Annotated in this window: 52 protein-coding genes and 1 other annotated feature (2 of these 53 only partly in view); of the genes, 48 read left to right on the top strand and 4 right to left on the bottom strand. The window is 45.5% G+C overall.

Annotation, left to right across the window (positions count from 1 at the left end; genetic code table 11):
- The 4 genes from typA to Q9R46_RS15335 form a co-directional block, all read left to right on the top strand.
- Window positions 1-1,661, top strand: partial view of a translational GTPase TypA gene (typA, locus tag Q9R46_RS15350; RefSeq protein WP_145332091.1) — the 3' portion only. Its footprint begins 187 nt before the window's first position; 1,661 of the gene's 1,848 nt are visible here — the last part of the coding sequence; its start codon lies off the left edge, out of view; the stop codon is at window positions 1,659-1,661.
- Between the two features lie 310 nt (window positions 1,662-1,971).
- Complete coding sequence (locus Q9R46_RS15345; protein WP_311280626.1) at window positions 1,972-2,268, top strand: YlaH-like family protein; 297 nt, start codon at window positions 1,972-1,974, stop codon at window positions 2,266-2,268.
- A gap of 90 nt (window positions 2,269-2,358) precedes the next feature.
- On the top strand, window positions 2,359-3,417 hold the full coding sequence (locus Q9R46_RS15340; RefSeq protein WP_145332089.1) for an LCP family protein: 1,059 nt from the start codon (window positions 2,359-2,361) through the stop codon (window positions 3,415-3,417).
- A gap of 95 nt (window positions 3,418-3,512) precedes the next feature.
- A complete protein-coding gene (locus Q9R46_RS15335) occupies window positions 3,513-3,965 on the top strand; it encodes a pyridoxamine 5'-phosphate oxidase family protein (protein ID WP_145413853.1) in 453 nt (150 codons plus the stop codon).
- Between the two features lie 7 nt (window positions 3,966-3,972).
- Here Q9R46_RS15335 and Q9R46_RS15330 read toward each other — a convergent pair whose 3' ends face one another.
- A complete protein-coding gene (locus Q9R46_RS15330) occupies window positions 3,973-4,629 on the bottom strand; it encodes a YhcN/YlaJ family sporulation lipoprotein (protein WP_311280625.1) in 657 nt (218 codons plus the stop codon).
- A 227-nt stretch (window positions 4,630-4,856) separates the two neighbouring features.
- Here Q9R46_RS15330 and Q9R46_RS15325 point away from each other — a divergent pair, with 227 nt between their 5' ends.
- A complete protein-coding gene (locus tag Q9R46_RS15325; protein WP_090923774.1) occupies window positions 4,857-6,191 on the top strand; it encodes a PhoH family protein in 1,335 nt (444 codons plus the stop codon).
- 248 nt (window positions 6,192-6,439) lie between these two features.
- The gene (locus Q9R46_RS15320; protein ID WP_311280624.1) at window positions 6,440-7,711 is read left to right on the top strand and encodes an extracellular solute-binding protein; all 1,272 of its coding nucleotides are present in this window, start codon (window positions 6,440-6,442) and stop codon (window positions 7,709-7,711) included.
- Here Q9R46_RS15320 and Q9R46_RS15315 read toward each other — a convergent pair.
- Both Q9R46_RS15315 and Q9R46_RS15310 read right to left on the bottom strand, forming a co-directional pair.
- Window positions 7,708-8,787, bottom strand: a complete 1,080-nt coding sequence (locus tag Q9R46_RS15315; RefSeq protein ID WP_397386355.1) for a hypothetical protein — start codon at window positions 8,785-8,787, stop codon at window positions 7,708-7,710. The genes Q9R46_RS15320 and Q9R46_RS15315 overlap by 4 nt on opposite strands.
- 178 nt (window positions 8,788-8,965) lie before the next feature.
- The gene (locus tag Q9R46_RS15310; protein ID WP_090923772.1) at window positions 8,966-9,202 is read right to left on the bottom strand and encodes a DUF2626 domain-containing protein; all 237 of its coding nucleotides are present in this window, start codon (window positions 9,200-9,202) and stop codon (window positions 8,966-8,968) included.
- 313 nt (window positions 9,203-9,515) lie between these two features.
- Here Q9R46_RS15310 and Q9R46_RS15305 point away from each other — a divergent pair, with 313 nt between their 5' ends.
- From Q9R46_RS15305 to Q9R46_RS15130, 36 genes are all read left to right on the top strand, one after another.
- Window positions 9,516-10,166: an RsfA family transcriptional regulator gene (locus tag Q9R46_RS15305; protein WP_145332081.1), complete on the top strand. Its 651-nt coding sequence runs from the start codon at window positions 9,516-9,518 to the stop codon at window positions 10,164-10,166.
- 165 nt (window positions 10,167-10,331) lie between these two features.
- Window positions 10,332-11,303 (top strand): ketopantoate reductase family protein, encoded by a 972-nt coding sequence (locus Q9R46_RS15300; RefSeq protein ID WP_311280622.1) that lies wholly within the window; start codon window positions 10,332-10,334, stop codon window positions 11,301-11,303.
- Complete coding sequence (locus tag Q9R46_RS15295; RefSeq protein ID WP_145332077.1) at window positions 11,303-11,677, top strand: DUF3397 domain-containing protein; 375 nt, start codon at window positions 11,303-11,305, stop codon at window positions 11,675-11,677. Before Q9R46_RS15300 ends, Q9R46_RS15295 begins: the two co-directional genes overlap by 1 nt.
- Before the next feature lie 150 nt (window positions 11,678-11,827).
- A complete protein-coding gene (locus Q9R46_RS15290; protein WP_145332075.1) occupies window positions 11,828-13,528 on the top strand; it encodes a peptide ABC transporter substrate-binding protein in 1,701 nt (566 codons plus the stop codon).
- Window positions 13,529-13,719: 191 nt separating this feature from the next.
- Window positions 13,720-14,652 (top strand): ABC transporter permease, encoded by a 933-nt coding sequence (locus tag Q9R46_RS15285; RefSeq protein ID WP_145332073.1) that lies wholly within the window; start codon window positions 13,720-13,722, stop codon window positions 14,650-14,652.
- 47 nt (window positions 14,653-14,699) lie between these two features.
- Entirely contained in the window at window positions 14,700-15,581 is an 882-nt protein-coding gene (locus tag Q9R46_RS15280; protein ID WP_397351768.1) for an ABC transporter permease, read from the top strand.
- Window positions 15,582-15,598: 17 nt separating this feature from the next.
- Window positions 15,599-17,368 carry an ABC transporter ATP-binding protein gene (locus tag Q9R46_RS15275; protein WP_145332069.1) on the top strand — a complete coding sequence of 590 codons (1,770 nt, stop codon included), beginning with the start codon at window positions 15,599-15,601 and terminating at the stop codon, window positions 17,366-17,368.
- 156 nt (window positions 17,369-17,524) lie between these two features.
- Window positions 17,525-19,156, top strand: coding sequence for a bacillithiol biosynthesis cysteine-adding enzyme BshC (bshC, locus tag Q9R46_RS15270; RefSeq protein WP_311280621.1), 1,632 nt, complete (start codon window positions 17,525-17,527; stop codon window positions 19,154-19,156).
- Window positions 19,157-19,217: 61 nt separating this feature from the next.
- Window positions 19,218-20,483 carry an adenosylhomocysteinase gene (locus tag Q9R46_RS15265; protein ID WP_145332065.1) on the top strand — a complete coding sequence of 422 codons (1,266 nt, stop codon included), beginning with the start codon at window positions 19,218-19,220 and terminating at the stop codon, window positions 20,481-20,483.
- Between the two features lie 275 nt (window positions 20,484-20,758).
- Entirely contained in the window at window positions 20,759-21,196 is a 438-nt protein-coding gene (mraZ, locus tag Q9R46_RS15260) for a division/cell wall cluster transcriptional repressor MraZ (protein WP_145332063.1), read from the top strand.
- Window positions 21,197-21,216: 20 nt separating this feature from the next.
- Window positions 21,217-22,167, top strand: a complete 951-nt coding sequence (rsmH, locus tag Q9R46_RS15255) for a 16S rRNA (cytosine(1402)-N(4))-methyltransferase RsmH (protein WP_145332061.1) — start codon at window positions 21,217-21,219, stop codon at window positions 22,165-22,167.
- A 26-nt stretch (window positions 22,168-22,193) separates the two neighbouring features.
- A complete protein-coding gene (locus tag Q9R46_RS15250; protein ID WP_145332060.1) occupies window positions 22,194-22,619 on the top strand; it encodes a hypothetical protein in 426 nt (141 codons plus the stop codon).
- Between the two features lie 12 nt (window positions 22,620-22,631).
- Window positions 22,632-24,980 (top strand): penicillin-binding transpeptidase domain-containing protein, encoded by a 2,349-nt coding sequence (locus Q9R46_RS15245; protein WP_311280620.1) that lies wholly within the window; start codon window positions 22,632-22,634, stop codon window positions 24,978-24,980.
- Between the two features lie 152 nt (window positions 24,981-25,132).
- Window positions 25,133-27,028, top strand: coding sequence for a stage V sporulation protein D (locus Q9R46_RS15240; protein ID WP_397386385.1), 1,896 nt, complete (start codon window positions 25,133-25,135; stop codon window positions 27,026-27,028).
- A 173-nt stretch (window positions 27,029-27,201) separates the two neighbouring features.
- Entirely contained in the window at window positions 27,202-28,689 is a 1,488-nt protein-coding gene (locus Q9R46_RS15235; protein WP_311280618.1) for a UDP-N-acetylmuramoyl-L-alanyl-D-glutamate--2,6-diaminopimelate ligase, read from the top strand.
- Window positions 28,689-30,101 (top strand): UDP-N-acetylmuramoyl-tripeptide--D-alanyl-D-alanine ligase, encoded by a 1,413-nt coding sequence (locus Q9R46_RS15230; RefSeq protein ID WP_311281040.1) that lies wholly within the window; start codon window positions 28,689-28,691, stop codon window positions 30,099-30,101. The genes Q9R46_RS15235 and Q9R46_RS15230 overlap by 1 nt, the downstream gene beginning before the upstream one ends.
- Window positions 30,102-30,113: 12 nt before the next feature.
- Window positions 30,114-31,082 (top strand): phospho-N-acetylmuramoyl-pentapeptide-transferase, encoded by a 969-nt coding sequence (gene mraY, locus Q9R46_RS15225; protein WP_145332052.1) that lies wholly within the window; start codon window positions 30,114-30,116, stop codon window positions 31,080-31,082.
- 3 nt (window positions 31,083-31,085) lie between these two features.
- Window positions 31,086-32,507 carry a UDP-N-acetylmuramoyl-L-alanine--D-glutamate ligase gene (gene murD / locus Q9R46_RS15220; RefSeq protein WP_311281038.1) on the top strand — a complete coding sequence of 474 codons (1,422 nt, stop codon included), beginning with the start codon at window positions 31,086-31,088 and terminating at the stop codon, window positions 32,505-32,507.
- A gap of 48 nt (window positions 32,508-32,555) precedes the next feature.
- Window positions 32,556-33,653 (top strand): stage V sporulation protein E, encoded by a 1,098-nt coding sequence (gene spoVE, locus Q9R46_RS15215; RefSeq protein ID WP_154888105.1) that lies wholly within the window; start codon window positions 32,556-32,558, stop codon window positions 33,651-33,653.
- Window positions 33,654-33,661: 8 nt separating this feature from the next.
- Window positions 33,662-34,771: an undecaprenyldiphospho-muramoylpentapeptide beta-N-acetylglucosaminyltransferase gene (murG, locus tag Q9R46_RS15210; protein WP_145332046.1), complete on the top strand. Its 1,110-nt coding sequence runs from the start codon at window positions 33,662-33,664 to the stop codon at window positions 34,769-34,771.
- 413 nt (window positions 34,772-35,184) lie between these two features.
- A complete protein-coding gene (murA, locus tag Q9R46_RS15205) occupies window positions 35,185-36,468 on the top strand; it encodes a UDP-N-acetylglucosamine 1-carboxyvinyltransferase (RefSeq protein ID WP_145332876.1) in 1,284 nt (427 codons plus the stop codon).
- Window positions 36,469-36,527: 59 nt separating this feature from the next.
- Entirely contained in the window at window positions 36,528-37,295 is a 768-nt protein-coding gene (locus tag Q9R46_RS15200; RefSeq protein ID WP_145332044.1) for a cell division protein FtsQ/DivIB, read from the top strand.
- A 294-nt stretch (window positions 37,296-37,589) separates the two neighbouring features.
- Window positions 37,590-38,867, top strand: a complete 1,278-nt coding sequence (gene ftsA, locus Q9R46_RS15195; protein WP_311280617.1) for a cell division protein FtsA — start codon at window positions 37,590-37,592, stop codon at window positions 38,865-38,867.
- 150 nt (window positions 38,868-39,017) lie between these two features.
- A complete protein-coding gene (gene ftsZ / locus Q9R46_RS15190) occupies window positions 39,018-40,127 on the top strand; it encodes a cell division protein FtsZ (RefSeq protein WP_311280616.1) in 1,110 nt (369 codons plus the stop codon).
- 430 nt (window positions 40,128-40,557) lie between these two features.
- Window positions 40,558-41,538 carry a sigma-E processing peptidase SpoIIGA gene (spoIIGA, locus tag Q9R46_RS15185; protein WP_311280615.1) on the top strand — a complete coding sequence of 327 codons (981 nt, stop codon included), beginning with the start codon at window positions 40,558-40,560 and terminating at the stop codon, window positions 41,536-41,538.
- Between the two features lie 11 nt (window positions 41,539-41,549).
- Window positions 41,550-42,272, top strand: a complete 723-nt coding sequence (gene sigE / locus Q9R46_RS15180; RefSeq protein WP_090923750.1) for an RNA polymerase sporulation sigma factor SigE — start codon at window positions 41,550-41,552, stop codon at window positions 42,270-42,272.
- 111 nt (window positions 42,273-42,383) lie between these two features.
- Window positions 42,384-43,166, top strand: coding sequence for an RNA polymerase sporulation sigma factor SigG (gene sigG, locus Q9R46_RS15175; protein WP_063566979.1), 783 nt, complete (start codon window positions 42,384-42,386; stop codon window positions 43,164-43,166).
- A gap of 218 nt (window positions 43,167-43,384) precedes the next feature.
- Window positions 43,385-43,777: a YlmC/YmxH family sporulation protein gene (locus Q9R46_RS15170; RefSeq protein ID WP_311280614.1), complete on the top strand. Its 393-nt coding sequence runs from the start codon at window positions 43,385-43,387 to the stop codon at window positions 43,775-43,777.
- A 54-nt stretch (window positions 43,778-43,831) separates the two neighbouring features.
- Entirely contained in the window at window positions 43,832-44,731 is a 900-nt protein-coding gene (pgeF, locus tag Q9R46_RS15165) for a peptidoglycan editing factor PgeF (protein WP_311280613.1), read from the top strand.
- Window positions 44,732-44,736: 5 nt separating this feature from the next.
- Entirely contained in the window at window positions 44,737-45,438 is a 702-nt protein-coding gene (locus Q9R46_RS15160; RefSeq protein WP_311280612.1) for a YggS family pyridoxal phosphate-dependent enzyme, read from the top strand.
- Window positions 45,429-45,896 carry a cell division protein SepF gene (locus Q9R46_RS15155; protein ID WP_090923746.1) on the top strand — a complete coding sequence of 156 codons (468 nt, stop codon included), beginning with the start codon at window positions 45,429-45,431 and terminating at the stop codon, window positions 45,894-45,896. Before Q9R46_RS15160 ends, Q9R46_RS15155 begins: the two co-directional genes overlap by 10 nt.
- Before the next feature lie 16 nt (window positions 45,897-45,912).
- Window positions 45,913-46,176, top strand: coding sequence for a YggT family protein (locus tag Q9R46_RS15150; RefSeq protein WP_090923796.1), 264 nt, complete (start codon window positions 45,913-45,915; stop codon window positions 46,174-46,176).
- A gap of 15 nt (window positions 46,177-46,191) precedes the next feature.
- On the top strand, window positions 46,192-46,974 hold the full coding sequence (locus tag Q9R46_RS15145; protein ID WP_311280611.1) for a YlmH family RNA-binding protein: 783 nt from the start codon (window positions 46,192-46,194) through the stop codon (window positions 46,972-46,974).
- Window positions 46,975-47,214: 240 nt separating this feature from the next.
- Window positions 47,215-47,724, top strand: a complete 510-nt coding sequence (locus Q9R46_RS15140; RefSeq protein WP_090923744.1) for a DivIVA domain-containing protein — start codon at window positions 47,215-47,217, stop codon at window positions 47,722-47,724.
- A 57-nt stretch (window positions 47,725-47,781) separates the two neighbouring features.
- Window positions 47,782-48,073 (top strand) — a binding site (T-box leader).
- 120 nt (window positions 48,074-48,193) lie between these two features.
- Window positions 48,194-51,292, top strand: coding sequence for an isoleucine--tRNA ligase (ileS, locus tag Q9R46_RS15135; RefSeq protein ID WP_311280610.1), 3,099 nt, complete (start codon window positions 48,194-48,196; stop codon window positions 51,290-51,292).
- Between the two features lie 179 nt (window positions 51,293-51,471).
- Window positions 51,472-51,837, top strand: a complete 366-nt coding sequence (locus Q9R46_RS15130; protein ID WP_145332031.1) for a DUF5665 domain-containing protein — start codon at window positions 51,472-51,474, stop codon at window positions 51,835-51,837.
- 34 nt (window positions 51,838-51,871) lie between these two features.
- On the opposite strand, the gene Q9R46_RS15125 is transcribed toward Q9R46_RS15130, so the two are convergent.
- Complete coding sequence (locus tag Q9R46_RS15125) at window positions 51,872-52,609, bottom strand: TraR/DksA C4-type zinc finger protein (protein ID WP_311280609.1); 738 nt, start codon at window positions 52,607-52,609, stop codon at window positions 51,872-51,874.
- Window positions 52,610-52,842: 233 nt separating this feature from the next.
- Between Q9R46_RS15125 and lspA the strand changes: the two genes are divergently transcribed.
- From lspA to Q9R46_RS15095, 6 genes are all read left to right on the top strand, one after another.
- Window positions 52,843-53,337 carry a signal peptidase II gene (lspA, locus tag Q9R46_RS15120; RefSeq protein WP_090923795.1) on the top strand — a complete coding sequence of 165 codons (495 nt, stop codon included), beginning with the start codon at window positions 52,843-52,845 and terminating at the stop codon, window positions 53,335-53,337.
- A gap of 37 nt (window positions 53,338-53,374) precedes the next feature.
- On the top strand, window positions 53,375-54,277 hold the full coding sequence (locus Q9R46_RS15115) for an RluA family pseudouridine synthase (protein WP_260984678.1): 903 nt from the start codon (window positions 53,375-53,377) through the stop codon (window positions 54,275-54,277).
- 110 nt (window positions 54,278-54,387) lie between these two features.
- Window positions 54,388-55,641: an LL-diaminopimelate aminotransferase gene (locus tag Q9R46_RS15110; RefSeq protein WP_311280607.1), complete on the top strand. Its 1,254-nt coding sequence runs from the start codon at window positions 54,388-54,390 to the stop codon at window positions 55,639-55,641.
- A gap of 178 nt (window positions 55,642-55,819) precedes the next feature.
- Entirely contained in the window at window positions 55,820-56,731 is a 912-nt protein-coding gene (locus Q9R46_RS15105; RefSeq protein WP_311280606.1) for a decaprenyl-phosphate phosphoribosyltransferase, read from the top strand.
- 33 nt (window positions 56,732-56,764) lie between these two features.
- Complete coding sequence (locus Q9R46_RS15100) at window positions 56,765-57,397, top strand: HAD family hydrolase (RefSeq protein WP_311280604.1); 633 nt, start codon at window positions 56,765-56,767, stop codon at window positions 57,395-57,397.
- A gap of 26 nt (window positions 57,398-57,423) precedes the next feature.
- A protein-coding gene (locus tag Q9R46_RS15095) for an EamA family transporter (protein ID WP_090923793.1) crosses the window boundary here: on the top strand, window positions 57,424-57,671 show its 5' portion. 43 nt of this gene lie beyond the right edge of the window; 248 of the gene's 291 nt are visible here — the first part of the coding sequence; its start codon is at window positions 57,424-57,426; the stop codon falls past the right edge of the window.

Here is a 57,671-nt window from a genome sequence, read left to right as displayed (position 1 = left end):
CAGCTATAACGTATAAAGATTACTTGATCAATATTGTGGATACACCAGGACACGCCGACTTCGGTGGTGAAGTGGAACGTATTATGAAGATGGTTGACGGCGTATTGCTCGTTGTTGATGCTTACGAGGGCTGTATGCCACAAACGAAGTTCGTACTTCGTAAAGCACTGGAGCACAACCTGACTCCAATCGTAATTGTAAACAAAATTGACCGTCCAGCGGCTCGTCCAGCTGAGGTTATTGATGAAGTACTTGACCTGTTCATCGAACTGGGTGCCAACGATCAACAACTCGAATTCCCTGTTGTATATGCTTCCGCATTGAACGGAACATCCAGCATGGAAGACGATCCTGCCAAACAAGATGACAATATGATGGCGATCTACGATACCATCGTAAGTCATATCCCTCATCCAACAGAGAACGTTGAAGAGCCACTGCAATTCCTCGTTACGCTGATGGACTACAATGAATACCTCGGACGTATCGCTATCGGTCGTGTAAACCGTGGTGTGATCCGCCAAGGCCAATCCGTTACTGTTATTATGCGTGATGGCAAAAGCAAAACAGCTCGTATCGAGAAACTGTTTGGTTTCCAAGGTCTGAAACGTGTGGAGACAGAGGAAGCTGGCGCAGGTGACATCGTTGCGATCGCGGGTATTAAGGATATCAACATCGGAGAAACGATTGCTGACCCGAACAAACCTGAAGCTTTGCCGGTTCTGAAAATTGACGAGCCAACACTGCAAATGACATTCCTCGTAAACAACAGTCCATTCGCAGGCCGCGAAGGTAAATGGGTAACTTCCCGTAAACTGCGCGAGCGTTTGTTGAAAGAATTGGAGACTGACGTATCTCTTCGTGTTGAAGAAACAGAGAGCCCGGATGCATTTATCGTTTCCGGACGTGGTGAGCTTCACCTCGGTATCCTGATTGAAAATATGCGTCGTGAAGGATATGAGCTTCAAGTATCCAAACCAGAAGTTATTATCAAAGAAATTGATGGTAAAAAAATGGAGCCAGTTGAGCGCTTGTTGATTGATATCCCTGAAGAAAGCATGGGTTCTGTAATGGAGAGCCTGGGCGCTCGCAAAGCAGAGATGGTTAACATGATCAACAATGGTACTGGTCAAGTCCGTCTGGAATTCCTGATTCCTGCACGTGGTCTGATTGGATACAGCACCAACTTCCTGACATTGACTCGTGGTTATGGCGTAATGAACCATGCGTTTGACAGCTACGCTCCAGTGGTATCCGGTCAAGTGGGTGGACGTCACCAAGGTGTTCTGATCTCAACAGAAACGGGCACATCTACGTTCTATGGAATGATCGGCGTTGAGGACCGTGGTACACTATTCCTTGAGCCAGGAACAGAAATTTACGAAGGTATGATTGTTGGTGAGCATACACGTGACAATGATATCGTTGTTAACATCTGTAAAGAAAAACAACTGACTAACGTTCGTTCTTCTGGTAAAGATGATACGGTTAAAATTAAAACTCCGATTATCTTCTCGTTGGAACAAGCGCTTGAATATTTGAACGATGATGAGTACTGTGAAATCACGCCGAAATCTATTCGTCTTCGTAAGAAGCTTTTGAACAAATCCGAGCGTGAGCGTGCAGAAAAACAACGCAAAATGGCTCAAAATAACGCGTAATACCCACTACCCTAAGAGGTACAAAAGCCAATGTTTGAAGGGACATAATTGCACGATGGAACGATTCCTGTCTCTCGCCACTGGTAGTGGAGGGAGAGGAATCGATTCTGCAGAAGCGAAGCGCTCGCCTTTGTCCCCGAATTTCAACACTTGATAGAGTGTTCATAGAAATTCGGGGACAACAGCGATCAAAAGAACGATCCGAACCCGGAACGGTCGAACGAGCGCCTAAGAATCTCATTGTGAAGCAGTAAAGTCCATCCAATGATTGAATTTTGTACAGCATGATCATGAAAGGAGATGCCTTAACATGCAAGCATGGTTTGCATCACACCCGATCATCGCCTATATCGTCATCTTTGTACTGATTACTTACGTGTATAACAAGGTCTTTCGGGTACGTCAGAAATTGCCAATCGGTAAGGAAATTGTGTTGTATATCTTGATGGCGATGGGTACGTTCATGCTTCTTATTTTTCAGATCGATAAGTTGCCCATCATTCAATGTTTGTTGGTAGCCGTAGGTCTGATGCTGTTAGTGCGCGTGCGTTATTTCGTTGAAGGTCGTCAAAAGAAAAAAGCGGAAACTTCCGCTCGAAACTCATAATGCTGTCTATGCATAAACACATCCGTTTTCCCTTGGGAAAGCGGTTGTGTTTTATGTAGACCAAACAGATGTGATAAAGGTGTTGAGAACATGACTTCAAACTCAAACGGATTGCCTCCACGAAGACAACCTTCGAATGCATCCGGTAATTCAGGCAACAAGAGCAGTAAGGGGAAGGCGCCGAAGAAGAAACGTATGCGCGGATTCGTCAGGGTGTTCCTCAGCCTGCTTGTGATCGGTATTCTGGTCGGTGGGGGATATGTGTACTGGCTATACAACCAAGTTGCGAATACAGGAATAGATAAACCCGTTCCTCCGGGCATGTCGGCTTCAACCAAACCACTTACGATGTTGCTGCTTGGTACAGATAATCGTCCCGAAACAGGTACGTTTTTATCAGATGTTGTGATGGTTGCTGCACTTAATCCGAATACAAAGACTGCCACCGTGGTATCATTACCGCGTGACACGCGTATCCAACTCGATGGGTACAAGTCGAACAAACTGAACGCTTATTATCCGCGATTCAAGACACAAGAGAAGACCTCTGGCAAAAAGGCAGAGGATCAGATGAAAGAAATGATGGGTAAGTACCTAGGCGTAGATATTAACTATACAACGGTTCTGAATTTTCAGGCTTTCCGCGACGCGATAAACGCTGTCGGTGGAGTAGACGTTACGGTGGATAAAAACATGTGTTACCGAGATACGGCTGACAATACAGATATTAATCTGAAAGCAGGAGCTCAGCACTTGGACGGAAAAGAAGCACTTGATTTTGTTCGCTATCGTAAGTCCAACTGTAAGCCAAAGACGGCGGAGTCCAATGATTTTGATCGCAATAAACGCCAGAGCCAAGTAATGAATGCCATGCTGGATCAGATGAAATCGCTTGGGGGAATTACCAAGATAGGCAAAGTGATTAGTGCGGTAGATCAAAACATGACTACGGATGTGGAATCCGAACAAATGAAAAACTTTATAGCAACCTACTGGAATATTTCCACTGCTGATGTACACTTTACTCCAGTTACGGGGGAGTGGAGAAGCCCTTATGTATATATTAATGACACAGAATTGGCCAATGCCAAACAGGCCCTGCAAGATACACTTTCAGGTAAAGTGACGGCGTCATCTCCGAAAGAATAGCTCACGTTTTGGGGATTGGAAGCTCGGTTCGCGGTGTGCTATAATAATACCAACCAAGATGAGAATGGCATAAAGAAGGTTAGGGGGCTGGTTGAATGTCCGAAGCCGTCACACAGTTAACAGATTCTCTTTTACAGCAATTTAAAGACGAGACCTTTGTGCTGCTTAACACCGTGGATGTGGAATCTGGAGGTCCGACTTCTACAGCAATCTCCTGGATTTATGCTGAAAATGCATCAACTTTTCGTTTGGCGATTGATCATCGTTCACGTCTTGTAAATAACATGATACACAATCCGCTGATTACGATTACTGTTTTTGGTGAAGAGATGGTGTATGCAGTCAATGGACGTGCTTCCGTGCGACAAAATCCATTGCAGGACGTACCCTTTAATATGTGCTGTTTCGACATTCGGATTGAAGCGGTGAGGAATGCCCTGTTCTACGGCGCTCAACTGTCCTCTGTGCCTCAATTTGTCAAAATATACGACCAGCGTGCTGCAGAGAAGCTTGATGAGCAAGTCTTTGCGGCCATGAAAAAAGCCTAGTGAGAGATCACTGGGCTTTTTGTTGTCTTTTTTCCGATGTGTGTTGCTGCATGTACTGATCCTGAGCAGGTTCATCCGGATTTTGACGAACCTTGACGTCTTTCGGAAGCTGCGGAATGATACGGCCCACCATGTCGGCTAGTTCCGAAGCGAAACCGGAAATGGGATGGCCCTTACGAATATGCTCACCAATTTCTTTGATACGCTCCGTGACATCAGCATCAGCGGTTACGATGGAATCCACACCTTCCGGATCTTTGCGCAAAGCTTCTGCAACGGCATATTTAATGGTGCCAACGCGTGCCCGTTCAAGATCACCATCGACATCAATGCCGACAACCGCTGTGTTGCCAAGTATAACGCAGTTAGCATCTTGCACACCCTCAACTTGCTTGGCAAGTGCTTTGAGGTGACTCACTCGTTTTTTATTTGTCATTCGACCCATTTCTGTATCGTCGGCAACATTGAGATCATGTACCTCGCCCGTATTTTCGTTGAAGTGGTCTAAGCGTGAAGGATTCATTCGGTCTTCTTGCTGGGTTGTTATGTTTCCTCCGTAACTTCTTGGATGCATCTCGTGCGGTTCCTGTGAAGCGTTACGTGTAGAAGCATTACAGCCGGTAAGAACAAAGATGAGAAGCAACGTGCATATCCCCATTTTCATAAATGTTCATCCTTTCTTGGAGTTTTTCAGAATGGTTGACAATTATTTTGCCCTAGTCGAATACATTTATGTATGGGAGCATGATTGTCCATGCCGCTGCTGAAGATCACATGATCAAGATGAACTCGGGAATGAGGGGAAACGGAAGGCTCGTAAGAGCAACTTCGTCATTCCCGAGAACACGTTCCAGCCCATGCCTTTAACGACGCCGCTTTGGAGGGGATTGAATGAAAAAGATTTTTGTATTGGATACCAACGTGCTTCTGCATGACCCCAATGCCATATTTGCCTTTGAAGAACATGAGGTAATCATTCCCGCGGTTGTACTGGAGGAGATTGACTCCAAAAAAAGAAATGCTGATGAGATCGGCCGTAACGCACGCAATGTGTCCAGACTGCTGGATGGACTCAGGGAATTGGGTCACTTGCACAGTGGCGTACCTCTTGCGAATGGAGGCAATCTAAAAGTTGAGCTTAATCACCGCAGTTTTGTGAGAGTTCAGGAAATGTTCGGGGAAGTGTCCAATGACAATCGAATCTTGGCCGTCGCGCTGAATTATCAGATTGAAGAGAATGAAAAAGAAGTGGTGGAGCGACAAGTTGTTCTTGTCAGTAAAGACGTTCTGGTACGGATCAAGGCGGACGTACTTGGACTGAACACACAGGATTACTTATCGGATCGGACTGCCGGACTTAGCGAGTTGTACCCTGGATATACAGCGCTGAAAGTTCACCCGTCTGTCATTGATGAGTTTTACACATATCGTTTCTTGCCGATCAAACCGTTACAACTGTCCTACTCTCTCTATCCGAATGAATTTGTCATTCTGAAGGATGAGATGGGTACGAACAAATCCGCTTTGCTTAAAGTGAATACCGAAGGTACAAAACTGGAGCCATTGTTCCTCAGCAATGATAATGTCTGGGGGATTAGCGCCCGAAATGCACAACAACGGATGGCATTGGAGCTTCTGTTGAACGACGATATTCCGCTTGTGACGATAACCGGCAAAGCAGGTACAGGTAAAACACTTCTCGCCTTGGCAGCAGGATTGCTGAAGGTAGAGGATGATCACAAATACAAAAAGCTGCTGATCGCGCGTCCCGTCGTACCGATGGGTAAGGACATCGGGTATTTGCCAGGGGAGAAGGAAGAGAAGCTTCGTCCGTGGATGCAACCGATTTATGATAATCTCGAATTTTTATTTGATACGAAAAAGGCCGGAGATATAGATAAAATACTGATGGGTCTCGGCAGTATCCAAGTTGAAGCACTGACGTATATCCGCGGAAGATCGATTCCCGGGCAATTCATCATTATTGATGAAGCTCAGAACTTGTCTCGGCATGAAGTAAAAACAATCGTATCCCGGGTGGGGGAAGGTAGTAAGATTATTTTGATGGGTGACCCTGAGCAGATTGACCACCCTTACCTGGATTCCGCAAGCAACGGATTGACCTACATTGTCGAGCGTTTCAAACAAGAGGGAATCAGTGGGCACATTATGCTTGAAAAAGGAGAACGTTCCAAGCTGGCACAGCTTGCGGCAGACTTGTTATAACAAGCTTTTAATCGCTTTATAGCTGGGTTTATTTCCCGGAAAATGTTTTAAAGCAAGCCGACTTTTGAAGTCGGCTTTTTTTTTTGCTGAAAAAATTAAAATCAAATGTTATACAGAACTGGATATGCTCTTAATATGCAAAATACAAGAAAAGTGTTTTTTGGCAGGGTAGGACAAGAGCACTACATATTTGTTACAATAATGGTTGCGAGAAAATATAAAATAAGTTATTTCAAGGGGGAGAGTGAATGAAGCGTAGACACCAGGTTGTTTTATTTGCAGTTTTGTTGCTTTCGCTAACAATCCTTTCACCTAGCTTTGATTTTAGAGGTTCGCAGCATAATCAGGGACGAAATCAAGAGAAAGATACATACACGGGTGTTTCATCCCGTAATGAGGATACAAGTGCCCCTCTCGATGTATTGGTATCCATGTCAGAAGAGGAGTTTGCGTCTTTTCAGAAAGTGGCTGAAGAAGTAGCGGCTTCTATTTACGTTGAGGTTAATCTCCGCAATGTGGAACAGAAGGAATATGAAGAGGTGCTGGATCGAGAGTTTTCCTTGGGGGAGAACGGAGATATTATTTTATTGGATAGTGAGCAAGTGCAACATTATGCCAAAAAAGGATATTTGCTTCCTTTGAATGCGACAACGCTTTCCAAAGCTCTAGGCGATTCAGTTGCTGAGTTACGAGGAATGACAGAGTGGAATGGATATCAATGGGCAATGCCCTTTGATGTAGATCCTTATGTAATGGGAGTAATACCCTCATACTTGAATGAGGCTGGGTTACAGGGATTTCCAGAGAACAGGGAGCAATGGTCCAAGTTGATCAAGGAATCTCAAACAAAGAGCACACCTTTGATTTCGTTGAATATAGATGATATTTACGAAGCAAGTGCGTGGTTGAGTTACTTGCCGCCGGGAATGAGTCCCGACCAGATTCTAAGAATGCAACTTACCTCCATGACAAATGAATTTCAACAGGGGGTAAGTTTACTCGGCGAGCTTCAACCCCATATTGTGACTATGTCTGTAGATCCGGTATTGTCTGCTTCGGATTATAAGGTGCAAACTCCGATGTTTGTATCTACATTATCTCGTATTTTACATGCAGATGAGCTTGCCGAAGGTCGGGGAACAATTAAATCACCTGTTTCGTTGCAGGCTTTGCGGGCGGTAGAATCCAGAAGTCTGGTCATTACAGCAGGAACTGTGGAAACGGATGCAGCAAGTCGGTGGATCGAAGGCATGTCTTCTGCAGTCACACAGAATAAATGGTATAAACAAACCAAACGTTTGCCTGCAAGACAACAGGAGATTGAGGAGCAAGTCGAGGATGTCGGAAGTCGGTATAATATGGCTTTAAATCAACCCTGGTTCGCCAAAGAATCTCCGGTACAATGGATTGAAAACAAAACGATGATCGATCGTTTTTACAAAAGGGTTCAACAGGTTCTCGAAGGGGAGATCAGTGCTGCCCAGTATGTGAGCAGCATCAGAAAAACGGTTAAGCCCTAAAATGAAATTGCTAATTTCACTTCCAAAACCCCTTCATCTGTGGAAACATCCGTAGCTCTGACAAAGGACAGAATTTTTTGCGGATAAAAACCGAGATCAAACTCTTTCTCTAACATTCTACGTGTTGTGTCAGGCAATTCAAGCTGATTGAATACCAGCTTATCCACATGAAAACGAATTGAATTTTGCGGTTCGTTCTCGACTGTATAGTGTCCTTCAATCCTTAATTGTAATTGATCGCGCTTACCCGAAGCTGTAATTTTATCTTGATCAAATGTGAAAGCAAAATCATTGAAAATTTCATTTTGTGAACGCAAAAATGTATTTAATTCGTCTTGACCAATGCGAATGGTATACGTTGTCCCTGTGGTAGAAATGGCTCCGTTTTGCTTTTGTACAAAATCAGGCAAGTTTTGCATGGCTGACGCCAATGCCTTGAAATAACGTTTTACCTCGTATATGCCTACGTTTTCCCAATACAACGTTAATTCATTCATTAATTTTTGAATAGCTGCCGCGTCACCGCTGGCGGTTATTTGCTTATCCACTTCTTTTTGCAGTAAGGCGACCCTTGTTCGCTGGTTTTCCAGATTAATTTTCATCTCGGTAAGCTCCATAGAGGTTTGGCGGATTCGATCGGACGTATGTTGCAATTCATTATAGCGGGTCTGATACTTGTCCAAAACAGCTTGATCTTTACCAATGATGATTTGATAGTAATCATATAGAACAAACAAATCTTTAAATGATCTTGCTCCAAGCACTGTCATGAGCAGGCTGTCACGCTCTCCTGTGTAATAGGATCTTACAACAGTCCCGGCCCGGTCTTGCTGGATATGTATTTCCTTTTCCTGCTGTAATAGTTGGGCAGATAATGTCTCATGTTGCTTGGCTAATTGCGTCTGCTGTTCACGAATACGTTTAATCTCATGATCAATCTCTACAATAGATAACGTTTTTTGAAGAATGGCTTGCGTGTCTTCGGGTGAAGTCTCTCCATAAACGTATGATGAGGCGGATTGCACGAACAATATGATAATGAGCAAGATGGCGATTAGGCCATATCGATGTTTCACAATCATTCTCCTTTCTTTAAGCCTTGTAAAATCCTGCGGATGAGAACTCTCCCAAACAATATATGAAATCCATACGAAGAATATCCTTAGTGGTTACATACCATTATATCTTCATATGTAATCTGACAACAAAAAAACAATCCGACAAGAGCCGGATTGCTTTGATGCTGCTGGCGGATTAGAGCGGCAGTCCCATTTGAAATACAGTCCAGTAGCTGAACCCTGTGAACGTTACGATCATATAACCCCAGAAGAGCAATATATACGTACGTTCTGTAAACTTCAAGTATCCCAAAAGGACAAAAAACGCAGTCTGCAGGAAGAAAAGCAAAGCCATTTCGACCAAGTCTCCTGCAAAAGCCATCAGGCCAATCGCAAGCGTGAAGAACCCGAGTACCCGAAACATGCGTGCCACGGTAAATCCTCCTCTCTTATGTACGTTCATAGATTGTCTACATAATATTATACCGACAAAGGAAAAACGTGTAAACAAATTTGGGTATGAAAGCGAATTCTTTTTTTGCCAGCTTAGGATTAAAGTGTCCAAAATTATGCCGATCACGTATGAGGGGACCTGAATGTGGAAATACATTTTAGTATGAAATCAATTCTATGAACTCTATGAGAGGCATAAGATTGAGTAAAGCAACTTTTATACCTAATTCACATAACGGGTTACCGGTTATGGGGACGGTTATTTCAGGATGGTGTTAGGAGGGTATTATAGCATGACTGCAGTGAGACAGGATGCTTGGAGCACAGAGGATGATTTGATTTTGGCGGAGGTTACATTGCGTCATATTCGGGAAGGCAGTACGCAGCTAGCCGCTTTTGAAGAAGTGGGCGAAAAAATAGGCAGAACTTCGGCCGCATGTGGATTTCGTTGGAACAGCTGTGTACGTAAAAAGTATGAATCAGCGATCAGCAATGCTAAAGCACAAAGGCAAAAGCGGAGCTATCTTAGAAAACAGCCGGCGATGCTTGGTCCACAGGTTGCTGCACTGGCAACATTAGACGCCGAGGAAGGTCTCTTTAAGACGGAAGGAGTGTCAGATGAAACCTTATCTATGGATGCGGTCATCCGTTTCCTAAGGCAGTGGAAAGGAAGCGCACAGGAGAGTAATCGTCAGCTTAAAATGCTCGAAAAGGAATTGCGTGAGAAGGAAGACGAACTGCTGGAATTACGTTGTGAGAACGACCGACTTTCTAAGGAAGTTAATGAGGTTCAGACCGATTATCGTGTGGTGAACGATGATTACAAAGCATTGATCCAGATTATGGATCGTGCGCGCAGGCTTGCCTTTTTATCCGAAGAAGAAGAAGAACTCAAGACAAGGTTCAAAATGGATGCTAACGGAAATCTGGAACGGATTGAGTAGCGATATTCAAAATTAAAGTAACCTTGTAATATTTACCCGCCAAACCTCCGTAATCATACGGTTGGTATGACGGGTTTTTAGTTGTGTGCATTTTGTACTATTATAGAAGAAGATTTTTCGGGTTCATTCAAAAGGTATATGAAATGACCGGAACAGGGGGATCAGATGATTATAGATGTAATAGGAGCAGGTTCGCTAGGACTTCTATATGGAGGGAAGTTGCAAGCATCAGGTGAAAGTGTACGGTTTTGGACTAGAACATCAGTGCAGGCCAATCAGCTTAAACAAGATGGAATTAGGATTACCGAGAAGGATGCGGAAATTTACATCAGGCCAGAAGAGATTCAAGCTTACCCTGTATCCCAACTGGCGAATCACTGGAACAAGACACCTGGAGACTGGATGCTACTCACTGTGAAGCAAACTCATGTTGATAATTTTATTGAACAGACAGCAACGTTAACGTTAGAGACACGGCAGCCATTAAAGATTGCTTGTTATCAAAATGGTCTTGGTCATCTGGAGAAGCTCCAGGCCGCTTTGCCGAGTGCATTGCTGTGTAGTGCGATTACAACGGAAGGGGCTAAACGTACTGAATTTGAGGTGGACCGGGCCGGTTATGGAAAAACACTTCTGGGCTTGAGCAAGAGTTTGACGAAAACAAATGTGGGAATAACAGATGAACAACAAATATTTACTTTAGCCAGGGTTGTGCAACAGGCAGGATTTGACTGTACAGTGTCGAATGAAATCGATAAGCTGATATACAGAAAACTGCTCATTAATGCGGTTATCAACCCGCTTACGGCAATTTGGAGAATCCCAAATGGTGAATTGCTTCACATGAAGGAACGAGTTGGCATTATGCACCAGTTGTATGATGAGGCTATGACCGTGTATGGAGCTATGAACGTGCGATTGGAAGGGGATTTGTGGGATCAGATTCAGGGGGTATGCCGCGACACTGCTTCCAATACATCCTCTATGCTGGCAGATGTGCTACATAAACGCAAAACAGAGGTGGAATCAATTAACGGATCGATTATAAGAATGGCAAAGGAGTTCAATCTGAAGGTACCTACACATGAAATGCTTTTTCATTTGATCCAAGGTATGCAATCAGAAGGGGTGAGTTAATGGGATTTTTTATCGTATTGAGTATACTGCCCTTTTTTCCTTTTTTACTTATGTATTGGGGCATGATGGTATGGAAGAAAGATAAGTCGATTGCATTGCGAGCAGCTATGGATGTCACTACATTTTTCCTTATTTTCTCCGTGTCTGCGTTATTCAACTTAACATTTGATTCGAATTTTGGTTTTTATCTGACATTAATACTCATACTAATAGCGCTTGGTTTTATCGGAGGTGCGCAAAATCGACTAAAAGGAAAGGTCGATGGGGGAAGAATGTTCCGGGCCGTATGGCGCATGTCGTTTGTGATGATGAGTTTTGGATATATTTTGTTTACTTTATTTGGATTATTTAGATACATTATGAACCAGATGTGAGGTTACATAACGCAAAATCCCGAAAAGATGTGGCGATTTTGTCGAAAACTGAAAAAAACATTACTTTCTGAAAAAGTAATGTAGATTTTTTTGACCGGTGGTTGTATAATCTATAAACATAAACCACATCAATTTAGGGGGAAAAGTTAGATGAAAAGGAAAAGTCTATTAGTCCTTTTGACGCTGATCTTGGCGTTCGGTACCGTACTTGCAGCGTGCGGATCGAAAAATGAAGGCACAGGTACCACAACAGATAACAATTCTGCAAGCGGAGAAAAGGGTCTTGCCAAAGATCAAGTTCTGAAAATTAACTTGTCAGCTGAACCTCCTACGTTTGACCCGGCTCAAGCCAAAGACAGCCAAACTAACACAGTTTTGAAATTCTTGTATGAAGGTCTGGTACGCATCGATGCTGACGGCAAAGAAGCTCCAGGTGTTGCTACGAAGTGGGACATTTCTGAAGATGGTTTGAAATACGTGTTCACCTTGAACCCAGAAGCAAAATGGAGCAATGGTGATCCTGTAACAGCTGAAGATTTCGTTCGTTCTTGGGAACGTGCTTTGAAACCGGAAACAGCTTCTCCTTACGCATACCAACTGTACTACATCAAGGGTGCTGAAGGCTTTAACATGAGCAAAGATGCAAAATTCAAAGGTACTAAAATCACTGATTTCTCCCAAGTAGGTGTGAAAGCTACGGATGAGCACACACTTGAAGTAACGTTGGAAAACCCAACGCCTTATTTCTTGGGTCTGACAGCATTCTATACGTACTATCCAGTACACAAATCTGCTGACACTAACGATAAATTCTTCTCTGACTTCAAAAACATGATCGTTAACGGACCATTCGTAATGGATCAGTACGCTAAAGGTCAAAAAATTGTTGTGAAGAAAAACGATGGTTACCATGCAGCATCTGACATTAAACTGTCTGAAATCGATATGTCTCTGACAAACAGCAGTGCTTCTGAACTGCAAGCTTACAAATCAGGACAATTGGACTACACAGGTGCACCTAACGGTGAGATCCCGTCTGACCAAATTCCTTCTTTGAAAGCTGAATTGCCAAACGAGTTTAAAGCTACTGGTATTGCAAGTACTTACTACTACCAGTTCAACGTAAACGAAGCACCGTTTAACAACGCTAAAATCCGTAAAGCATTTGCAATGTCTATTGAGCGTCAACTGATTGTTGATAAAGTAACACAAGGCGGACAAATTCCAGCATTCGGTTTTGTACCTCCTGGTATCCGTGGTGAAAAAGAAGAATTCCGTACGGAACACAAAGATGATTACTTCACTGAAAATGTGGATGAAGCTAAAGCTTTGCTTGCTGAAGGTATGAAAGAAGAAGGTTACACTACTCTGCCTGCAATCACTTTGATCTACAACACAAGTGACGGTCACGCGAAAATCGCTTTGGCGATCGCTGATATGTGGAAAAAGAATCTTGGTGTTGATGTGAAAACAGAAAACCAAGAGTGGAAAGTCTTCCTGGATAACCGTCAGAAACAAAACTTCCAAATTGCTCGTGCGGGCTGGTCTGCGGACTACAACGATCCGTTCAACTTCTTGGAAATGTGGAAAACTGGAAACACAAACAACGACTCTAAATTCAGCAATGCACAGTATGATAAAGACCTCGAAGATACTGTGAAAACAACAGATGTAGCTAAACGTATGGCTGCCTTTGCTGATGCAGAAAAAGTTCTGATTCAAGATGAAATGGGCGTAATGCCAATTTACTACTACACTAACGTATCTTTGACTAAGCCTTACCTGAAAGGTGTACAACTTGATTTCAGTGGAGCAATTGACTTCACTCGTGCATATCTGGAAGAGAAGTAAGTTTGTTCTGAAGTCTAATATGATTGCTTCGGGATATATATGTGGAATTCCATATATATCCCGATTTTTTTGTATGTGAACCGATTTTCCTTATAATTCTTGAAATTTCCGATAAATGGATTGGACTTTATTGCGGTCTGATTCTACAATCGATTTGTATACAAAATATTGTTTGTGGAGGTGTGCAAGGGTTGGTTAAGTACGTTTTGAAAAAACTGCTATTTATGCTGCTATCGCTTTTCATACTCGCATCGATGACTTTCTTCCTGATGAAAGCCATTCCTGGTGACCCTTTTACATCGGAGAAAAGAGTATCACCTGAGATTCGGGCCCTTCTTGAAGAAAAATATGGTCTGGACAAGCCGATGTATGTACAATACTTCAAATACATTGGTGATATTGTACAAGGCGACTTTGGGGTTTCGATGAACTATCTCAACCAAGGTGTCACAGACATGATTACGAAGACATTTACAGCATCGTTAAAAATTGGTGTTTTTGCGATCATTATCTCCATTATCGTGGGTGTGCTGTTGGGATTGCTTGCAGCAGTGTATCATCGCAAGCTAATTGATGATGTAACGATGGTTCTAGCTGTTATCGGGATCGCCGTACCAAGCTTCTTGCTGGCATCCTTATTACAGTATGTGTTTGCTTTCAAACTCGGATGGTTCAATGTTATGGGCTTTGATGGTCCACTTGACTATGTGCTTCCGGTTGCCGCTCTATCTGCATCACCAATTGCCTTTATCGCACGTCTAACGCGTTCAAGCATGCTGGAAGTTTTACATGCAGACTACATTAAAACCGCCAAAGCTAAAGGTTTGAAATGGCCTGCCATCATGTTTAAGCACGTTGTACGGAACGGTATTTTGCCAGTTGTTACGTATGTAGGTCCAATGACCGCTAACGTTATTACAGGTTCTGTTGTTATTGAGCAAATCTTTAACATTGGCGGTATCGGGAAAGTGTTTGTGGAAAGTATCACAAACCGTGACTACACCATGATTATGGGGATTACTATTTTCTACGGTATTCTCTTGATGTTGGCACGTTTCCTTACAGATATCGCTTACGTATTGATTGATCCAAGAATTAAACTGGAAAGCCGGAAGGGGGCATAACGTTGTCTGGCACGAATAATAACAATAATGGAACGGCGAACACTGACCTGAACAGTCAGGCAGCGGTGAAGCCTAAAGAAAGTATTTCCCTTTTTAGAGACGCAATGTACAGACTTGCAACAAATAAAGCGGCAATGATTAGCCTTGGTGTGCTTGTGCTTGTTGTACTGTTTGCTATAATCGGACCCACTTCTTTGTTTACGAAGTATAATTATTATTCTAATGACTTGCTTAATTCAAACGCTGCTCCCAGTGCGGAACACTGGTTCGGTACGGATGATCTGGGCCGTGATGTATGGGTAAGAACATGGGTCGGCGCACGTGTATCCTTGACAGTAGGTCTTGCTGCGGCGTTGATTGACCTTGTGATCGGGGTTATCTATGGTGCGATCATGGGTTACTATGGTGGACGAGTTGACGGAATTATGAATAAGTTTTCCGAGATTTTGTACTCTTTGCCTTACATGCTGGTAGTTATCCTGTTGCTGGTTGTTTTGGAGCCGAGTCTTACAACGATTATTATTGCGCTTACCATTACAGGCTGGATTAGTATGTCCTGGATTGTACGTGGTGAGATTATGCAACTGAAAAATAGAGACTTTATCCTTGCTGCTAGATCGATGGGTGCAAGTACTGGACGTCAATTGTTCCGTCACTTGTTGCCAAATGCAGTTGGACCGATTATCGTCACCTTGACATTGTCTATTCCGAATGCGATCTTTGCAGAAGCGTTCTTGAGCTTCCTCGGTCTGGGTGTATCGGCACCAAGATCTTCTCTTGGATCCATGATTAACGATGCACTTACAGGCTGGACGCTGTATCCATGGCGGATGTGGTTCCCGGCTGGCTTGATGGTTATTACAATGCTTGCATTTAATTTGCTCGGTGATGGACTGCGGGACGCACTTGATCCGAAATTACGTAAATAGAAAGAGGAGGTGGGATTATGGAGCCGATTTTAACAGTCAAAGACTTAAGTGTATCGTTTTCGACGCGCTCTGGTGAATTTGATGCCGTTAAAAATGTGAGTTTCGAAATTGGTAAAGGAGAAACGCTGGGGATCGTAGGTGAATCCGGTAGTGGTAAGAGTGTTACCGCCCAGACGATCATGAAATTGATCCCTTCCCCGCCTTCGAAGGTTAAGAGCGGAGATATTACGTTTCACGGTCAGGATTTGCTGAATAAGACAGATAAGCAAATGGAAGCCATTCGTGGTAAAGATATCGGTATGATCTTCCAGGATCCAATGACTTCTCTGAATCCTACGATTAAAATCGGTAAACAGATTACAGAGGTATTGCGTAAACACCAAAACATGTCAAAGCAAGCAGCGAACAAAGCTGCTCTTGAGATGCTTGAACTTGTAGGTATCAAAAATGCAGCGATTCGCATGAATCATTATCCGCACCAATTCTCTGGTGGTATGCGTCAGCGTGCAATGATTGCAATTGCACTTGCTTGCCGTCCATCTTTGCTGATTGCGGATGAGCCGACAACAGCACTTGACGTTACCATTCAGGCTCAAATTCTGGATGTTATGAAGGATATGCAGAAAAAGCTTGGAACATCCATCATGCTGATTACGCATGACCTTGGTGTTGTAGCGGGCATGTGTGACCGTGTGGTTGTTATGAAGGAAGGCGAAGTTGTCGAAACAGGGACAACAGCTGAAATCTTCAGTAACCCACAGCATCCTTATACGATTAAGTTGTTGAACGCTCTCCCGCGTCTGGACGAGCCGAAAAAAGAAAAGCCTGCTCCGGTTGGTATTGTCAAAGGAAGTAACAAACCTTTGGTTCAAGTGAAAAACCTGAAACAATACTTTAACCTTGGCAAAGGTAACATCCTTAAAGCTGTAAATGATGTGAGCTTCGACATCTTTGAAGGAGAAACACTTGGTGTTGTAGGTGAGTCAGGTTGCGGGAAATCGACGACTGGACGCACCATTCTGCGCCTTTATGAGCCAACTGGCGGAAGTGTGAACTTCAATGGTACGGATATTTACAAATTGTCTCCACGCAAAATGAAAGAAATGCGTAAAGACATGCAGATGATTTTCCAAGATCCATATGCCTCACTGAACCCGCGTTTTAACGTTATGGATATTATCGGAGAGTCTTTGGACATTCACGGGCTGGCCACAAGCTCTAAAGAGCGTAAGAGACGTGTAGAGGAGCTATTGGACCTCGTAGGTCTTAACCCAAGTCACGCTTTGCGTTATCCGCATGAATTTTCCGGTGGACAAAGACAGCGGATCGGGATTGCGCGTGCTCTTGCTGTTGATCCTAAATTTATCATCTGTGATGAGCCGCTTTCCGCACTGGATGTATCCATTCAAGCTCAGGTCGTTAAATTACTTGAGGAGTTGCAGCAACGTCTCGGATTGACGTATCTCTTTATCGCCCATGACTTGTCCATGGTTAAACATATCAGTGACCGTGTTGCGGTTATGTATATGGGGAAAGTGGTAGAATTGGCTGAGAGTGAAGAGCTGTATTCCAATCCGATTCATCCATATACCAAAACATTGCTTTCTGCGATCCCTGTTCCAGATCCGGAAGTAGAAGCAAATAAACGCCGCATTTTATTGCCAGATGAACAATCTGGACCAATCCAGAATGCTTCGGGCGGTCCTAAAAATGACCCGTATAATTTGGAAAATGCTCAATTGATTGAGGTTTCCAAAGGACACTGGGTTGCAGAACCTTACGTATAATAGTTTCGAAAATGAATATGCTATTATATACATCATAACCGCCGATTTAAATCGGCGGTTTTTTTTCATATATTTGTGACTTTGTTTTGACGAAGAGCTACTGAATTCGGTACAATCAAGGAAGGCTCTTTAGAAGCAGAATAGGAGGCAGACCTCATGAAAGGGATCACCGAGGCGCTCCGCAGCGGATCAAAGCTTGCAGAGGATTATCTCTGTACGACAGATGCTGCGCGAAGCCTTTATGAATATGACATTCGCTGGGAAAACGGCCTCCACGCGCGTGCTGAATGGCTGAAACAATCGGAGCATACACGTGTTGACCGTCATGAACTGGCGGCGTATTTACGTTTATATAATAAGCGAGTAAATGATCATGGCAAGGTTCATGCTGCGATTACCCGCCTTGTTGAAGAGGATGCACTCGTCGTTACAGGTGGACAACAGAGTGGCTTGTTCACTGGACCATTGTTTGTGATATACAAAGCAGCCAGTGTGGTCGCAGCTGCGCGTGAAGCCGAACAGCAATTGAAACGTCCTGTAATTCCAGTGTTCTGGATTGCGGGAGAAGACCATGACTGGGATGAGGTAAATCATACGTATTTGCCTGATAAGCAAGGACAGATTCATAAAGTCAAACTGCAAGGGCATTTTAAAGGTAAGGATTCGGTAAGTTATGTGGAAGTAAAGTGGGATCAGTGGGAAACGGTGTTGAATCAAGTAGAACAATTATTGCCTGATACCATTCATAAGCCGGGATTAATAAAGCTGATTACAGAAATCCATCAGTTGAGTGCGAATCTTAGTGATGCGTTTGCACGAATGATATCGGCCTTGTTTGCAAAGACTGGCCTGGTACTCATGGATGCTGCCGATCCTGAATTGCGTAAGTTAGAAAAGCCCGTATTCGAGCGTTTGATCCGGAAGAATGATTCGTTGCGGGAAGCCTATTTACAAGGGGCATCATCGGTAGAACAAGCGGGTTATTCGACATCAGCAGAAGTGGCGGAAGATGGGGCCAATCTCTTTTATATTCATGAAGGCGCCCGTTTGCTTTTGATGCTGAAAGATAACTTGTATCAGGATCGTAAGGGGTTAGTATCCTTTACAGAAGAACGTTTGTTACAAGAATTGGAAGATCACCCTGAGCGTTTTAGTAACAACGTACTCACCCGTCCTTTGATGCAAGATTCATTGTTGCCTGTGGCTGCAGTAATCTTAGGGCATGGAGAAATTGCATATTGGGGTCTTACACGTGAGGCGTTCCGTACTTTTGGTCTACAAATGCCGATATTACTGCCTCGTCTATCCTTCACGATTATGGAGGAAGTGCAACACAAATATATGAAACAATACGGACTTTCTTTCCAGGATGTACAAAACCAACTGGAAGAAAAGAAAGCACAATGGCTAACGAAGCAGGAAACCTTCCAGGTTGATGAACGATTTACGCAGATCCGTGAGCAGTTTGTGACGCTCTATCGTCCGCTACTGGATCAGGTTGCAGAAGTGCATCCCGGATTGAACCGGATTGGTGAAGCGAACTTAGCCAAAATGAATGAACAGATTCAGTATTTGGAGCGTCAGACTCGCAAGGCAATTGAGGATAAACATCAAGTGAGTTTGAGGCATTGGAACGGTATTCAGAATGCTCTGTTCCCAATGGGCAAACCCCAGGAACGAGTACATAATGCACTCTTTTACCTGAATCGTTATGGAACTGAATGGATTGAGGAATTGATTAAAGCATCTGCTGACTTCCGGGGCGAACACAAGGTTATATCCTTATAAGTATCCATCCAGATTATATTGATCTTTATAATAGAAGAAACACATTTGAGGAGGAGATAAAGTGACCACATCTTCATTACAAAACAGCATCGTCAAAGATATGGGACTTGCTGCCGAGGGCCATTTGAAAATTGATTGGGTTGAGGCGCATATGCCGGTTTTAAACCGGATTCGTCGTCAATTTGAACAGGATTTGCCTTTTAAAGGTCTAAAGGTATCGATTTGTCTTCACCTGGAAGCTAAAACAGCATATCTGGCAAAAGTCATTCAGGCTGGTGGTGCTGAAGTGACGATCACACATAGTAATCCACTGTCTACTCAAGATGATGTATGTGCGGCTTTGGTAGAAGACGGTGTGACTGTTTATGCGAAATATAATCCTGAGCCAGCTGAGTTCAAAGCACTGCAACTCCGTGCACTTGAAGCGAAACCTGATCTCATTATTGATGATGGTGGGGATTTCGCAACCATTATTGCTTCCGAACGTCCTGATCTTGCAGCTACGATTCGCGGTGGCGCAGAAGAAACGACAACAGGCATTATCCGTTTGAAGGCATTAGCGAAAGAAGGACAACTGAAATTTCCGATGGTTGCGGTAAATGACGCATATTGCAAGTATTTGTTTGATAACCGCTATGGCACGGGGCAATCTGCTTTTGACGGTATCATTCGGACAACGAATCTGGTGGTTGCAGGTAAAAATGTTGTTGTAGCTGGCTATGGCTGGTGTGGTAAAGGGGTGGCCATGCGCGCAAAAGGTTTGGGTGCCAATGTCATTGTAACTGAAATAGACCCGATCAAAGCCGTGGAAGCACATATGGATGGTTTCCGGGTTATGACGATGCTGGAAGCAGCAAAGTTGGGTGATTTCTTTATCGCGGTGACAGGCAACAAGGATGTTATTACGGGTGAACATTACGATGTGATGAAAGACGGAGCTATTCTGAGTAACGCAGGTCACTTCGACGTTGAGGTTAACAAACCGGAGCTTGCCAAACGTTCCGAGTCTATTCGTACCGTTCGTCGCAACATTGAGGAGTACCGTTTCAAAGATGGTCGTAAAATGTATCTGCTCGCGGAGGGACGCTTGGTAAATCTGGGAGCGGCTGACGGACATCCGGCCGAGATCATGGACACTACGTTTGCATTGCAAGCACTAGGTTTGCGTTATGTGAGTGAAAATTATGAATCTCTTGGTAAAAACGTAGTGAACGTTCCTTACGAAATTGACCAGCAAGTGGCGAGTTACAAGCTGGAGAGCCTGAACATTGCCATTGATTCTTTGTCCGCTGAGCAAGAAAAGTACCTCGATAGTTGGAAATTTTAAAGGGTTATCCAATAATTACAAACGGATAAACTGTTTCAAAAGTAGTAGAATGGTGTATTGACGATATGGCTCATGTACGGGTGCACATACGATCGCCCGTAAACGGGAAACGTCTTTGGTCCTGAATGACAGGATCGAAGGCGTTTTTTTCGGTGAAATCAAATAAAAAAACAGAAAAGTCAAGAAGGGTTTTGATTTTTTTAACCGAATCTATTATGCTTAGGTGGTGGAAAGTGGGGCAAAGTGGGGGAAATGGGTGAGGAGTGAGTGCGGCAATGTTTATGGGCGAGTTTCAACATAGCATTGATGATAAAGGTCGGGTCATTATTCCGGCTAAATTCCGCGAATCTCTTGGATCCACTTTCGTTGCCACACGAGGTTTGGACCAGTGTCTTTTCGTGTACCCCATGGAGGAGTGGGGGGTCATGGAACAGAAGCTCAAAGCACTGCCGCTGATGAAATCCGACGCACGTGCGTTTACCCGTTTTTTTTTCTCAGGTGCAACTGAATGTGAACTGGATAAACAGGGCAGGGTAAATCTGCCGGGTAACCTGAGAGAGTATGCCAAATTGGACAAAGATTGCGTTGTTCTTGGCGTGTCGAACCGGGTGGAGATTTGGAGCAAAGGCATATGGGAAAGTTATTTCAATCAATCCGAAGAAGCATTCAACGACATTGCCGAAAAGCTGGTCGATTTCAATTTTGACTTATAAAAAGTAAGGAGGGGTGCAGGTTGTTTCACCACATCACCGTACTCAAAGAAGAGGCAACAGAGGGATTAAACATCAAGCAGGACGGTATATACGTGGACTGCACTTTAGGAGGGGCGGGACACAGTTCCGTGATTGCATCCAAGCTAGGTCCGGGGGGACGTCTGATCGCACTTGATCAGGATGATTGGGCTTTGGACAATGCACGCGAGAAACTCGCTGCTTATGAAAACCAGATTACATTGGTGAAAACCAATTTTAGAGATTTGGAGCAGGTTCTCAAAGATCTTGATGTTCCTATGAAGGATGGCCTACCACAGGTTGACGGAATTTTGTATGACCTCGGTGTGTCATCACCACAGTTTGACGAAGGAGAACGTGGATTCAGTTACAATCACGATGCACCGCTTGATATGCGTATGGATCAGGATGCACTTCTGACAGCCAAAGAGATAGTGAACGAATGGCCGGAAGAAGAGATTGCGCGAATTCTGTATCGCTATGGTGAAGAGAAGTTTTCCAAACGGATTGCTCGTGTTATTGTGGGTCGACGTAGTCAGTCTGAGATCGAAACGACAGGTGAACTTGTGGAATTGATCAAAGAAGGTATTCCTGCAGCGGCCCGCCGTACGGGTGGTCATCCCGCGAAGCGAAGTTTTCAGGCGCTGCGTATTGCTGTGAATGATGAACTGGGGGCTTTTGAAGAAGGACTGCATCAGGCTGTTCGTTGTTTAGCGCCAGGGGGGCGCGTATCTGTTATCACCTTCCACTCCCTTGAGGACCGGATATGTAAACAGATCTTCAGCAGCTATCTTGAAAAATGTACATGTCCACCTGACTTTCCGTTATGTGTATGCGGTAATAAAGGGACTTTACGTCTCGTCAACCGAAAACCGCTGATTCCAACAGAAGCGGAACTGACCGAGAACTCTCGTGCGCGATCAGCCAAGCTGCGTGTAGCTGAGAAATTGTAGAACAAAAGAGGAGGAGGAGCCTTCACATGGCATATACACGTGGCAATCTAGCGGTCAAAGAAAAAGCCCAGGAACGTGTAACGCAGCAAAGGTACAAGGAAACAACGAAAGTTGTGACACGTCGCACAGGTCTGCCAGGGCGCGAAAAGTTTTTATACCTGATCACACTCTTAGCCGTCATTATTGTGGGTGGTGCCCTGATGTCTCGTTACGCTCATATTTATGAACTGAACAAGCAGGCTCAGTCGACCATTGTAAAAATTAAAGAGGCTGAGAAGACCATTGCCGATTTACAGGTGGAGAGAGAAACATTGAATAATCAGGTTGTCGAGAATGCAAAAAGACTGGGTTACGTGGAAGCTTCCGATAAGGATGTCATTTTTGTACCACGCTCAACAACGAATACATCGACAGGTACTGAATCATCCTCGAATGCAACCAGTGGCAAGTAAAGAGGTGTTTCGATGGTAAAAAGAATAAAAATGCGCACGTTGTTAATAGGGGGATTCATTACCCTCTTTTTTCTTGTACTCGTAACCCGTATATTTTTCATTCAGGTGGTAAATGGTGACAAATGGCAGGAGCGTGCGGCGGGTCTTATCGAAAGGGAACAGACGATCAAGGCTGCTCGCGGAACGATTACGGATCGAAACGGGAATGTGCTTGCTACGGATTCGCCAGCGTATACCGTTTCAGTTAATCCGCTTTTGATTAATCAACTAGGTATTGAGGACGAAGTGACGACAAAATTGTCCGCATTGCTCAACAAAAATGAGAGTGAGATGCGGGCTCTTGTTACTGCAAAGAATAAAGATGGTGATTTTTTTCAGCAACGTGAAGTACGCAGTGAGGGATACAAAATTAGTCCTGCACTTGCAGAAAAGGTTAATGAGTTGCGCGAAGAGCTTCAGGATGAACACAAGGCAAAAAATGCGATCGTCATGACGCAGGAATCCAAACGTTTTTATCCGGAAGAGTCCTTGGCCTCTCATGTGCTGGGTTATATGAGTCGTGACGGCAAAGCTGTCAACGGGCTTGAAGTCTCGTATGATGACGTGCTGACAGGCACGGATGGTTTCCTGAATTACCAGAAGGATGCCAAGGGCATCAAGCTTCCGAATTCACAGGATAACTATTTACCTCCGAAGAACGGTAAAAACCTGAAGCTGACGATTGATGATACCATCCAGTTTTACATTGAAAGTGCAATGAAAGAGACAATTGCGAAATATAACCCGCTGAGTATGACCGTTATTGCAGCCGACCCAAATACGATGGAGATTCTGGGAATGGCAAACTGGCCGACCTTTAATCCGAATACGTATGCGAGCACGCCGGATCAGAAAAATTTTATCAACCATGCAACGCAGTCGATCTATGAACCAGGTTCCACGTTCAAAATTGTGACACTTGCGGGAGCCGTGGAGGAAAAACTGTTTGATCCGAATGCAACGTTTGAATCCAAGCGCATATACATCGGCGGTTTCCCGATTAGTGATAACGGACATACGTACGGAAGAATCTCTTACCTTGAAGGTGTCAAACGCTCCAGTAACATCGCTTTTGTTAATCTGGGGTACAACATGCTCGGGGGAGAGCGGTTGCGTCACTATATCGATCAGTTTGGTTTTGGTAAAAAGACAGGCATTGACCTGCCAAGTGAAGCGGCTTCGCCAATCAAACCCTTGGTATACAAATCAGAGATTGCTACCGCTGCATATGGTCACGGTCTCGTACAAGTGACGCCGATCCAGCAGTTATCTGCCATCTCGGCCATTGCAAACGGCGGTAAATTGCTCCAGCCTCATCTCGTGAAGGAGATCATAAATCCGAATGATGGCACAACGGAAGCGATCAAACCCAAAGTAATTCGACAGGTCATCTCTAAAGAATCGGCCAAGCTTGTTGGCGGGTATCTGGAGCAGGTCGTAGCAGATCAGACGATCGGCACAGGACGTAATGCCTATATTGAAGGATACCGGGTTGCAGGCAAGACAGGTACAGCGCGAAAAGTTATCAACGGTCAGTATAGCAAAAACAAAGACGTCGTTTCGTTTATTGGATTCGCACCGGTCAACAATCCGAAGATTGCGATGTTGATTGTGATTGACCAGCCAGATGGCACAAACATTGGCGGAGGAACTGCAGCCGCTCCGGTGTTCAAGAAGGTTGTAAGCCAGACGTTGCAATATATGGGCATACCGAAAGATACAGCCAAAACGACAGACAAAAAGTCAAAAGAAGCTCCTGTTGTACAGGCTAAGGCTCCAGACTTGAGTGGTAAAACGGCTAAGCAGGCCAGAAGCCAGCTTCTCAGCTCCGGAATTGCTTATGTCACGCTTGGTCAGGGTGAAAATGTGATTCGCCAGTATCCACAAGCAGGTGCTTCGATGAATCCAGGCCAACGAGTCTACCTACTGACGGAAGAGAGCAGTAAAATGAAGATTCCAGATCTGACGGGTGAATCTCTTCGTGATGCGTTGGAGGTTCTCTCACTGATGAAGGTAGGCGTAACAGTCAAGGGTGAGGGATACGTCGTGAAACAGAAGGAGCAGGTGTCGGGTGAGCAACGGACGGTGCAGTTAACCCTACAGACAGCGAAGGCAGCGGTAACCGGTATAGCTGATGAAGCTCCAGATTCTTCTGATCCGAATGCGAAAAACCAGGACAAGAATACAAAAACAGCTGATGAGGGTAAAACGGATGGGGATGATCCGCCGGGAAGTGCCTCAAATCAGATCCAGTCTGACAAGCAAAAGGGTCAAGACGAGGCATCTGGTAAATCAGCCACTGAAGGGGCTTCCCTGCCATAGAATGCATAGACAGCTTGTTCTAACCCCCGGTTGTCCTGAATATTCATGAATGAGACAGTTCATGATTTTGGGACGAGTGGGGGGATCTTTTCGTGAAGGGAACAAGTGTAAATCTGCGCCGCAGGTTGCTGTGGAGTTTGTTAATTCTGGTTATGTTATTTTCGGCCTTAGTCATCAGGCTTGCTTATGTTCAGTTGGGGAAAGGGCCGGAACTATCGGCCAAAGCGGAAGAATCCTGGCGTCGTAACATTCCATACACAGCTAAAAGGGGAGAGATTCTGGATCGAAACGGGACCTCTCTAGCTTACAATGTGACAACCCCAACAATCATGGCGATACCGGCTCAAGTTAAAGAAGCGGAGACCACAGCCAGGGCGCTGGCACCGCTACTAGGTATGACAGAAGAGAAAGTACTGGCAACCATCAAGAAACGAGAATTGATTGTACGACTACAACCCGGTGGCCGCAAAATTACGATGGAGAAAGCTCAGCGCATCCGTGATTTGAAGCTCCCGGGTATCGTTGTTGCCGAGGATAACAAACGTTTTTATCCGTATGATGATCTGGCTGCTCATATTCTCGGATTTACAGGGATTGATAATCAGGGACTGACCGGTGTTGAAAAAAGATATGACGACAAGCTGAATGGTTTAAATGGCAGTGTATCCTACTTGTCCGATGCGGCCGGAAGGCTCATGCCGGGCTCATCTGAGAAGTATGTGGAACCGAAGGACGGGCTCAACCTCAAGCTGACCATTGATAAATCCATTCAATCGATTATGGAACGGGAATTGGATCAGGCGATGGTTAAGTTTCAGGCTAATTCCGCTCTGGCTATTGCAATGAATCCCAAAACAGGCGAAATTCTAGGGATGTCTAGCAGACCTGGCTACGAGCCGGCAGATTATCAGCAATATCCTTCAGAGATTTATAACCGGAACTTGCCCATCTGGATGACCTATGAACCAGGTTCAACGTTCAAAATTATTACACTGGCTGCTGCGTTGCAAGAAAAAAAGGTAAACCTGCAACGGGATCAATTTTTTGATCCCGGATTTGTAGAAGTCGGCGGAGCACGCTTGCGCTGTTGGAAAAAAGGCGGACATGGAAGCCAGACTTTCCTTCAGGTGGTAGAGAACTCCTGCAACCCCGGATTTGTTGCTTTGGGGCAGAAGCTTGGTAAGGAATCGTTGTTCTCCTACATTAAAAATTTCGGTTTTGGTACCAAAACCGGAATTGATCTCAGCGGAGAAGCAAGTGGTATTCTTTTCAAATTAGCAAACGTAGGTCCTGTTGAACTTGCAACGACCGCCTTTGGGCAAGGTGTATCCGTAACTCCTATTCAGCAAGTAGCAGCGGTATCGGCTGCCATCAACGGTGGCAAGCTGTATAAACCTTACGTCACGAAAGCCTGGGTGCATCCGGAAACCGGAGAGGTGCTGGAAGAAGTAAAGCCCGAACTCGTTCGTCAAGTCATCTCGGAGGACACGTCCAAACAAGTACGAGAGGCGCTCGAAAGTGTGGTTGCCAAAGGTACAGGGCGTCCGGCATTTATCGATGGCTATCGGGTTGGAGGTAAGACAGGTACGGCCCAGAAGGTTATTAATGGTCGTTACTCGTCGAGTGAACACATCGTTTCGTTTATTGGATTTGCTCCGGCTGACGATCCGCAGATCGTGGTATACACCGCTGTAGACAATCCAAAGGGGATTCAGTTTGGCGGTGTCGTTGCAGCCCCGATCGTACAAAATATTTTGGAAGATTCGCTCCATTATATGAATGTGCCTGTGCGTAAGGACCAACTCGCCAAAGAGTACAAATATGGTGAGACCAAAATTGTGACGGTTCCTGATCTTACCGGGGCTACGGTGGAGGATTTGTACGAGGATCTCAACATGAATTTTATGCTGGCGAAGTCGGGAAGTGGCAAGTACGTAATTAATCAGGCACCTAAACCAGGAGCAAGAGTAGAGCAAGGTTCAACGATTCGTATCTATATGGGCAATGTCCTGAAAGATGAAGGGCATGATCATACGAAGCATGAATAAAGCTCTCGAGTGAAGTTTCAAGTAGCGCTCTTATAATGACTCAAACGGAGTTTCATACTCCGACCGCAACAAAATTCAGGGGATCGCGTTTCATTATTTGGTGATCTGGTCGATATTAATACTATAGGAATCTGTGGATACAGAAGTATATTTGGAAAAGTGAGGTTATTCATGTGCTTTTAAAACAGTTTAAATCCAAATTGATTACCGCCCGTCTCGTGGGCGACCCCCATACAGAATGTCACAACCTTCAGACAGATTCCCGGCAAGTCAAACCGGGTGATCTGTTTATCTGTCTTCCGGGACATACGGTCGATGGACATGACTATGCAGATAAAGCAGTGCAGGCCGGGGCGTCTGCTCTCGTTGTGGAACGGCAGCTTGACTTGTCTGTACCGCAGTTGATTGTGAAAGACAGTCGCTTTGCGATGGCGGTTCTATCTGACTTCTTTTTTGAATCGCCAAGCCACAAGATGAAAATGATCGGAGTAACAGGAACGAACGGCAAAACAACAACGACTTATTTGATTGAAAAAATTATGAGCGATTACGGTCAAAAAACCGGGCTGATCGGCACCATTCAGATGCGGTATGATGGACGCACTTACCCGATGTCGGGAACAACACCCGAAGCTCTGGATTTGCAGCGTAGTTTGCATGATATGGTTCAGGCTGGTACGGAATGCTGCGTGATGGAAGTTTCTTCTCATGCATTGGAGCAAGGGCGGGTGAAAGGCACGGATTTCCGTACAGCAGTATTTACAAACCTGTCGCAGGATCATCTTGATTACCATCATTCCATGGAGGAGTATCGCGCAGCTAAGGGCTTGTTCTTCGCTCGTCTGGGTAACGGTTATGCCGAAGATGCTTCCGAGCGGAAGTATGCAGTGATCAATGCGGATGATCCGGCTGCGGATTATTATATCTCTGTGACGGCTGCTGAGGTTATTACATACGGCATGGGAGAACACGCGGATGTTCGTGCCTCTGCAATTTCAATCACAGCTCAGGGAACGACCTTTCATGTAGATACCTTTGCGGGTAGCACAGACATTGAACTACGTATGGTAGGCAAGTTCAACGTGTACAATGCGATGGCGGCCATCTCGGCAACGCTCGTGGAAGGTATTCCACTGGAAGAAATCAAGCGCAGTCTGGAAACCGTACCGGGTGTGGATGGCAGGGTGGAAGCTGTCAATGAAGGTCAGGCATTCGCGGTTATCGTCGATTATGCCCATACACCAGATGGACTTGAGAATGTACTGCGTACAGTCAATGAGTTTGCGGAAGGCCGTGTCATCTGCGTATTTGGGTGCGGGGGTGACCGGGATCGCACAAAACGCCCGTTAATGGGTAAAATTGCTGCGAAGTACAGTGACTTTGTATTAGTGACTTCTGACAACCCGAGGACGGAAGATCCCGATCTGATTCTAAAAGACATTGAGCAAGGTTTGCTGGAAGAGTCCGTTCCGTCTGAGCGTTACACAATGATCGTGGATCGGCGTCAGGCCATTCATGAAGCTATTGAAATGGCAAGCCCGGCCGATGTAGTATTGATTGCGGGCAAGGGTCACGAGACTTATCAAATTATCGGAACAACCAAGACCGATTTCGATGACCGGATCATAGCCAAAGAAGCGATAAGGGGCAAATCCAATTGATAAAACGAACATTGGCGCAAATCGCCGACATGTGTGGTGGCACACTAAGTGATGCCGCGGTCTATAGTGAAGTTATTGCCGAAGGGGTATTTACGGATTCACGCAAACCAGTGGCAGGCAGTTTGTTTATCCCCTTGGTGGGTGAACGGTTTGATGGACATGAGTTTGTGCAAGCTTGTCTGGAGCAAGATGCTGCGGGTGCGTTGTGGCAAAAGAATCATGGTTCTCCGCCGCAGGGAGCTGTTATTTTGGTGGACGATACCCTGACTGCATTACAGGCACTTGCATCGGCTTATCTTCACGAGAACAAGGCATCTGTCGTTGGTATTACAGGCAGTAACGGTAAAACAACAACCAAAGATATTGTAGACGCGCTTCTCTCTACCACATTCAAGGTGCATAAGACGCAGGGGAATTTCAACAATCATATCGGTCTGCCACTAACGGTATTGAGTATGACTCCGGATACGGAAATCATTATTTTGGAAATGGGCATGAGCGGTCGCGGTGAAATCTATGACCTATCTGTCATTGCTCAGCCGGATGTAGCAATCATCACGAACATTGGCGAATCCCATTTGCTTCAGCTTGGCTCAAGACTTGAAATTGCCAGAGCTAAGGCTGAAATTGCTGCTGGTATGAAACCTGGCGGATTACTCATATACAACGGAGACGAGCCTTTAATCGCGCAGGTGCTTGAAGAGCCTGCAACGAAGCAACCTGAAGGCATGCAGCGGTTTAGGTTTGGATTACAAACGGATAATGACGATTATCCAACTGGGCTGATGAATGCACAGCACGGGATGGTGTTTACAACCAAGCAGTCTGGCGACAAAGCTTATAACCTTCCCTTGCTGGGTACGCACAATGTAATAAACTGTTTGGCCGCCATGGCCGTAGCACGTCATTTTGGGGTGACTGAGGAAAATATGGCAACAGGCTTGTCACAGCTAAAATTGACAGGTATGCGTATCGAGGTCACCCAGGCGGTCAGCGGACTTACTCTCCTCAATGATGCATATAATGCAAGCCCGACTTCCATGAAGGCTGCTATAGATGTGTTAGAAGGGTTAAAAGGATATCGGATGAAAGTGGCTGTACTGGGAGATATGCTGGAGTTAGGTTCGGAGGAGCAGCAACTTCATCATGAGATCGGGATGTATATTACTCCTGATAAATTGGATAAAGTGCTGGTATACGGTCCATTATCCTTGCATATTGCTGAGGGAGCAAAGAAGCATATGGCAACTGAATCTGTGCATGCTTTTGATAATAAAGAAGAATTGACCCGTTATCTGCTGGAGAATCTTCATCCGAAGGATGCAGTTTTGTTTAAAGCCTCGCGAGGCATGAAACTGGAGGATGTAGTTCAAACACTGCAGACGGCACCATTACAGAATCGAGTAGACTAGAGGGGTGAACCCATGGATTTTCAGGTATTACTGTTAACAATCGGCGTTTCATTTATTTTGGCGGTGATTGCCGCACCGCTACTTATTCCGCTCCTGCGGCGGATGAAGTTCGGACAGCAGGTCAGGGAAGACGGGCCTCAGAGCCATTTGAAAAAAAGCGGAACACCAACGATGGGCGGAGTCGTTATTTTACTTGCGTTCACTTTGGCGTTTCTTAAATTCTCAGCGGTCAAAAACACAGACTTTTATGTGTTGCTTGTCGCTACGCTTGGATTTGGTCTCATTGGTTTCTTGGATGACTATATCAAAATTGTTTTCAAGCGTTCGCTTGGACTGACTGCCAGACAAAAAATGCTGGGTCAACTGTTCTTCAGTGCCGTCATGTGTTATTTACTTATTCAAAATGGACATAGCACCGCGATTTCTATCCCGGGAACTTCGGTTTCGTTTGACTGGACGGGATGGTTTTATTATCCGTTTGTTGTGTTTATGATGTTGGCCATTACCAACGCGGTTAATTTCACGGATGGTCTGGATGGTCTTCTCTCCGGTGTCAGTGCGATCGCTTTTGGCGCGTTTGCTATTGTAGCCATGCAGGCAACGTCAATGCCGGCCGCAGTGTGTGCAGCCGCCATGATTGGGGCTGTTCTCGGATTCCTGGTTTACAATGCGCATCCGGCCAAGGTGTTTATGGGCGATACGGGTTCACTTGGCATCGGCGGTGCCATTGGTGCAATTGCCATCGTTACGAAGACGGAACTCCTGTTTTTGGTCATCGGCGGTATTTTCGTAATCGAGGTTCTTTCCGTTGTGATCCAGGTAGTATCCTTCAAAACCCGTGGTAAACGTGTATTTAAAATGAGCCCGATTCACCATCATTTCGAGCTTAGTGGCTGGTCAGAATGGCGGGTTGTCATTACCTTTTGGGCGGTAGGTGCTATTTTGGCCGCTCTTGGACTTTATCTCAACAAGGGGTTGTAAATGATGAATCATCCAGAAACATATCGTGGACAACAAGTCGTCGTGCTCGGACTTGCGAAGAGCGGCGTACAAGTTGCCAAGGTGCTGCATCACGCAGGGGCTAACGTTATCGTAAATGATAAAAAAGACAGGGAACAGTGTCCCGAAGCCTCCGAATTGGAGGCTTTGGGAATTTCTGTTGTATGCGGGGGCCATCCGGATGACCTTATTCATAGTGATGTGAAGCTGGTCGTCAAAAACCCTGGTATTCCGTATCATGTTGCTCCTGTGCAACAAGCACTTGAATTAGGGATTGAGGTGGTGACCGAGGTAGAGGTAGCATATCACCTTTGCGGGGCACCTATGATCGGTATTACCGGTTCTAACGGAAAAACAACGACCACAACTTGGGTAGGGAATATGCTGGAACAAGCAGGCTTGAATCCCATTGTTGCTGGTAATATTGGAACCCCTCTCTGTGAAGCTGCAGAGCAGGCTACCCCTGATAACTGGATGGTGGTCGAACTAAGCAGTTTCCAGCTCAAAGGCACGGTAGAGTTTCGTCCGCGTATCGCTGCGCTTCTGAACGTGGCAGAGACCCATCTGGATTATCATGGGGGCATGGAAGATTACGTGGCTTCCAAGGCAAAGCTGTTTGCCAATCAGCAGCCAGATGACGTTGCTGTTCTCAATTGGGATGATGCGGTATGTCGTGAGCTCATTCCTTATATCAAGGCGAGGTTAATTCCATTCTCGTTGACGGAAAACCTGGAAACAGGCGTGTATGTAGATCCGCCTTATGTCGACGGAGAAGAGGATGATGTAAAGCGTCAGGTGATCTATTCGGATGGTGCAGGCCATCGAGCGGTAATCATCGATGTGGAGGACATTGGTATACCTGGACGTTTTAATGTGGGCAATGCGCTGGCTGCAGTAGCTATTGCAATCGCAGCGGGTGCTGACACGTCTCAGCTGGCTGCTCCGCTAGCTGATTTCAGAGGTGTTGAACATCGACTGGAGTATGTGCTCAAGCATAATGGCTCAGTTTATTACAACAATTCGAAAGCTACCAATTCCAAAGCGACGGTCATGGCACTGAATTCCTTTAAAGAACCTGTTGTATTGATTGCAGGCGGACTAGACCGTGGTTCGGATATGATGGAACTGTTGCCGGTTTTGGAGGAGCGTGTCAAAGCACTGGTGGTTCTTGGTGAAAACCGTGCTAAAATTGCTAAAGTCGCAGAACTGGCGGGACTAAAGCATATTAAGGTCGTCGATAATGAGGAGGACGCTGCCCGTACGTTGACGGTTGCCGTTCAGGAAGCGGCAAGTCTGGCTGAACCAGGGGATGTTGTTTTGTTATCCCCTGCGTGTGCAAGCTGGGACATGTTTGCCTCTTATGAAGAACGGGGACGCATTTTTAAAGAGGCGGCGCATAACTTGTAAGTAGGGGGGTGGAAAAGCCCCTACTTCCATGCAAGGGGTGGCCTCCTGATGAAACAGACGCGACCGGCGCCGGATATTTGGCTCCTGATTTGTATTTTGGCTCTGCTTGCCATCGGCATCATTATGGTGTATAGCGCAGGCTCAGTACTTGCGTTCCGCAACTATGGCGATTCATTTTATTTTGTGAAAAGGCAGATTTTATTCGCCGTGCTTGGGCTAGTAGCCATGTTTGTGACAGCGAATGTGGATTATAGGGTATGGCGAAAGTATGCCAAACCGATTTTAATTATCTGTTTTATTATGCTCATTGCTGTATTAATTCCGGGAATCGGTGTCGTTCGCGGCGGTGCACGTAGCTGGCTGGGGATTGGCTCTTTCGGTATCCAGCCCTCCGAGTTCATGAAACTGGGTATGATTTTGTTTTTGGCTCATTGGCTGAGCAAAGATCCCGGTAAAATTAAAACTTTTACAACGGGGCTGTTGCCTCCGCTTGGGCTGATGGGGCTTGCTTTTGGCATAATTATGTTGCAGCCCGATTTAGGTACAGGCACGGTGATGATGGGGGCATCCATGCTTATCATTTTCACAACCGGAGCACGAATGAAACATCTTGCACTGCTTGCGCTTGGTGGAGTTGCAGGATTCGCGGCGCTTGTTGCGGCGGCACCTTATCGGTTGCAACGGATTACAGCTTTTCTTGATCCGTGGTCTGATCCGCTAGGTGCAGGTTATCAGATCATTCAATCGCTCTATGCCATCGGTCCAGGTGGACTGGCTGGTCTCGGGCTAGGGATGAGTAGGCAGAAGTACAGTTACGTGCCTGAGCCGCAGACGGACTTTATATTTAGTATTTTGGCGGAAGAACTCGGTTTTATTGGTGGAATGATTGTATTATTATTGTTTCTCGTGCTGGTGTGGAGAGGAATGCGTGTAGCAATGACGGTTCCAGACTCCTTTGGTAGCCTGCTAGCTGTGGGGATTATCGGTATGGTTGCTGTGCAGGTCATTATTAATATCGGTGTAGTCATTGGACTCATGCCTGTCACAGGAATTACATTGCCGCTGATCAGTTATGGAGGTTCATCACTGACACTCATGCTCACCGCACTGGGCATATTATTGAATTTATCCCGTTATGCGAGGTGACTTATACGATGCGAGTCGTTCTTAGTGGTGGCGGTACGGGTGGGCATATCTATCCGGCCGTAGCCATAGCAAGACAATGTGAGGCGGAAAATGCCGACTCGACGTTTTTATACATTGGCGGTACACGAGGACTTGAAAGTAAGCTGGTTCCTCAGGAAGATATTCCTTTTAAATCGATTGACATTACCGGCTTTCGGCGTAAGTTATCCTTTGAAAATGTGAAAACGATCATGCGATTCGTTCAAGGGGTAAGGAAATCCAAAAAAATGCTGAAAGAATTCAAGCCGGACGTTGTTATCGGTACAGGTGGTTATGTCTGCGGGCCTGTTGTATATGCGGCGGCCAAGCTGGGAATCCCAAGCGTGATTCATGAACAAAATGCGATTCCAGGTCTGACGAACAAGTTCCTTATGCGTTATGTGGATACGGTTGCTGTCAGTTTTGAAGGATCTGAAAAATCATTCTCTGGAGCTAAAAAAGTAATCTACACAGGTAACCCTCGAGCGACAACGGTAGCTCAAGCCAGTCGGGATCGTGGATTCGCTACATTGGGTGTTCCGATGGACAGCCGTGTTGTGCTTGTCGTCGGAGGTAGCCGTGGGGCTAAAGCGATTAATCAGGCGATGATTGAAATGGCACCAATGCTGGAAAAGCTGGATGATGTACATGTCGTTTACGTTACAGGCGAGACCTATTTTGATGAAACCCGTGAAGCGATCCGTAGTTCTTTGGGAACGATGCCTAATCATCTGCATGTACTTCCATATGTACATAACATGCCTGAAGTACTCGCTTGTACCTCTTTGATTGTGAACCGCGCAGGAGCCTCGTTCCTTGCGGAGATTACATCTCTTGGTATTCCATCGATTCTGATTCCATCACCTAACGTAACCAACAATCATCAGGAGGCCAACGCGCGTACCCTTGAAAAAGGAGGAGCCTCACTCACGATGCTGGAGAGAGAGCTTACAGGCAAGGGCCTGTATGAAGCAATCGCAGGCATTATGAATGACGAATCAGGGCGTAAGCAGATGGCAGAGGCTTCTCGAAAATTAGGTAAACCAGATGCGGCAAAAGTGCTTGTAAACGAAATCAAGCGTCTTGTTGCAAAACGATAATAGGGTGTATGGAGGCATTCATGGGCGATTGTCACACACCAGACGGGACTGACATAAGATACGGTATAAATCGTGACAATCGTTCCATGATACCGTAGTACAGCATCATATCGGCAAAGGTGCAACTAGGGTGAAGACCGTGAGTTACCCACACGGCATTGCTGGTAATGACTGGTCGAACCGAGGGATGGATTGCGGAGCCTTATGGATCGGATGTGTCACGGATAATTCAATTCGCTGAAATTGACTGGGAACAATGGATATCCATATCATTGTTCAATCAGGCCAAGCGACAGCAGAGGACGTCATCACCCTTATACAGTCTATTCAGAGCACTATATCATCTCATGGCGGTATCCACCGGGTACCGTATGTTATCGCAGTGGGTGAGCGTAAACCCCGGAGGTGATACATTGGACAAATTGGTGATTGAAGGTGGGAGACCCCTATCAGGATCCATACGCATCCATGGAGCAAAAAATGCCGCTTTACCGATTATGGCCGCAAGTTTGCTCGCAGACGGAGAAATTACGCTGCACAACGTTCCACACTTGCTGGACATCGAAGTAATGCTGTATATCCTGGAACGACTTGGATGCACATGTCGGCATGAGCAGGGAACAGTGACGATCAATACGTCGCTCGTCCGGTCACATGATGTGCCAGAAGATCTTATGAAGCAAATGCGGTCTTCCATTTTTCTGATGGGGCCATTGCTTGCGAGGTTTGGGAGAGTATCTGTATATCAGCCCGGTGGCTGTGCGATCGGAGAACGTAAAATTGATCTTCATCTCCGGGGGCTGGAAGCACTCGGAGCACAGATTGAAGAACAAGATCAGCAAATTATCTGTCATGGAGCTAATCTGACAGGTGCGGATATTCATCTGGATTTTCCGAGTGTTGGAGCCACTGAAAACATCATGATGGCTGCTGTACTTGCAGAAGGAACAACGACAATTTTCAACGCAGCGAGAGAGCCTGAAATTCAGGATTTGCAGCATTTTCTGAATGCGATGGGGGCACGAATTATGGGTGCCGGCACGGATACAATCACAATAAATGGTGTTGAGAAGTTGCAACCTTGTACCTATGAAATCATACCTGACCGGATTGTCGCTGGAACCGTTATGATTGCTGCTGCTGCAACCCGAGGCAATGTTACGCTTACGCACTGCAATCCGGCACATCTTACTTCGCTTATACATGTGTTAAAGCGCACTGGTGTTCAAATCACAGTATGCAATGATATAATGACTGTGAGTTGTATGACCCGCGCAAAATCAGTGGATCGTATAGTGACTTCCCCATATCCATCGTTTCCAACGGATCTTCAATCACAGATCATGGTGCTACTCAGTTTGGCAGATGGATTCAGTGTGATGAAGGAAACCGTGTTCGAAGGAAGATTTAAACACGTGGATGAACTGAATGTCATGGGAGCGGATATTTCCGTTGACCTGAATGCAGCTTTTATCCGTGGAGTTCCGAGACTATATGGGGCTACTGTAGAGGCGACAGATCTTCGTGCGGGTGCAGCTTTAGTTATTGCAGGTCTGGCGGCTCAAGGTAAAACCATTGTGGAGCAAGTGCATCACATTGACAGGGGATATGATCAGATCGAAAAGTTATTCCAGAGTCTTGGAGCCTCAGTGGAGAGACAGTCGACTGTTTCGAAACAGTTGGATTTTGCCAATTAACGTCCTTGGCGTCCCCTTCTTGGAAGAGGAGGGGGCCTGAGGCTTTGTGGAGCGTTATTATGCCTAAAAGTCAAATTCCGGTTCTCAAGGAGAATCGCCCAAAAGGAAACACAAGCCGTAAGATTGTAATTATCCTATTATTATTATTTATTGTATTGCTGGCTGTATTATTCTTTCGTTCTTCTGTAAGCCGCATATCAGCGATCGAAATTACGGGTAATGTATACACGGCCACTGCGGATTTACTTGAAAAGAGTGGTTTGAGGGAAGGCGACCAGTTTTTTGGAACAAGTGCTACTGAAATCATAGAACGTCTTAAAACGATTAAAGCTGTCTCAACAGTTACTGTGGAAAAGCAATTTCCGGGTACGATTCATATCAAGGTTCAGGAGTTTCCCACAGTCGCTTATGAACTGGACACAACCGGGGCGCTTAAAGCCATATTGTCTAACGGGACAAGCCTGAGTGTTCCGCCAACGATCGGTGTTGCCGTAGAGAAGCCGATTCTGACACAATGGAAACCCAATGATCCGCTCAAAGCAAAGCTTAGTGAGGCGCTGGCTCAAATTCCAAATGAACTGACAACGGACATATCTGAAATTATTCCGAATCCGACACCTTCTTTTCCGGATCAGATTCGCATGTACACCAAGTCACAGTTTGAAGTGATCACAACGATATCGCTGTTAACGGATAAAGTGGAGTATTTGAATCAGGTGATCGAGACCGAACGACCTGGTAAAATTACGATGCTTGAGGCGGATACGTATGTCCCGTTTATACCGGATAATCCTGAGGATGACGCCGAGCCGGGAGCAGGGCAATGACGCATGTTGCTGATTAGCGGTTTTTTGGTGAAAGTCTAGACAGGATCGGGCTTTAGCACCGGTTTATGTGTGAAACTTGTTCTTTCTGAGATGAAGAAAAAATGGTACACTTGAACTTACGGCACATGAGTTGCCTCCTTCTTTTTTCTTCAAGGTTTTATGTTTCACATCCAGAACTTGGCACCCAAAAAAATTGTAGAAAAAAGAGGGAAAGCCTAAACTGTGTTGAATATGTTTTAATGAGTGTTTGAACCCGAACGTATTTTACTATTGGAGTCAGGAGGTGCCACAGACTTGAGCAACAATGACATCATTGTTAGTTTGGACATCGGTACATCCAAAATTCGCGCTATTATTGGGGAAATTAACAATGGAACCTTTAATATTATTGGAGTTGGATCTGCCGACTCGGAAGGAATTCGCAAAGGTGTAATCGTAGATATCGATCAGACGGTGCAGTCGATTCGCAATGCAGTCGATCATGCAGAACGTATGGTAGGTATTCAAATATCCGAAGTATATGTTGGAATCTCGGGCAATCACATCGGACTGATGAGCAGTCACGGTGTGGTGGCAGTATCGAACGAGGATCGTGAGATCGGAGAAGAAGACATGGAGCGGGTGTTGAAAGCAGCCGAAGTCATTGCGGTTCCGCCCGAACGGGAAATTATTGATGTTGTCGCCAAGCAATATGTTGTAGACGGCTTGGAAGGCATACAAGACCCGCGTGGTATGATTGGTGTTCGCCTGGAAGTTGAAGCAACCATCATTACGGGTGCTAAAACCGCGATACATAATCTGTTGCGCTGCGTGGAAAAAGCGGGATTAAAAGTGAGCGACCTGGTCCTCATGTCACTCGGGGCAGGTCAACTCGCCCTGTCCAAGGATGAGAAAACGATGGGCTCTGTGCTCGTGGATATCGGAGCAGGAGCAACAACCATTGCTATTTTTGAAGAGGATAGTCTGGTTGCGACTTCAACTCTGCCAATCGGCGGGGAATTTGTAACCAATGATATTGCTTATGGTTTGCGTACTTTGACGGATCAGGCGGAGAAAGTTAAGTTGAAATATGGTTGTGCCTGGCTTGATGATGCTGCAGCAGATGTGATGTTCAAAGTGACGCGCATCGGTAGCAACGTGGACAAGGAGTTTTCTCAGGAAGATCTGACGGCTATTATTGAGCCTAGGGTTCAGGAGATATTCCAGATGATCGGAACGGAGGTCAAACGCCTTGGTTACAACGAGCTTCCTGGCGGTTATATACTAACGGGAGGTACGGTCTCTATGCCTGGTGTTCTGCAAGTGGCACAGCATGAACTTGCTGCTTCGGTCCGTGTTGCCGTTCCGGATTACATTGGTGTGCGTGATCCTGGATATACCAGCGGCGTTGGTATTTTACACAATGTTATTCGCAGTTTGCGTATCAGGCCCTCGAGTAGCAATGGCGGTAACAACAACAACACTAATAGCAAGAAACCGACGAACCGTCCGAAGCCAAATACGGCACAGGAATCGGAGCAAAAACCCGGTCTGTTCGAACGACTGAAGAATATGTTCAGTGAATTTATATAACAGGTTGGATCCATTTCATACATTCTTGAAGCCGTCTGAATGCGCTGGTACTAAAATAAACGCTTTCGTTCGTCGATATATGAAATTGATTCGGTTCAAATCAAAAATTGGACGGGCCATCCATGCACATTGAGGGGGAGATGGAATAATATGTTGGAATTTGATTTTGAGATGGAGAGCTTGGCTCAGATTAAAGTCATCGGGGTAGGCGGCGGCGGAAGCAACGCTGTAAACCGAATGATTGAAAATGGTGTACAAGGTGTTGAATTTATTACGGTGAACACGGATGCCCAGGCATTACACCTGGCCAAATCCGAGCATAAATTGCAAATCGGTGATAAATTAACTCGTGGTCTTGGTGCAGGTGCCAATCCGGATGTAGGTAAAAAAGCAGCTGAAGAGTCCCGTGACCTGATCATGAACACGTTGAAAGGTGCAGACATGGTCTTTGTTACAGCCGGTATGGGCGGTGGTACGGGTACAGGTGCAGCTCCTGTGATCGCTGAAATTGCCAAAGAGTGCGGTGCCCTTACTGTGGGTGTAGTGACGCGCCCCTTCACTTTTGAAGGCCGCAAGCGTTCCAGCCATGCAGAACAAGGCATTGAAGCACTTAAGGAAAAAGTGGATACATTAATCGTGATCCCGAATGACCGTTTGCTTGAGATCGTAGATAAAAAGACGCCGATGCTGGAAGCATTCCGTCAAGCGGATAATGTATTGCGTCAAGCGGTACAGGGTATCTCCGATTTGATCGCAGTACCCGGTTTGATCAACCTTGACTTTGCAGATGTCAAAACGATCATGCATGAGCGTGGATCTGCGCTTATGGGGATCGGCGAATCGACGGGTGAGAACCGTGCGGCTGAAGCAGCACGCAAAGCCATCATGAGTCCTTTGCTTGAAACTTCCATTGAAGGCGCACGCGGCGTAATCATGAACATTACAGGTGGCGTTAATCTGTCCCTGTATGAAGTGAATGAAGCAGCAGAGATCGTAACGTCGGCTTCTGATCCGGAAGTGAATATGATCTTTGGTGCGATTATTGATGAAGATCTGAAAGAGGAGATTAAGGTTACGGTCATCGCCACTGGATTTGAGGATAAACCTTCTGCTCCACCGGCACGCAAACCTGCTACAGCATCAGAGGCGGCAGAGACACGTTCACCGAATCTTCGTCCATTCGGAAATCAGCCAAGCAATGATCAGTTGGACATTCCGACATTTTTACGTAATCGTTCCCGCAACAATAACAACGAATAATCAGGCAGTATAATACTTGGAAAACCCGGTGTTGCTTTTGCAGCTACCGGGTTTTTTGCTGTTTTTTTATATAGCTTAACATACAGGAATGAACAAATTCTGAACAACTCGGCTGCGTCATTCCGACAAAAATAGTTGAAGACAAGCTCCCACATTTAGACAGACTTTGAACAGGAGGGTACGTATACTTGGGAATATGCTCATGAATATCGAGAGGATGAAGCACTTAAGTCGAATCAATCCGAAGCACTTAAGTCGAATCAATCCGAAGCACTTAGGCCGAATCAATCCGAAGGATTTGGGTCGATGCAATCCAAAGCATGTATGATTGTTTTAATCAAAGCCACGTGAGATCGATTCAATCTAAAAGCATGTGAGATTCGTTGTAACCTTTCATTTCGATAGGTTCGATGCCAGGCAGGTGAAGAGCGTGGTTGTGTATGTCGATCTGATCTTTCTAACAAATCTATGCATGGATGGAGCGCTCATCGGACTGACGGCCTGGATGCGCCAAACGAAGCTGGTCTGGTGGAGATGGCTGTTATCGGCCATCGTCGGGGCGTTATACGTTGTGATGATGTTTGTACCACAGTTTGATTTCCTGTTTACGTTTTTGATCAAGTTTGGTTTTTCTCTTGTGATGTTGAGTATCGCGTTTGGATATAAGGGACTGCAAGCTTTTCTAAGGACGCTAGGTACATTTTACGTCATTAATTTCGTGGCGGCTGGAGGCATTCTGGGTGTGCATTATATGCTTCAGAGTTCGGGAGAATTGTTCAATGGCATCTGGTTCACAGCATCTGGCGGCATGTCGTTTGATCTGAAGATTGCGTTCTGGTTCATTTTCATTGTATTCTTCGCGGTGCTCATTTTATTCAAAATTGTGCAAGGAGCCAAACGTAAATCAGATCGCATGACCACTTACCTTGGTCAAGTCGAGGTTTGCATTGATGAGGTTATTGTGTCTTGTACAGGCCTTCTGGATACAGGGAATCAGCTTACAGACCCTTTGTCACGGATGCCGGTGATGGTTATGGAGGTTTCATTGTGGCAAACGATGTTGCCTGACTCATGGAACAGTAGATTGAAACACGAATCACCGGAAAACCTCATTATGGAGCTGGATCAGAAACATTTTCGTTGGCAGGATCGTCTGCGCTTGGTTCCTTATCGGGGGATTAATAAAGGAACAGCATTTATGATGGCGGTCAAGCCTGATCGGGTTAAAGTGACGATGGACGGAACAGATTATGTGACGACAAAAGTTCTGATTGGACTGGATGGGGGCGTTTTGTCTTCGGATGGGAAATATCAGGCCGTGATTCATCCTGAACTGGTGCAAGAAGCTGCTTCTGCGCAGTCTAAGGCTCAATCCGCAGAACCCACAGAAAAGCCGCTGAATGTGGTATAGGAGGAACCTACATGCTTGTGAAATGGAAATTGGTTGCCCAGCTACAATATTATCGTCTGTTATTCCTGTTTGGGTTGAAAAGTGAAGAGATCTATTACATTGGGGGAAGTGAGGCACTACCACCTCCATTGACACGGGAAGAAGAAGAGTACTTGCTACAGAAGTTATCTTCAGGAGATTCGGCGATCCGTGCCATGTTAATTGAGCGTAACCTGCGTCTGGTGGTATACATTGCACGTAAGTTCGAGAACACAGGTATTAACATCGAGGATCTCGTATCTATAGGTGCAATTGGACTAATCAAAGCTGTAAATACATTTGATCCGGAAAAGAAAATAAAACTCGCGACTTATGCTTCGCGTTGTATCGAAAATGAAATTTTGATGTATTTACGGCGTAACAGTAAAATTCGTACTGAAGTTTCTTTTGATGAACCACTGAACATTGACTGGGATGGAAATGAGCTTTTATTATCCGATGTACTCGGTACAGAGAACGATACAATCTATCGAAATATTGAGGAACAAGTAGATCGCAAGTTACTGCATAAGGCGCTGGAAAAACTGACCGATCGCGAGCGAATGATTATGGAGCTTCGTTTTGGCTTGACGGATGGTGAGGAAAAGACGCAAAAAGATGTGGCAGATCTGCTTGGAATCTCCCAATCCTATATCTCAAGGCTTGAAAAAAGAATCATTAAGAGGCTTCGAAAAGAGTTCAACAAAATGGTCTGATCCAGTGGGAAAAGAAGAATGGGTATTACTGGCAAGGGTGCCAACGACGAATAAAAAAGCCTGCCCCGGAGATAATGTACATTAATGTTTCTCCTTGGGAGGTAAATCACGATGACCCGAAACAAAGTCGAGATTTGTGGCGTGGACACCGCAAAGTTGCCTGTTCTCACCAATATTGAAATGCGGGAATTATTTCATTCCCTTCAGCAGCACCATGATCGCTCAGCAAGAGAGAAATTGGTGAATGGCAATCTGCGTCTGGTACTCAGTGTCATTCAGCGTTTTAACAATCGGGGGGAGTTTGTCGATGATCTGTTCCAGGTTGGATGTATCGGCCTGATGAAAGCCATTGATAATTTTGATTTATCCCAGAATGTCAAATTTTCGACCTATGCAGTACCGATGATTATCGGTGAGATTCGCAGGTATCTGCGTGACAATAATCCGATTCGTGTATCCCGCTCTTTACGGGATATTGCCTATAAGGCGCTTCAGGTTCGTGACAGCCTGACGAATAAAAATTCACGCGAACCGACGATATTTGAAATTTCGGAGGTACTGAATGTGCCGAAGGAAGATGTCGTTTTTGCACTGGATGCCATTCAAGATCCGGTATCTCTGTTTGAGCCGATTTATCACGATGGGGGTGACCCGATTTATGTGATGGATCAGATCAGTGATGACAAAAACAAGGATGTGTCCTGGATTGAGGAGATTGCATTGCGGGAAGCGATGCACCGTCTCGGTCAACGGGAAAAGATGATTTTGTCGATGCGCTTTTTTGAAGGGAAGACCCAGATGGAAGTTGCAGATGAAATCGGGATATCTCAGGCTCAGGTTTCACGTCTGGAGAAATCAGCTATACAGCAGATGCAGAAACATGTGAAGTCGTAGGATGACATTAAACAAGAAAGGCGATCAGTCGGAGAATCATTCCATTGATCGTCTTTTTTATGCAAAAAAAAGGGAAGCACCCTATTCCAGTGTAGTGCTGCCCGAGTTGGCTGTTGTAATAAACAAGCGAAAAACAGGACATTTTTCGCCTACAGAACATATATTGTTATAGAGGCATGCTGAACGGGCAGATGAGCTGTAAACAGGGGGCGGGTAAAATGAGAGTGAACACGAATGAGTCAACGTCACGAGGCATGAAGATCTCCGATTTTCAAACAAAGGATGTCATAAATATTACGGATGGCAAACGTCTCGGCCAGATCAGTGACCTGGAACTGGATCTTAAGCAGGGGCGAATTGAAGCCATCGTTGTTCCAGGATATAGCCGTTTTATGGGGTTGTTTGGAGGAGGAACAGATCTGATTATACCTTGGAGAAATATCGTAAAGATTGGCTCGGATGTCATTTTGGTTAAAATGGATGAAGTGAAGGAACAGGCTTATGATGAGCGTGAGCGGGAAGCTCGGTTATATGATGAGCAGCAACACGGCCGCACGGAGCGCATAGAGCGATTGGAACGGCTGGATCGGAGTCAACGAAGAACGATATAAACGAGACAGAATGCATCCGCATTTGGTAAACTGGAAGTTGTGAGGTGATGAGGAATGGAACCCTTTGTATTGGACAAAGATGTCATAAAGGATATAGAAGAGAAAACGTATTATGGTGATCAAGATCCGCTGTTATTATATATTGAACCTTGGAAACAGTTGTTTAAGCGGTTAACGGTCGGATTTACAACTAGACATGGCGGCGTTGGTCAAGAACCCTACGCTACCCTTAATTGTGCGTATCACGTTGGGGATGATGCGAAGGCAGTGCTCCATAATCGCCGTCTCATGACGGAGAAGCTTGCTTTCCCGCTGGAAGCATGGACTTGTGGAGAACAGGTGCACGGTAAAGCGGTGGCTGTCATTACAGCTAAAGACAAAGGCAGAGGACTGCTGGATCGTCAATCCGCATTTCAGGATACGGATGGTCTGGTGACCAACGTGCCTGGAGTACTGCTGACTTCGTTTTATGCTGACTGCGTTCCCTTATATTTCTATGATCCGGTGAATCAGGCTGTAGGTCTTGCTCATGCAGGATGGAAAGGAACTGTGGCGGGTATTGCCGTCTCTATGGTGGAAACGATGGAGCGGGAGTATGGAAGCCGGAGAGAGGACATTCGAGCGGCTATTGGCCCCTCCATTGGGGATTGCTGTTATGAAGTGGACGAGGCTGTTATGCAGCATGTTCGGGTTTGGCTGGATGAACCTCAGGGTAATGATGAATACAAGCATACTGCTTCAAAGCGCATATATACACCTGTTGCGAACGGAAAAACGATGTTAAACTTGAAAGAATGTAATCGACACATTATGATGAAAGCAGGAATATTGCCGGATCATATCGAATGTACAACATGGTGTACAAGTTGTCATCCCGAACTATTTTTCTCCTATCGTAAGGAAAATGGAGTAACGGGAAGAATGGCGAGCTGGATTGGGCTGGAAGAGAGGTGACCTCTGTGTCATTAGAGGAACGTATACAACAAGTGAATCAGAAGATTGAGGATGCGTGTAAGCGCAGCAACCGCCCTTTTGAAGATGTGAATGTGATTGCGGTCACGAAATATGTCTCATTGCAAACAACGGGCGCTGTGCTGGATCATGGTCTTGAGCATATTGGAGAAAATCGCTGGCAGGATGCACAGGCGAAGTGGGAAGCCTTTGGACAGAAGGGCACGTGGCACTTTATTGGTCATTTGCAGACAAACAAGGTGAAAGACGTCATCGGCAAGTTTGCTTACATCCATTCACTGGATCGTTTGTCACTGGCGAAGGAACTGGACAAAAAAGCCGCTTCGCTGGGAATTCAGGTGAATACGTTTATGCAAGTCAACATTTCGGGTGAAGAGAGCAAGTATGGTTTGCAGCCTGAACAGGCAAGTTCTTTTCTGAAAGATATTCAATCGTTCAACAACCTTAAGGTCATTGGTCTGATGACAATGGCGCCTCATGAGGAAGATCCAGAGTTGACGCGTCCTGTATTTCGTGGGTTGCGTGAACTGAGAGATGATTTGAATGGACAAGCATTGACAGCACAGCCGATTACCGAGCTGTCCATGGGCATGTCCAACGATTTCGAAGTGGCCATTGAAGAAGGAGCAACCTGGGTGCGGCTTGGATCAATTCTCGTAGGAAAAGAGGAGGGAACACGGTGGGCGTAATGAATAAATTTATGAATTTCCTGGGACTTCAAGAAGAGGAAGAGATTGTGGAACGGGAGCGCCTTGCTGCACAGGAAGAACACGAGCCTGAACAGCAGGAAAATGAAACCTCTGCACTTGATAAACGTAGAAACCAAAGGGGTAATAATGTGGTTAGCATTCATTCCCAGAAAAATGTAAAAGTTGTCCTTTATGAGCCTCGTTCTTATGACGAAGCACAGGAGATTGCCGACCATCTGCGGTCGCATCGTACCGTTGTTGTGAATCTGCAGCGAATCCGTCAGGATCAGGCTTTACGTGTGATTGATTTTCTAAGCGGTACGGTATATGCATTAGGCGGCGGTATATCTAAAATTGGCGGCAACATTTTTCTCTGTACGCCAGATACGGTTGAAATTCAAGGAACCATTACGGAGATACTGGCTGACAGCGAGCAAGATTATAACAGAATGAGGTGAGCCTTTTTTGTATCAGATGATTGAAGGGATATTGGGTACGCTATACCAGATTTATTTTTACATGGTTATTGTCTACATATTGATGTCATGGCTTCCCAATGCACGGGAGAGCTTCATCGGTGAATTGTTAGGCAAATTCGTAGAGCCTTACTTAAGTCCTTTCCGCCGGTTTATTCCGCCTCTGTTCGGTGTGCTGGATATTTCCCCGATTGTGGCGTTGCTTGTTCTTCGACTGGCGCTGGTTGGGTTACTCTCTATAGTTCAGTATTTGACATTTTAAGTTAGGGTGACATAGATGAGCGGTAATATGTACGAACATTTTAGCCATGATGAGCGGGACTTTGTAGATAAAGCCACCGATTGGGTTGAACGGGCGAGCAAGCTTCATGATATGAAGCTCACCGATTTCCTTGATCCAAGACAGGTATTTATTCTGCAATCCTTGGTCAATCGTAGCCAAGACGTTCAGGTTCGTTTCGATGGCGGATATGAGGCTGCTGAACGCAAACGTGCATTGATTGCTCCTGATTATCGTTATCTGGATGAAGAAGATATGGGGATGCAGGTCCTCAGCATTACGTCTGACGATCAGAAAATCTCGGAACTGGAGCATGGGGACTATATGGGTTCCCTGCTCGGTCTCGGGTTGAAACGAGGCAAGATTGGAGATATTCAAGTGCTGGAGGATGGCTGCCATACTGTAGTGGCAGCAGAGACCGGCGCTTTTTTATCGCTTCAATTGAATCAGGTGCATCGGTTACACGTATTCACAGAGCTACTGCCATTGAATCAGATGAAATGGTCTGCGACGAAATTGGACACTATAGATATTACCGTTGCTTCGATGCGACTGGATGGTATCTGTGCAGATGTGCACCGATTAAGCCGTAGCAAAATACTGATTCCAATTAAAGCAGGACGCTGTAAAGTGAACTGGAAAGTGGTGGAAGACCCTTCAAAGCCGCTTAAGGCAGGAGATGTGGTTTCCATTCAAGGATTTGGTCGTTTTAAGGTGCTTGAACAGGAAGGGATGACCAAAAAGGGACGTTGCCGGGTAAAGATCGGTAAATTTGCTTGATATTATTGCAGGATAATCCGAATTCTTGTCGAAATGTTAAACGTAAAGGTAAAAAAATATCCGGTGTTTCCGATATACATTAAAGTACAAGATGTGGATTTCTGCAGATCGTGAGAGCAGATTCTGCTATTCCGTGAAAAGTTGCCAGTTCAGGTTTCTTTCTTACGGCCCCTTGGGTGGGACCCATACGCTGCAAACCTTCTCTATTGTGGGAAGGAATTTTTACAGGAGGTGGACAGCATGCCATTAACGCCGCTGGACATACATAACAAGGAATTCTCCCGACGCTTGCGTGGGTATGACGAGGATGAAGTCAATGAATTCCTGGATCAAGTCATCAAAGACTACGAAGGCGTCATCCGCGAGAACAAGGAGCTGAGCAATCAGTTGCTGTCCGTTCAGGAGAAGCTGGATCATTTTGCTACCATCGAGGAGACTCTTAGCAAAACGATCATCATTGCACAGGAAGCTGCTGACGATGTGAAGAATAACGCGAAGAAGGAAGCTCAGTTAATCGTGAAGGAAGCAGAGAAGAATGCAGACCGAATCGTTAACGAAGCACTTGGCAAGTCCCGTAAGATTGCTTTGGAAGTGGAAGAGCTGAAGAAGCAGGCATCCATCTATCGTGCGCGTTTCCGTACACTGGTTGAAGCTCAGCTTGAACTGTTGACACAGGATGGTTGGGAAGCGCTGGAGAGCCGTGAGCAGGAAGTGCGTGACCGTGAGCGGGAGATGAAAGAGATTTATTAGTCTGCCTCCCGGTTGACTTTTGCGGGCAAAGAAGCTATAACTATATTCATATTGAATAGTGATTCCATGACGGGCTCAGTACGTTATGATCTCATCCCTCAGAGAGTTGGTGTCTGGTGCAAACCAACGGATGAGTTATAGCCGAATATCTCCCCGGAGAAGTGACGCTGAAGCGGTGAATGCATTGCCGTGTGTAAGCTGAACCGTAAACCGTACGTTATAACGGTACCCTGCTTCAGTTTAGCGGGGCTTAAGCGTTGTTGATGACAGAGCATACTCGGGGGAACCTGAATGTGGTTTGTGATGAACAGAATTAGGGTGGTAACGCGAGCAGAACCTCGTCCCTTTCCAGGGACGAGGTTTTTTTGTGTCCAAAACGGTTAACGGTTAGCGATAGCGGAATCTATGAGCTACGATGGTGTATGTTTTACATTCGATTCATCTTAACAAAGGAAGGAAGTTGAACAGCATGCAACGAGTGGATGTCAAAGAAAAAGCACGTGCCAGAGAACTGCGTGTGTTAGATAAATGGAAAACGGAGAATACGTTTAAACGCTCCATTGAGAACCGGGAAGGCAAGCCAAACTTCGTATTTTATGAAGGCCCACCTACAGCGAATGGTAAACCACACATCGGTCACGTGCTTGGTCGTGTAATTAAAGACTTTGTTGGACGGTACAACACGATGAAGGGTTACCGCGTTGTGCGTAAAGCGGGATGGGATACACACGGCTTACCTGTAGAGCTTGGCGTACAGAAAAAATTGGGTATCTCCCACAAGTGGGAAATCGAAGATTATGGTGTTGAGAAATTTATCAATGAATGTAAGGCCAGTGTATTTGAATACGAGCAGCAATGGCGTGATTTGACAGAAGGCATCGGATACTGGACGGATATGGATAACCCGTATATCACACTCGATAACAACTATATCGAGAGTGTGTGGAACATCCTTGCAACGATTCATGAAAAAGGTCTCTTGTATCGAGGTCACCGCGTAAGCCCATACTGTCCTTCTTGCCAGACAACATTAAGCTCGCATGAAGTAGCACAAGGGTACAAGGACGTTAAAGATCTAAGCGCGACGGCAAAATTCAAGCTGGAGGACAGCGGTGAATTCGTACTGGCCTGGACAACGACCCCTTGGACATTGCCTTCTCACGTTGCACTTGCCGTGAATCCGGAAATGGATTACTCCCGTGTACGTCAAAATGATGAAGTATATATCATGGCGACTAACCTGATAGAAAAAGTGATGAAAGACAGCAAAGGGGAATACGAGATCGTTGGTGCACTGAAAGGTGCAGATCTGGTCGGTAAAACGTACAGCCCGCCATTTAACTACGTAGAGGCCGAGAAAACCAACATCATCCTGGGTGCAGGATTCGTAACCGACGCAAGTGGTACGGGTATTGTTCACATGGCTCCTGCTCATGGTGAAGATGACTATCGTGTCTGCCGTGAGAATGGCATCAGTTTTGTGAACATGGTCGATCTGGAAGGCAAGTTTGTAGCACAAGTAACTGATTTTGCAGGTCGTTTTGTGAAGGACTGCGATATCGACATTGTGAGATACTTGTCTGAGCATGGCCGTCTGTTCAGCAAAGAGAAATATGAGCACAGCTACCCGTTCTGCTGGCGGTGTGATACTCCACTTCTCTACTATGCGATGGACAGCTGGTTTATCCAAACAACAGCAATCAAGGATCAGTTGATCGCCAACAACAGTGAAGTGGAATGGTATCCGGGGCATGTGCGTGAAGGCCGTTTTGGGAAGTTCCTCGAAGATCTCGTGGACTGGAACATCAGCCGTGACCGTTACTGGGGAACACCGCTAAACATCTGGGTGTGTGAAGAGACCGGTGAACAGTTTGCCCCGCACAGCATTGCCGAGTTACGTGCACGCGCTGTAGGCGATGTGCCGGAAAATCTGGAGTTGCATAAGCCATATGTAGATGAAGTGAAGGTGCTGAGTTCGTGCGGCAAATACGAAATGAAGCGTACGCCTGAAGTCATCGATGTATGGTTCGACAGCGGCTCCATGCCGTTTGCGCAACAGCATTATCCTTTTGAAAATAAAGAAGTGTTTGAGCAGCAATATCCTGCAGATATGATCTGTGAAGGAATTGACCAAACGCGTGGTTGGTTCTACAGCCTGCTCGCGGTATCTACGCTTTTGACAGGCAAAGCGCCTTATAAAGCCGTTATGGCAACAGGACACGTACTGGACGAAAATGGCCAAAAGATGTCCAAATCCAAAGGCAATGTTATCGATCCATGGGAAGTCATCGAGGAATACGGTACGGATGCATTCCGCTGGGCGTTGTTGTCTGACAGTGCACCGTGGAACAGCAAACGTTTCTCCAAAGGTATCGTAGGAGAAGCGAAGTCCAAAATGGTGGATACGCTGGTGAACACTCATGCATTCCTGACGCTGTACGCAACGATCGATGGATTCGATCCACAGGAACATCCATTCCAGGTGTCTGCTCACAAATTGGATCGCTGGATTCTGTCCAGATTGAACAGCTTGATCCTTGTGGTAGAAAAAGCATTGTCCGTGAACGACTACCTGAACTCTTCCAAAGCGATCGAAGCCTTTGTGGATGAGCTCAGTAACTGGTACATCCGTCGTTCCCGTGATCGCTTCTGGGGAAGTGGTTTGACAGAGGATAAACTGGATGCGTATCGTACCCTTACCGAAGTGCTCGTGACTACGGCGAAGCTGGTAGCACCATTTACTCCATTGCTGGCTGAGGATATTTACCTCAACCTGACAACTGGGGAAAGTGTGCATATGGATGACTATCCTGTAGCGAATGAAGCATTAATCGATGCGGCTTTGGAGCAAGATATGGAAACAGCTCGCCGCGTGGTTGAACTTGCGCGTAACGTTCGTAACGAGACAGGTATCAAAACGCGTCAGCCATTGTCCGAGTTGATCGTATCCCTTGACAAAGGCTTTGATCTGGCAAGTTATGAAGAGATCATCAAGGAAGAGATCAACGTCAAAGGAATTCGTACAGAGCATAACGATGCCGAGTTTGTTGATTTTACACTCAAGCTGAATCTTAAAGTGGCGGGTAAAAAGTACGGCAAAAACGTAGGTTTCCTGCAAAACTTGTTCAAAGCCATGACGGCGGATGAAACCCGTAAAGTGGTAGCGGAAGGTGCATTCAATGTCGTTTCTCCGGAAGGGGAGGAGCTACAGGTGACGGATGAGGAGTTGCTCGTCGAGAAACAGGCTAAATCGGGCTTTGCTTCTGCATCCGGTTATGGTTTGACGGTAGCCCTGAACACAGAAATCACAACGGCGCTGGAGCAAGAAGGCTGGGTTCGTGAAGTGGTTCGTGCGGTACAGGATACTCGTAAACGTCTGGATCTGCCAATCGAGAAAAGAGTACGCCTGACGCTGGATGTGGATGCCGATCTTCAAGTAGCTATTGAAGCATTTGACGATGTTCTGCGTGAAAATGTACTCGTGACCGACGTGACATTTGGTAAGGTGGATGGCATGGAGCAAGTAGAAGCCGGAGGCAAAGGCATCGGAATCTATATTGAAGCGTAATGAACAAGAATAAATAAGGTTAAAATAAATGAGCCACAGCTAAGGAAGCAATTCCTGAAAGCTGGGCTCATTTGTTTTTGTTTGTTTTTTCACCGATAAGGCAAGAATTGTATTTGAGCAGTTCTCCAAAAAGTAACACATTCGTAGGATCTATATTGATGCAAGGATTGGAGCGAAACATGAGCAAACAGGATAAGTCAGCCGAGTCAAGTGCAATAGAAACAGCGGAAATAGCTAAGGTGGACACACCGCATGATAAAATTGAAGAATTACATACGTTAACCAACCGTCTTGCCAATGAGCTGGAGCGTTCACGTATTGCACAGTATACGGAATTGTTAAATCGGCCGTGGAAGCTAATCGGGCTAAATCTCTTGTCTGGTGCAGCCAGAGGTGTAGGAATTGCCATCGGATTTACTTTTTTCGCGGCCACCATTATCTATGTGTTACAGGTTCTTGGTGCATTAAACCTTCCTATCGTTGGAGATTATATTGCTGATATTGTACGAATTGTACAAAGGCAACTTGATATGAATACGTATTGAAAAATAAGGCCTTTAGATAGCTCACCGGTAACCCTCAATACGTATCGTCATCCTCTGAGTCTGGTTCAAGCAATCCCGAGCCTTCGCCTTTCTCCAGGTACTGTCGATATTGGCGGTTACGTACAATGGAGACATCGTGACCATATATATCCGTTGCGACAAAGCTTTCGTAAGCCTCGACAAAGCCGTCAAGCTCTTCGGTAGCTTCAATAGCCATCACATCATAGCTGTCGATGTCACCGTTTTCCGCCATTGCCGGGGTATTCGAGGTACCCCAACTCTCTACGATCTGCCAGGCGTCCTCCCCGTCAAAGCCATTCTGATCATCCCGCTCGTCCAGACTGGTACGTCCAAATGATGGGGCGAGGAATTCTTCCTCCACAGGCCGATTTTCGGAAACAACGGTTTCCGGTTGATGCTTTTTACAGTACTTTGTATATGGAACGGCCTCCATACGCTCGTAAGGGATCGGTTGCTGGCATACAGCACATGTACCGTAATGACCTTCTTCAATTGAGTGCAAGGCGGAATCAATACGTTCGAGTTGAAATTCATCATGCTCCAGCAAGGAGATATCCTTTTCTCGCTCATATACCTCCGTGGCAAGATCACCAGGATGATTATCAATCGGTGACAATTCACCTGTTTGTAGTTTTAATGAGTCTCCGAGGCCATAGTGCTCGTTCTCTGACAACCGGCGTTCGATATCCCGTTTATCCGACAAGAGCTGGGAACGCAATGATTGCATTTGCTCGGCTGTAAATTGTGACATGGCTTTCCCCTTTCTATTCCATTTGGAATCCGGTTTTATCTCCATTCTAGGATGTGCCTTTTGGAGCAGGATTACAGAAGGAAAATGTTATCGGTTTTTCCAATCCGCCAGAGCCAATATTGCTTCGTTAGATTGCCACGTCATGGACGATCTCTGAACAGCTGTGCTACAATAAATAAGTCTGGCGAATGCTTGGTATCGCTGGAAAAGACAAGAACGGAGTGACAACAAACGTGGTGTATTATATCCTTGCTTTTATCGTATTTCTAGTGGATCAGGGTACGAAGTACCTGATTGCTACCCGGATGGAGCTTAGAGAAGAAATTCCGGTCATTGGCAATTTTTTTGTCATCACTTCCCATCGAAATTCAGGTGCAGCGTTTGGTATCCTGCAGGATCAACGCTGGTTCTTTATTGTGGTGACCATCATTGTGGTTGTCGCCTTGATTTGGTATTTGCAAAAAGTAAAAGATACCCCGCACAAATTGCTACCAGTAGCGCTTAGCCTAGTGCTTGGAGGAGCGATAGGTAACTTCCTTGACCGTGCGTTGACGGGGGAAGTTGTAGACTTTGTGCAACTTAATTTTGGGAGTTACACGTTTCCGATTTTCAACATTGCTGACTCGGCCATCTGTATCGGGGTAGCCTTGATTATTGTGGAGACATTATTGGAAGGACGTCGTGAAAAAGCGGCCGCGAAGATTGAAGGGAATGAGCATCATGAGTAATTCGAATGAGGAACAACGCAATAACGATGAGGAACGTATGGAATGGATCGTTGCCGCTGAACATAAGAAGGAACGCGTGGATAAATATATTACAGATGCTGTAGACAACGTGTCTCGCTCGCAAGTCCAGCTATGGATTGCAGATGGGGCAGTTACGGTCAATGGTGCTCTGGTGAAGTCCAACGCCAAGCTGTCAGAAGGAGATCGGATCGTATTACAGATTCCCGAGCCTGCTGCGGTGGAGATTATTGCGGAAGATATCCCTCTTGAAGTGGTCTATGAAGATAGTGACCTGATTGTTATTAACAAACAACGTGGATTGGTTGTACATCCTGCACCGGGGCATACATCTGGTACACTTGTGAACGCTCTAATGTACCATTGCAAGGACCTTTCCGGTATTAACGGAGAACTGCGTCCAGGGATCGTACATCGGATTGACAAGGATACGTCAGGCTTGATTATGGCGGCCAAAAACGATCGGGCGCATGCTTCACTGGCTGCCCAGTTGAAGGAGCACAGTGTGAACAGACGTTATATTGCGCTCGTTCATGGGCATCTCAGTCATGATCAAGGTACCATTGATGCACCGATCGGACGGGACACGAATGATCGTAAAATGTACACGGTCACCGAACGCAACAGCAAACATGCCGTGACTCATTTTACAGTGACGGAGCGCATCAACGATTATACCTTGCTTGAGTTAAAGCTCGAAACAGGACGTACCCATCAGATTCGGGTGCACATGAAATTTATCGGTCATCCCCTTGTCGGTGATCCGACATATGGGCGGAACAAGGGCATCAAAATGAATGGACAGGCTCTGCACGCAGCGACACTTGGTTTTGTGCATCCTTCCACAGGAGAATACATGGAATTCAACGCGCCGATCCCGCAGGATATGGAGGATGTACTGGCATCGCTACGAAGCCGTTGACGTTTGAAGAAAGTACAAATGTTCGGATATTTTGTCCATGGTGTTGACTGCTCAAATGCTTCATATTAAAACATGAGAAATTTGCGTCAAAATGAGGAGATGAACACATTATGAGTATCGATAAATATCAGGAAACGTATATCCAAACTAATTTTGCCGACCGTATTGGCGGCTCCAACTATGGTAAAGACACGAACATCTATAAATTCGAGAAAATCAAACGTGCGAAAGCTTCGGCAAAAAAAGATTTTCCCGATGTCGAGCTAATTGACCTTGGGGTTGGTGAACCGGACGAGATGGCTGACGCAGGCATCGTTGCTGCACTCGCTGCAGAAGCGTCTAAGCCGGAGAACCGCGGGTACGCCGATAATGGTATTCCTGAATTCAAGACAGCCGCAGCTGCTTACCTGAAAAACGTATTTAACGTGGATGGCATTGATGCGGATACGGAGATCGTACACTCCATCGGTTCCAAACCGGCTTTGGCAATGTTACCTTCTTGCTTCATTAATCCAGGTGATGTAACGATTATGACTGTGCCTGGTTATCCGGTAATGGGTACACACACAAAATATTTGGGTGGAGAAGTATTCAACGTTCAATTGACCAAAGAGAACAACTTCTTGCCTGACCTGACAGCGATTCCCGAAGACATTGCTAAACGTGCAAAATTGCTCTATCTGAACTATCCAAATAACCCGACTGGTGCAAGTGCTACAGTGGAGTTTTTCACAGAGGTCGTTGAATGGGCGAAAAAATACAATGTTGTTGTTGTGCACGATGCTCCATATGCAGCATTGACGTATGATGGCAAAAAACCTTTCAGCTTCCTGTCTGTACCGGGTGCTAAAGATGTAGGTGTGGAGCTACATTCCCTCTCCAAATCGTACAATATGACAGGATGGAGAATTGGCTTCGTAGCCGGTAATCCTCTCGTTGTCAAAGCATTCAGTGATGTCAAGGACAACAACGATTCGGGTCAATTCATCGCGATCCAGAAGGCAGCGGCTTACGGATTGAATCACCCTGAAATCACGGAGAAAATTGCAGAGAAGTATTCCCGTCGTCACGATATGCTGGTCGCAGCACTCAATGAGCTGGGTTTCCAGGCGGAGAAACCGAAAGGTTCCTTCTTCCTTTATGTTGAAGCGCCAAAAGGCGTTGTCGGTGGACGTCGCTTCGAGTCAGGAGAAGACTTCTCCCAATTCCTGATTCGTGAGAAGCTGATTTCATCCGTACCTTGGGATGATGCAGGTAACTTTGTTCGTTTCTCCGTTACGTTCATTGCGAGTGGCGAAGAAGAAGAGAAACGTGTTATCGCTGAAATCAAGCGTCGTCTGAGTGACGTGGAGTTTGAATTTTAATTCAAATATGCGTTAATATAGACTACAATGGGTAAAAAGAGACCGGAAACGGTCTCTTTTTTTGTCAAAATATATCCTTTATCCTCTTTACAAAAATAACCAAGCAACTTATTATTAAGTCTTTACGTTATTTGTATAGACTAATCCGTTAGATTGTTGTTGAAGGGAGTAATTGCTATTGTTTTCATCAAGGCACGATACCGCGTCTTCTGCTGTAAGCCATGCTGGAACCATTTCTGGTTTGTTTAAATTGCTAAGGCCCAAACAGTGGACCAAAAATTTGCTGTTGTTTGCAGCATTGTTATTTTCATTTGAGGAAATCCGAACGGAAACGATTGTTTCAACAGTGATTGGCTTTCTGTTATTTAGCCTTGTTGCAGGATGTGTGTATATACTGAACGACTATGTAGATCGGGAACGGGACAGGTTGCATCCGACCAAGCAGTTCCGTCCAATCGCTTCAGGGCAGGTTAATCCTACACATGCGATATTATTCGGTATGGCTCTCCTTGTGTTTTCCCTGGGGGTTGCTTTTGTGATGAATCCGTTATTCGGTGTGTTGTGTATTGTTTATTTCCTGCTGAATGTATCTTATTCTTTTGTACTGAAACATCTTGTTATTCTGGATATGATGACCATTGCGGCTGGCTTTGTGCTTCGTGCAATTGCTGGGGGTGTATTGATTCATGTACCGTTCACTCCGTGGTTTCTGATTTGTACAATGTTGTTATCGCTGTTTCTGGCGATTGGCAAACGGAGAAACGAACTTACGTTGCTGGAAGGAAACACAGGATCACATCGTAAGGTATTGGATAACTATTCCATCACTTTGCTGGATCAGTTCAACACCATCGTGACGACAGCAACGATCATTAGTTATTCTCTGTTTACCTTTACGTCGGATCGAACCATTCATCTGATGTGGACGATTCCGCTGGTCATCTATGGCATGTTCAGGTATTTGTATCTGATCCATATGAAAAATCAAGGCGGTTCACCAGACCGTGTTTTATTCGAGGACAAGCCTATCTTGATCACAGTGATTTTATACGTGGTTAGTGTCATAACGATCTTTACCATTTTCGAATAATCATAGAGAGATTTAATACAGAGGGGGATCAGGGTGAAACGAACGAAGGTTGCGATCTTTGATATTGATAAAACGATTATACGCAGTGACTCCATGTTTCAATTTGTATTTTATAGTGTGCGACGTTATCCTTGGCAAGTCTGGCGTCTGCCTGTCATTGCATTTCATACCTTCCTATTCAAAGTGGGCTTTATGACGGTTGAGCAGGTTAAACGTTCCTATTTTCAGGAAATCAAACGTATGTCTGAAAGAGACCTGGAGCATTTTTTCGATACCCACCTGCGAACTTCCATATTTACGGAGGCCAGTGTAGAGATGCAACATCGGAAGGAAGCTGGATATCATGTGTTGCTCGTAACGGCTTCTCCGCATGCGTATATGAAGTATTTCAAAAATTTCCCTTGGGTCGATCATGTGATCGGAACCGAACTTGTTCGGCATGAAAATGGTTATACCTGCACCATTGAAGGTGCCAATTGTAAGGGAGAAGAAAAGGTACGCCGGATTCAAGCTTATTTGGCTGAGAAAAACATGGAAATTGATTATGAGCAATCCTGTTCGTACTCCGATTCTTTATCGGATCTTCCCGTCATGCAGCTTGTGCGTCAGCGGTATTTTGTAAACAAACGTGTTCCTGAGATGGAGGCGTTAACGTGGGGGAAATAGGTTCACGCCACGCCGGCAAATGGTTGATGCTAGCTTCTGCTTTCCTGACGGCGACTGGGCAGTTGTTCTGGAAGTGGGGATTGACGGAGTGGATTTACATGGGTGTGGGTTTTCTATGTTACGGCATGGGAGCCATTTTGATGATTAAGGCATTCGCGCGCGAAAAGCTCTCGGTAGCCTACCCGCTGATGTGTGCCAGTTATGTTTTTGCATTAATCTATGGATATTTCTTGCTTGGTGAAGAAATTACGGTACAAAAGCTTGCGGCTGTTGT

This window comes from Paenibacillus sp. RRE4, from assembly GCF_031844205.1.
GTDB classification, from domain to species: Bacteria; Bacillota; Bacilli; order Paenibacillales; family Paenibacillaceae; genus Paenibacillus; species Paenibacillus xylanexedens_B.
Note: the sequence above shows the minus strand (reverse complement) of the source record. Positions and strands in the feature narration are given on the sequence as shown.

Bases quoted from the DNA above. Each gene is read 5' to 3' on its own strand.
- ileS (WP_311280610.1), top strand. From the start codon at position 48,194: ATGCAACGAGTGGATGTCAAAGAAAAAGCACGTGCCAGAGAACTGCGT.
- bshC (WP_311280621.1), top strand. From the start codon at position 17,525: ATGAAAGGGATCACCGAGGCGCTCCGCAGCGGATCAAAGCTTGCAGAG.
- Q9R46_RS15320 (WP_311280624.1), top strand. From the start codon at position 6,440: ATGAAGCGTAGACACCAGGTTGTTTTATTTGCAGTTTTGTTGCTTTCG.
- mraZ (WP_145332063.1), top strand. From the start codon at position 20,759: ATGTTTATGGGCGAGTTTCAACATAGCATTGATGATAAAGGTCGGGTC.
- Q9R46_RS15115 (WP_260984678.1), top strand. From the start codon at position 53,375: ATGGAATGGATCGTTGCCGCTGAACATAAGAAGGAACGCGTGGATAAA.
- Q9R46_RS15245 (WP_311280620.1), top strand. From the start codon at position 22,632: ATGGTAAAAAGAATAAAAATGCGCACGTTGTTAATAGGGGGATTCATT.
- Q9R46_RS15145 (WP_311280611.1), top strand. From the start codon at position 46,192: ATGAGCGGTAATATGTACGAACATTTTAGCCATGATGAGCGGGACTTT.
- Q9R46_RS15150 (WP_090923796.1), top strand. From the start codon at position 45,913: ATGATTGAAGGGATATTGGGTACGCTATACCAGATTTATTTTTACATG.
- Q9R46_RS15330 (WP_311280625.1), bottom strand. From the start codon at position 4,629: ATGAAAATGGGGATATGCACGTTGCTTCTCATCTTTGTTCTTACCGGC.
- Q9R46_RS15140 (WP_090923744.1), top strand. From the start codon at position 47,215: ATGCCATTAACGCCGCTGGACATACATAACAAGGAATTCTCCCGACGC.
- Q9R46_RS15325 (WP_090923774.1), top strand. From the start codon at position 4,857: ATGAAAAAGATTTTTGTATTGGATACCAACGTGCTTCTGCATGACCCC.
- ftsZ (WP_311280616.1), top strand. From the start codon at position 39,018: ATGTTGGAATTTGATTTTGAGATGGAGAGCTTGGCTCAGATTAAAGTC.
- spoVE (WP_154888105.1), top strand. From the start codon at position 32,556: ATGAAACAGACGCGACCGGCGCCGGATATTTGGCTCCTGATTTGTATT.
- pgeF (WP_311280613.1), top strand. From the start codon at position 43,832: ATGGAACCCTTTGTATTGGACAAAGATGTCATAAAGGATATAGAAGAG.
- Q9R46_RS15275 (WP_145332069.1), top strand. From the start codon at position 15,599: ATGGAGCCGATTTTAACAGTCAAAGACTTAAGTGTATCGTTTTCGACG.
- Q9R46_RS15305 (WP_145332081.1), top strand. From the start codon at position 9,516: ATGACTGCAGTGAGACAGGATGCTTGGAGCACAGAGGATGATTTGATT.
- sigE (WP_090923750.1), top strand. From the start codon at position 41,550: ATGCTTGTGAAATGGAAATTGGTTGCCCAGCTACAATATTATCGTCTG.
- Q9R46_RS15125 (WP_311280609.1), bottom strand. From the start codon at position 52,609: ATGTCACAATTTACAGCCGAGCAAATGCAATCATTGCGTTCCCAGCTC.
- Q9R46_RS15110 (WP_311280607.1), top strand. From the start codon at position 54,388: ATGAGTATCGATAAATATCAGGAAACGTATATCCAAACTAATTTTGCC.
- Q9R46_RS15200 (WP_145332044.1), top strand. From the start codon at position 36,528: ATGCCTAAAAGTCAAATTCCGGTTCTCAAGGAGAATCGCCCAAAAGGA.
- Q9R46_RS15335 (WP_145413853.1), top strand. From the start codon at position 3,513: ATGTCCGAAGCCGTCACACAGTTAACAGATTCTCTTTTACAGCAATTT.
- Q9R46_RS15300 (WP_311280622.1), top strand. From the start codon at position 10,332: ATGATTATAGATGTAATAGGAGCAGGTTCGCTAGGACTTCTATATGGA.
- Q9R46_RS15345 (WP_311280626.1), top strand. From the start codon at position 1,972: ATGCAAGCATGGTTTGCATCACACCCGATCATCGCCTATATCGTCATC.
- Q9R46_RS15240 (WP_397386385.1), top strand. From the start codon at position 25,133: ATGTTATTTTCGGCCTTAGTCATCAGGCTTGCTTATGTTCAGTTGGGG.
- Q9R46_RS15250 (WP_145332060.1), top strand. From the start codon at position 22,194: ATGGCATATACACGTGGCAATCTAGCGGTCAAAGAAAAAGCCCAGGAA.
- mraY (WP_145332052.1), top strand. From the start codon at position 30,114: ATGGATTTTCAGGTATTACTGTTAACAATCGGCGTTTCATTTATTTTG.
- murD (WP_311281038.1), top strand. From the start codon at position 31,086: ATGAATCATCCAGAAACATATCGTGGACAACAAGTCGTCGTGCTCGGA.
- Q9R46_RS15340 (WP_145332089.1), top strand. From the start codon at position 2,359: ATGACTTCAAACTCAAACGGATTGCCTCCACGAAGACAACCTTCGAAT.
- sigG (WP_063566979.1), top strand. From the start codon at position 42,384: ATGACCCGAAACAAAGTCGAGATTTGTGGCGTGGACACCGCAAAGTTG.
- Q9R46_RS15130 (WP_145332031.1), top strand. From the start codon at position 51,472: ATGAGCAAACAGGATAAGTCAGCCGAGTCAAGTGCAATAGAAACAGCG.
- Q9R46_RS15290 (WP_145332075.1), top strand. From the start codon at position 11,828: ATGAAAAGGAAAAGTCTATTAGTCCTTTTGACGCTGATCTTGGCGTTC.
- Q9R46_RS15295 (WP_145332077.1), top strand. From the start codon at position 11,303: ATGGGATTTTTTATCGTATTGAGTATACTGCCCTTTTTTCCTTTTTTA.
- murG (WP_145332046.1), top strand. From the start codon at position 33,662: ATGCGAGTCGTTCTTAGTGGTGGCGGTACGGGTGGGCATATCTATCCG.
- Q9R46_RS15170 (WP_311280614.1), top strand. From the start codon at position 43,385: ATGAGAGTGAACACGAATGAGTCAACGTCACGAGGCATGAAGATCTCC.